Consider the following 57,002-nt stretch of genomic DNA (forward strand, 5'->3'; position numbering starts at 1 on the left):
GTCACTCACAGTGCATATACCTCCAAACAATATTTCACCAGATTGACCAATCATGATTCCAGTATCTTTTATAAATAAATCGGAGTATTTTTGGTTGATCACTTTCCCTACTAAGTTTTTAGTGAATATTGTATTGTACTTGAAAATGAACTCTTCTCTATTTTTAATTTCTATTTCTTTATGGCCTACAGTGACAGTAATTGGATACTCTACCATTGATGCAATGGTTTTTTTATCATTTTTTAAAGCTGATTTCTTCAATTTTTCAAAAAATTCGTGATATTGTTTATGTGTGTTTTTTCCCATAAGAAGATCCAATCGATTGTCAGTGTTTTTATTACTATTAGCTAACACTTCCTGCTGGGAGATAAAAACTAAGAATAGCAATATTAATATTGATTTTTTCAACATTTTATCCTATTTAAAAGCAGAGGACTCTTCCAGCCTTCTCCTGTAGAGAGCGGGAAGCAGACGAGGTGGGCCTACTTTCTTTCCATTTTTATCATGGTTAAAAACATAAACATATTTTAGCATACTTTTACGAACACAATCCATATCACCTCTGTTAGCTAGCTCCATTACAGGTGAAGGATTAGATACATTGTAACTAAATGATATTAAGCCATCAAATTGAGCTTGAGTGAGGGGATGCTTATTTACTTTTCTCCTTAGATATCTTTCAAGTTTTTGCACATGCTTAGCCAATGCATTATTCACGTCAGTACTTGATACCGATCGTTTGAGCTCTTCTTCCGTACAAATCCCAAAATGAGCAAGGGTGTCTACCCCCCAAGTACAATTTCCAGCACGTGGGCCCAAGTCATTGTAGTAATGGTATCGCACACCCTCGCGGGTTCTTAACTGGCTATAACCGGAAGAGCTGAATGAAAGCGAATCATTTATACTAAAGGTTAAAAGAACTGTGTAATGATCTGACTCTTGATACAAAAAAATATGTTAATCCTCATTTTGATATAATTCCTTGAACGAAAAATTCAAAATTTTTAATGAGCTTTCTCGGTATGGCTATTTTGGGTATGTGGCTATCGGAAACACAGTTATCAATTAAAGGATTAGGTAGTGAATGTAAGCCTTATTTTGTGAAGGCGTTTTTAATGTCTTTGTGTGTTTTTATTGTTTACTTAATTGCTAAAGAATTCGATGTTGCTATCGTAACTCAGAACGTATTGACCTTGCTATTATTTTGTTTCTTGCCACCTGCTGCCAATATTATAGTGCTTGAAACCCATTATATGGGGACAGGTACCTCAGTGCCTAAAATAACTTATGGAACTATACTCAGCATTATCTCTATAACTATTTATGCAGGCATAATAGTTTCAAGTAACCTACTAGGTTTAATACATTAGTTTTTATGATTTTATTCGTTATTAATCTCGATTAGTGATTAATCTTAAGTGCATGAAATCGCATGAATGCTTTGCACATAAAATCATCCTCAAGCCCGCGCGATGCGGGTTTTTTAGTGGATCACAAAGTGCAAGGAAAGAGGATCGTTAAGTGGAGAGCGAAGGCGGCGGGCGAGTGCGTAGCTAGGATAGGTATGGCTCAGATCTTGTATACTTAGTCTAAGATTTAATATATTAATTATGCGAAATAGTAGGGTGACTATTTATCACCCTCTTACTTTTAGCTAATTAGCTCTAGGTTCCAATAGCCATCAAATGGTAATGGTTTCCATTAAACTCAAACCGGCCAATATCCTCAAACTTATTTCTTTTATGAAAGGCATAGGAACGACTGTTTTTTACGTTGACAAAAGTGACTACATTTTCATAATTCTTCGAGAACTCTTTTCTTTGATGATCGAGTAGTTTTTCTCCGATACCTAAGCCGCGATACTCTTCAGCTATACAAATTGGACCATACTGGTATGATTCACTGCTGTTGAGCTGACTATTTCTGAATGAGTAATTTGGCAAAATCTTTGCCATATATTCAAACATAGGCCATGGCTTGAGAAAGCTCCAAGATGCACCAAGTAAGATAGCCACAATTTTACCGGTATCTTCATCAATAGCTATTGCAACACCGTTTTCCTCATTACAAAGTTGACTTAATTGGCTAATGGTCATATCAGTAGTGACAAAGCCATTTTTCTTTTGCTGATCGTCCAAGTTTTTAGCGTGATACCTTTCGAGTAACGCTTTTACTTCCTGTATATCGCCAGTTGTTGCATTACGTATGATAAAATTATTGTTCATTATTATATTCCGACAAAGTATTTTAGAACGAGCGTTGCCATCATAGCACCCACAGTAATAAAGAGAACCTTCCTAATTATTTCCCCATTTGTTTTTATAGCATGTATGCTCCCAATATGATTACCAGCAAGGCTGGCTAGAATCATTGGGATACCTATCAAATAAGCCATCTTCCCAGCCATTGCAAAAGCTATGAATGCGCCTATATTAGATGAAAAGTTAAATATCTTACTTGTTGCAGATGCTTTCAATATTGCAAATCGATTAACTACTGTAAGGGCAATTATGAACAAACTACCAGTACCTGGGCCAAAGAATCCGTCATAGAAACCTACGGCAAAACATACTGAGAAAATAGGAAGAAAGCTTGTGTTAGCTGAAGTGTTTGAGGACTCTTTAACTTTCCCTTTAATGCTCGCAGCGATCAGCCCTACAGGTAGTAAGCATGCAATTATTATCGAGAGAGTTTCAATTGGTAGTAATAAAATAACTTTAGCACCAACATATGCTCCAACTAATGCTGAAACCAATCCAGCTGGGATCACTGTCCATACAACTGATTTATTTTTAATAAAGTTTTTTATTGCAGCAATTGTCCCTATTGTACTAACAAGCTTCTCTTGACCTAAAGCCAGTTGTGGCGGTAAACCGGTTAAAATAAATGCAGGTATAAGTATTAATCCTGCACCACCTGCTATGGCATCTATATATCCTGCGATAAAAGAAGCTATTACAAGTAAAGCTACGCCAAATATCAAATAATTCGAGATAATACTTCCTTCAACAAACATAATTCCATCCAGTAAAATTTAGCTTAAAGTGGTTTACAAAAAAGTTCGTAGGTGATGTAAGCATCGGTGGGGTTCTAATAGATGACTAATTGGTGGTCTATTCGTCATACTAAAAACTCTTAATAACCATCGATCTGTTCTGTCGTATCTTGCATTAAAAGAGCTTCTAGTATGCAATATTATTTGATTAAGAAAAGTCACAGCTTCAGCTGATAACCCATTTATGTTTCGCCAGTCAAAACGTGAATACCACGTATCATTATTCTTTACTAGAACCGGTACCATTACTACAAACAAACACCCCTCAAAGCTCTCAGGTCGTCTAGCGTGATACAAAGGTTTCGATAAAGTTTTAACAACACCTTCTGGCAAGACTTCAATTACCGATATTTGAGATACTGTCTTCGACAGTTATTTTTAGATCAGGATTATCTACATGTGGGTAAAAGTCAAACTTCCCAACTTGGGAACTTATTTTCCCCTCTGCAGTTTTCGAAGGGCAAACATGACGTATTAAATGTCCGTTATTTTCTCCTTGATAGACAACTGGCCAGATACCAGCATCAAAATCAGCAGATAAATAAGCGCCATGTAAATCTGAATTTTTCAATTCTACTAACTGTGCATCAAGTGATTCCACCGGTGTATCAGCTAATTTATGGGTATCAAAATCTTTAATTTTCCAAATAATATAGTTTTCACTATGAAGAATTTGATTAATTTTTTCTCTAGTTAAAGGGAGTGTCCCTCAGATATGGTTTGACTTCAGTAGTGTTACATTATTCTTGATATTTATCTTGTCTTTTCACTATTTATAGTATGCAAGCCTGGCCATTAATTGCTGTAATTTTATAGTTCATAACAACCTTGGAATTCAAGGCATAAATAATAAAAAAGTTTATTATTCTACTGCTTTCAATAATGACATGATTTATAGCTGTATTTTCATTGAATGAAAACGTATATAAATAAACTCAAGTAAATAACCTACTGTCAATAAGTTACTCCGAGATAGATTAATTTCACTATATCAATTTTTTATGGATACCAATTGGATTAAATTTCCAGCATGTAAGTTTCTTATGGTATTTAAAACCAAAAAAACTTACTTTCTGGGATTAAAGGCCACCTAGCTAATCATTGCTGAATATATTGATTTAATTATCCAAATTTTTCGTTGATGATTTTTATAATTTTGGTTTTTTATTTTGAGTTAGGCGGTTATTCAACTTTTGTGTGAAATAATCCCCTGAATTTGATATCACAAATCCATATTCAGTGTGTAAGATTCGAATTATAAATTTACCTCACCCGTCCACTCGTTCAACTCCGTAAAGCGTTTTTGTAGCGGCAGCAATTCATTGCGCACAAAGACGAGGCTCACTTTTTCAACTTCCACAAAGCCGCTGACGTTATTCGGTATAATGCCCATCATCTGTGGACGAGCAAGTGATGCTGTAAAGTTTGGTCGGTATTCTCGGCACCGCCTTTGCGCTGCCCACGATTCATTCCAACCAGTTTCCGCCACCCAGCAATAGCCTCAGCGCTGAGGTTATTGAGTATGACGATGGCGCACTGTTTAGTTATGACCCAGCGCCTGGGCATTTCCAGGTGACAAGCATTAAATGGGTGTTAGTCGAGGCGAGCGTAAGCGCGACCTTTAAAGCACCACCGTTTCATATTGAGGCCGAGCAAACCCGCATTAACAGCGATGTGGTGATTAACGGTGCCGTGACACAGGGCGGCGGTGCGATGTGGTCTACTGGCGTATTCGTGGATAAATACCAACGTAGCGCCGTGAAATCTGGCGGCGATCTCAGTGGAGGAGCAGTATGAGTCGTTATTTGGGGATGATTAGCGCGGACGGCAGAGCCATTAAAGATATTGCCTATCGATCAGCGAAATTTGTAGAATCCATCATCTGACGGAATCTGAATCTTCAATCCAACTTACTGTATTGGTGTTATTTTTATGAATTCAACTTTGATTGGTATACCTAAACGTATACCAATGCCGTTTCGTCTCACAGCTTTATCGCCTGTTCTGGCGATAAAGTAAAAAGGATGTAGCCTGGCTTATCGGCTACCGTCGCCCCTGGCCGGAGCAGGGTTAGCGGAGATATCGATGTATTTCCTTAATCCTGCTGGGCGGCTTACACCGCGAGGATCGGAGAACGGCAGTTTAAGCGTGGGGGATTCCGATACTCTTACTGTCCATACGGTATCACCAATAAAGCGGAAGCTTGCGGAGCGGGGCGAAACCTCCAAATTTTCAAAGTTACCTGAAGTATAAGCGACTCCGATAGTCAGTTTTTCCACTACGCCTTTAGAAAAATCCAGCAGCAGGATCGTCAGCATTTCTTCAAAGATGTCGTTATCCGTCACGAATAAAAGATAGCGACGTGTATCGACTTTTATTGCAGCCTCAAGCACTTTTCCGGGAATGGTAATCCCTGTTAATCTGCCGTCAATAAGCACTTCAGACCGGGCCTGGGCGGTATCTGTTGCTTCATTCACTTTTGATAACGATAGTGTCGTAACTTCTTCCATCTCTATTTTTACCAGTTGCCCATTTCCCATGCCGCTAAAGCACCGCCGACAAATCCGCCCAATAGCACACATACGGGTGCGCCAGGCCCACACATTAAACCAGCAATAGTACCGCCAGCCCAGCCGCCTGCAATACCTGCTCCGTTGATAGCGACCTGCCTGCCGGTTTCTAAAGCTTTATTGTCTGACGTGTATATTTCATATACTGATACCCCGATAGAAAGAACCATTACGCCCTTAGCTGCACGGGACAATTTCATCATTCTCAGGTTAATCTGAGGGTTCGATTTGCCTACTGATTCTACAATTCCGGCATAAACCTGATTTTTTTGTGTTTCTGATAAGCTGTTAAAGTTAGTTTTTGGCCCGAACATAGACGCAGTTTTTTTGGCGACTAACTCATTAAGCGTTACGCCCGAAGTCTTCATCCTTTCTGCCATAGCCCTACCAAGTGGCGTACTCCGGGTGCGTACCCTATCCATTATCAGATTTCTGGTTTCCTAGGCCTCCATTGCTGCTTTTTCCCAGCTGATGATGCCGCTATTTGCTTTGGCTCTGAGATCCTCGGCCATTTCTTTAATGCGTTTAGAGTACTCAAGGCGCAGTCGGGGATCGACAGAGAGCTTTGCCGCTGTCGCAGATACATCGCCTTGTAATGCGTTTACCGCACTTTCAAATTTCGCTTTCCCGTCTGAGTCCAACGCACTAAGTAAAGCTGTATCCATTTTCAATCCCTGTAAGGAGAATAATCTTCTGAATATAATAAATAGACTAATGAGATTGAAAATAGTCTCTTTTCAGGATGTGATGGAAAAGTGTGCTATTGGCCTGATTCCAGTCGTTTCAGGCTAAAAAAAATTTTACGGAAAAGTATTTACCCTGTTCATCTTTTGAATTTCTCCTTTATATTCAGATAATTAGTTGGTGACCACTTCAATTGGTAGTTTTCACCACTCTTCACCTTCAGGCATAAGAAAACCGGCCGAGGCCGGTTTGGGTTCTGTCGTCTGGCTTATACATCGCAACGGGGCAGTCAGTCGACCTCACAGTCTTCGCTCAGCTCCAGACTGGTCTGGATACCGTTCTTCGTTTTGCGCTTTAGTAACTCTATCTAGTATTTCTTTAGCATCTGCGGCACGGCCTGGCGGAACGCAGTCAGGCTCATGGGATGCTGATGGCCTCTGGCTTCCATAAATGACAGGTAGGCGTGATAGCCAAAGCGCCAGAGCTTCTTTCCGGTAATTTTTACCACCATAAAAAGTCCGTCGCCATCATGCAGCGTCAAATCTTTATCGATCGCCTTGGAGTGGAGAACTCTAGTGTTGGTGAGAGGGCGTGTAGTCCTTGCCATGCGCGGCTTTCCTGCGTGAATGGGTATACGCTTTTAGCTTAAACGTATACCAATAATCACTGGATTTAGCTGGATGTCCTCGGACGATTACCGATACAAAAAAGCCCGCGAAGGCTTATGCCATGCGGGCTCTTAGGACTTCATCGGATGACTCTGGTCATCACCGATGGAGAATTTTGGTGGAGCTGGCGGGAGTTGAACCCGCGTCCAGAATTACTACACCGTCGGCACTACATGCTTAGTCCAGTCTTTACATTCGCCAGTTAGCTGCGGATGGACACGCCACTAACGAACTAGCCTGATTAAGTTTAATGCTTCAACCCCAGGCAGGGCATCCACACGATCTCTTTTGGGTTTGACCTCTCTTGATCCCCGTCCTAAGAGCGGAGGCTAGGGAGAGAGGGCTCTATGCAGGTTATTAAGCTGCTAGTGCGTAGTTTTCGTCGTTTGCGACTATTTTTTTGCGGCTTTTTACGAGGCCAACCGCCCCTCGGCATGCTCCTAGGGCTTCGCGAATCCTGTCGAATCCAGAATCAGCCCCAAGTACTGTTATACAGTGTAGCAGATAATTACGCTGCTGTACCAGTAATTTAACGATTTGCGTTCTTCATGATACGTGCTTTATCTAACTGCCACTCACGATTTTTAATATCATCGCGTTTATCGTGTTCTTTCTTACCTTTCGCTACGCCGATTTTAAGCTTACACCATGCGTTCTTCCAATAAAGAGAAAGGGCAACAATGGTGTAGCCTTCGCGGTTCACGCGGCCATACAGTGAATCAAGTTCACGTTGCTTGAGTAGCAGCTTACGGTTACGTGTGGGGTCACATACCACGTGGGAAGAGGCGACCGTTAACGGCTGAAAGGTAGAACCGAACAGATAGGCTTCGCCGTCACGTAATAAGATATAGCTTTCGCTAATGTTTGCTTTGCCTGCACGCAGGGATTTGACTTCCCATCCCTGTAGTGAAAGCCCCGCTTCAAACTCTTCTTCAATGAAATATTCGTGGCGGGCACGTTTATTCATTGCAATGGTCGCGGAACCAGGTTTGTTTGATTTTTTCTTTGTCATAGTATCCCTATTCTACACCACTTTTTGAAGGCGTCGCTGACTTCCTAATGTAAGAAAGTTAAGTATTGGTGCTATTCTAGCACGCTGATTCCGATTAGACATTTCTGTTTATTTGCTGAAACTGCTATGATCAAGGTGTTTTTTTCAGACCAGGAACTCTTATGGCCCAGATCACTCGTTCAGCGTTGGTCCCTTTCAGCGCGGCTAAAATGTATCAACTTGTCAACGATGTTGATAGCTATCCACAATTTCTCCCTGGCTGCACCGGTAGCAAAATTTTAGAGCAAACCGAGCAGCAGATGACCGCATCGGTCGATGTCTCCAAAGCGGGCATCAGTAAAACCTTTACGACACGTAATACCCTGACAGAAAATCAACGTATTGCGATGCAGCTGGTGGATGGTCCTTTCCGTAAACTCACTGGTGGATGGAGCTTTACGCCTCTCGGTGACGAGGCTTGTAAGGTAGAACTTAGCCTCGATTTCGAATTTTCGAATATGTTGGTGGAAATGGCTTTCGGTCGCATTTTTAAAGAGTTAGCGAATAACATGGTGAAAGCTTTCAGCGAGCGAGCTCAAGAGGTTTATCGTGGCTGATATTCGTGTTGAGGTGGTTTACGCACTACCTGAAAAACAATATCTTCGACCGGTAAGCGTGCCAGAAGGCAGTACAATTGAAGAGGCGATTATTGCCTCGGGTCTATTAGAACTGCGTAAAGATATCCAATTAACGGAGAATAAAGTTGGCGTATACAGCCGTCCCGTTAAGCTTACTGATCAGGTGGAAGAGGGAGATAGAGTTGAAATTTATCGTCCACTCTTAGCGGATCCTAAAGAGATGCGTCGGCAACGAGCAGAACGTTCGGCCGCCAATAAAAAATAAGAATATCGCTACCCGAACCGTGATCGAGTAGCGAATTTACTTATTTGGTTTTGGTTAATGCGGGCTTGTTGTCGACATTAGTCAGAATACCACTGCTGTTAAACGTCAGCGTCAGGGTTTGTTGAGTGACTTTCTCATGCCCTGGCTCTTGGCGGAAAACGTAATACCACACATTGCTGCCAAAAGGATCGCTCATCATAGGCGTGCCGAGGGTGTAAGCAACCTGCTGCTGTGTCATACCAGTATGAATTTTACTGACATCGGTCGCGACCAAGTAATTCCCTTGGTTGATATCCGGGCGATAAACTACACGTTCCAACGTTGAGCAACCGGCGGTGGTTAACAATAGCGCCGCGGTCGCAGCAGTCAGTATTTTACTGCGCATGAATCGTTTCCTTTTTCTTGACCAGTTGCCCACAGGCATAACTTGCCATCACAATAAGTTCACCCTGATCGCAGGGAAGCTAGATGTCGATAATAATAGACCTTACGCCAGATGAAAACCTCTGGCGTAAGATATGACTGTTATACTAAGAAAAAGTGCCCGATTAAGCCGCTAAAAGTTCTTTAGCGTTGGCTAAGGTGTTGCGGGTAACTTCACTGCCCCCTAGAAGGCGAGCTAATTCTTTCAAGCGAGCGGCTTTATCTAAATTCACCATGCGAGTCTCTGTCATCGCACCATCGGTGAGTTTACTAATGTAGAAATGACCGTGACCACATCCAGCGACCTGCGGTAAGTGAGTAACGCATAGCACTTGGGTCGACTCGCCTAATTTACGTAACATTTTGCCAACGATGGCAGCGGTTGGGCCACTAATCCCGACATCAACCTCATCGAAAATCATGGCAGGCGTTTCCATTTTCTTAGCCGTAATGACCTGGACAGCTAAGGCAATACGTGAGAGTTCACCACCTGAAACAACCTTACCTAGGGGTTGAAGTGACTGACCCGGGTTTGCCGAGACGAGGAACTCGATACTGTCAGCACCCTCAGCGGTAAGTTTCTCTGGCGTGTGAGTAATCACGATATCGAACTGACCATGCGGCATCGCGAGCTGCTGGATTGACTCGGTGATCAATCCTGCTAATTCGCTGGCGAAGTGCTGCCGTTGCGAAGAAAGTTGTTCAGCAACTTCCACTGCACGTTGATGGTAATGGGCGACTTCGGCAGTCAGTTGCTCGATATCTGACTCTACATTCTCTAACTGCGAATATTCATCCAACAATTGTTGATGCGTACTGTACAGTGTTTCGGGCGTGACATGGTGTTTGCGTGCGAGTGAAATATAACGAGATAGCCGCTGTTCTAAGCCTTGCAAACGATTAGGGTCTAAATCGATCGCCTCATGATAATGGCGTAGCTCATCGCTCATTTCGCTCAATAAAATAGCGGCGTTGTCCATCATGCCTTGCACGGGAGCTAAGCGATCATCCAACGAAACCAGTTCTTGTAACAGTTGTTGAGATTGGTAAACAAGAGACTGTAAGGAGGCCTCTTCACTCTCAGAAACCAGATGGACAATTTGTTGGCTTAACGTAATACGTTGGCCACTGCTGGCAAGTTGTTTGTACTCTTCGTCGATTTGCTGATATTCGTCTTCAACCGGCGCAAACTTATTGAGTTCTTGTAATTGATAATCGAGCAATTCACGGCGTGCCGCGCGATCATTTTTTTGCTGCGTAAGAGCCGCAAGATGGCGACAGCTTTTATGCCAGTGATTATAAGCATCACGCATTGCTTCAAGCAGCGAGGGATGGTGGCTGTATGCATCGAGCAGAGTGCGTTGATGATCGGCTTTTAGCAGGAGTTGATGAGCATGTTGGCCGTGGATTTGGATAAGTAATTGGCCCAGTTCACGCAGTTGCGAAAGTGGAACTGCAGTACCATTGATAAAGCCGCGAGAGCGGCCATCGGCACTGATCACTCGCCGCAATAAACATTCGCCTTGGTCATCAAGGTGATTATCAATTAACCACTGTTGGGCAGAGGGGGATTTTTTGAGCTGAAATCTGGCACAAATATCTGCACGTTGCGCGCCTGGACGAACGGTGTCGGCGTCAGCACGGTTGCCTAAACATAATCCTAAGGCATCGATTGCGATAGACTTACCCGCACCGGTTTCGCCAGTGATGGCAGTCATACCCTGTTGGAAATCGATATCCAGTTCGCGAACAATAGCAAAATTACTGATAGTAAGTTGTGCCAGCATATAATCACCTGTATGGAAAAACATGACTGTTTTTTTATACAGTATAAGCATCTTTTTTACTGAGTAAAGACCCGCAGAGAGATTTTCAGAATAATTTTTCTGACCACCCCAACTTCCCAGTAAGCGTGGTGAAATAGTTATAATCTTTTGGGTGAAGTAGGAATAATTCATCGGGACTACGACGAATAATCACTTCTTCACCTTCTTGAACCGGTAGGGCAAGCTGGCTATCACAACTCACCTCCAACTCGCTGCGTAAACTGGCAAACCTCAAGCTTATAGTACTACGACTATCGATGACCAAGGGACGGGCAGAGAGGGTGTGAGGAAACATCGGCACAATAGCAATCGCTTCTAAAGATGGCATAAGAATTGGGCCGCCAGCTGAGAGCGAATAGGCGGTTGAGCCTGTCGTCGTCGAGATAATCAGGCCATCGGAACGCTGCGAAAAGGCAAATTGATTATCGATGTACACTTCAAACTCGATCATATGAGCGACCTTACCGGGATGTAAGACGATCTCATTTAACGCAGCAGCGACTCGCGGCTGAGGTTGGCTACCGCGTACTGAGGCTTCCAGTAACGCCCGAGAGTCAGTGATGTACTCTCCTGCTAGCACTTTACTCAGTTCTTCAATCGCATTATCCGGATTTAGGTCGGTGAGAAAGCCTAGGTTACCCCGGTTAATCCCTATCACTTTTATATCGTAACGGGCTAAGACACGCGCGGCACCTAGCATATTGCCATCGCCTCCGATCACCACGGCGAGATCCGCGCTTTGGCCGATTTGGGAGAGGGTAGCTGTATGCACATTGGGTAATTGCATCTCTCGAGCAATCTGCTCCTCGACGATGACCTCGTACCCTTGTTCACTCAGCCAACAACATAATTGTTCATGCGTAGACAGTGCGCTCAGATTCCGCGGGTGGCCAACAATTCCGATACAATTAAACAACTTATTCATTAGGTAAGGCTTCCTCTTTACGCAAAACTCTCGACAATCGATGAGAGTCCCTTGAATCCCAGAATTTCATCCCCATAATAGCCTTATTGCCGAGATGACTATGAAATGCGGAGATTTTCATGAGTAGTAAAGAACAGAATACCCCGAATCAACAAGATCCTGAAGTGTTGAATGCCGAGCAAGCTGAGCAGCAAAATCAACAGGATGCATCAGAAAGCATCGATCCTCGCGACGAGCGTATTGCTGAGTTAGAAAAAGCGCTAGCGGAATCACAAGGCGGCGTGCGTGAAGCACAAGTTCGTGCGCAGGCTGAAATCGAGAATATTCGTCGACGCACTGAAATTGATATCGAGAAAGCGCACAAATTTGCGTTGGAAAAATTTGCTAATGAATTATTACCGGTCATCGATAGCTTAGAGCGCGCGTTAGAAGTGTCTAATAAAGAGAATCCAGAACTGGCTTCGATGGTAGAAGGGATTGAGCTGACGCTTAAATCTCTGTTAGACGCGGTACGTAAGTTTGGCGTGGAAGTTGTGGGTGATACCCATGTTCCTTTTAACCCAGATGTACACCAAGCGATGTCGATGATCGAATCGGCTGACGTTGCCCCGAACCATGTCATTATGGTGATGCAGCGTGGTTACACTTTAAACGGTCGTTTATTACGTCCAGCCATGGTTGCCGTCTCTAAAGCGTAATGTTGGAAAAGATTAGAAAAGCTGCCCTAGGCAGCTTTTTTTTTGCTATTACACTGACCAATCGATCTCTGCCAAACCTTGTGTAGCGAGGATAGCGTTGGTTTTAGAGAAATGCTGACAACCTAGGAATCCGCGGTGTGCGGAGAGCGGAGAAGGGTGCGGCGCTTTTAAAACATGGTGACGTGTCGAGTCGATAATTTGCCCTTTTTTCTGAGCATGCGCGCCCCAAAGTAGAAACACCACACCATCATGATGCTGATTAATCATATTAATTACATGAGAGGTGAAGGTCTCCCAGCCAAGTCCTGCATGGGAATGGGCTTGACCCGCCCTGACCGTGAGCACAGTATTGAGTAGCAAGACTCCCTGTGAGGCCCACGATGCAAGATAGCCATGATTGGGACGGGTAAATCCAGGGATATCGGTCACCAGCTCTTTATAGATATTCACGAGCGAGGGCGGTGGGGCAATGCCAGGTTGCACCGAAAACGCCAAGCCATGTGCCTGGTTCGGACCGTGGTAAGGATCTTGCCCTAAAATTACCACGCGAATATCGGCAAAATTGGTCAATTTAAATGCGCTGAAGACTTCAGCTGCGGGAGGATAAATCACTCTTCCCTCGCTCCGTTCTTGCTGCACCTGTTGCAAGGTATCGGTGAAATAAGATTTTTGTTTTTCATCGCCCAGCACATCGTGCCAAGTCAGGGTTGTTTTCATCACTGACTCCTGTCATCGGATATAAAAAAAAGAGGCGCGATGCGCCTCTGCTTTCTACTCGCTACGTCCTGACGTCTCTTTCACGTCCTGAACGGCGACTTTCTCGGAAGGTTTACGGCGCTTACCAACGTTTTTCGCATCACGATGACGGTTTTTAACGCGAGGTTTATTATCGTCTTTTAACGCGTCACGTTTTTGTTTGCGGCGTTCCATCTCTTTCTTCGAGGCTTTCTTAGGCCCTTTATCCGATGGTGCGCGCGTAGTAGGGCGGAGCTCGTCGATGGTTCGTGCTTTCAGTGGCTCGTTAATGTAGCGGCTGATTTTGAGTAACAGTGCGTTGTCGTGTGCTTCGACAAGGGATAATGCTGTTCCTTTACGTCCTGCGCGTCCCGTCCGACCAATACGGTGCAGATAGACATCAGCGGTGCGTGGCATATCGAAGTTAAAGACATGGCTGACGTCATCAACGTCGATACCACGGGCGGCAATATCGGTCGCCACGAGAACGTTTACAGTACCTTCTGCGAGACGCTTAATAGCTTCGTTGCGTTTGATCTGTACCATTTCGCCTTCAAGATAGGTACAGCGAATACCGGCTTCACGTAACCATGCTGCCACTTCATGCACACGATCTCTTTTCCTAATAAAGACTACAGAGCGGGTGACATCTTCTTGTTTGAGTAGATGAATTAATAATTTACGCTTGTGCTCTAAATCATCGGCACGGTAGTACCATTGAAGAATTTTTTTACGTTCGCGGCGGCTTGGATCGGCATCTAAGGTGACCGGTTCGTTTAAAATGCGCTGTGCGAAATCTTCGATGTCATCGCCCTCTAGGGTTGCAGAGAACAGCATGGTCTGCTTGCGCCAGCGAGTCTCAGCGGCGATAGTTTCAATATCGTTAGCAAACCCCATATCCAGCATACGGTCTGCTTCATCAAGGATTAGCGTTTCGACTGCGCGGCAGTCAAAGTTCTCTTCTTTGATATATTGTAAAAGACGGCCAGTGGTCGCGACGACGACATCTTGGTTGGTACTGAACACTTCAGCGTGGTTCATATACGCGACGCCACCAGTGATGGTAGAGATATCTAAATGCGTGTGCTTTGCTAATTCTTTGGCTTGATCCGCAACCTGCATCGCCAATTCACGCGTAGGAGTCAGGATCAGGATACGCGGAGGCCCTGACTTTTTACGCGGGAAATCGAGTAAATGTTGTAAGGCAGGCAATAAGTAAGCCGCAGTTTTTCCAGTGCCGGTAGGGGCTGAACCAAGGATGTCACGGCCTTCAAGGGCGGGTGGGATCGCAGCTGCTTGGATAGCCGTCGGGCGCTGGTAATTTTTATCCTGTAGGGCTTCTAGCAGGCTTTCATCAAGTTCTAATTCGGAAAATGTGGTTACAGTCATGTTCTACCTCTGGTTGGGGCGCCGATTATAGACATTTCACCGCAATTGTTCACCTTTTCCTGCCGATTAATTCTGCGTCATACAGGTAAAAGGGCGTGAATACTGATAAAGTTCGCGCAAAAAGGGTGACCATTTGGCGAAATAGAGACGTTTTGGAGACCGATATGACAGCCAGCATAGCATCGCCACCGCGCCGTGGGGGCTTTACCTTCAAACAATTTTTCGTAGGGCATGATCGATGTGGCATGAAAGTGAGTACGGATGGCGTATTATTGGGGGCTTGGGCGCCACTTCCTACCACACGCCGCGTATTGGATATCGGTACTGGCAGTGGATTACTGTCCTTGATGGTGGCGCAGCGGTTAGCGGCCAAGGTTGCCCCCTTTGAGATTGATGCGATTGATATCGATCTCGCTGCAGTCCGACAGGCTGAGGAGAATTGTAAGCAGTCTCCTTGGCAAGGGCATCTCAATGTCTGGCAACAGGATTTACTGACTTGGGATACCTCATCTCGACAATCTTATGGGCTGGTGATCTGCAATCCGCCCTATTTCCAACATGGGGCGGCCTATCGAGACGTTCAGCGAGAGAAAGCCCGGGATAGTCGTACGTTGGACCATCGTTCATTATTACAGAAAGTCGCGGAACTGCTTACCGATGAGGGTTTTTTTTCGGTGGTGTTACCCACTCAAGAAGCCGAGCACTTTGCTGAGTATGCGCGCACGACCGGGTGGTTTTTATATCGCCAGTGCGATATCTGTGAGCGGGCAGAGAGTTCAGCAAAACGTCGTTTAATGACTTGGCAGCGTTGCCCAACAGAGTGTAGCGTAGAGTGTTTGGTGATCCGCGCTGAGCATGGGCAGTACAGCACTGATTTTCAATGCTTAACAGAAGAATTTTACTTAGCATTCTAGTCCATCAACTATACTGATAAAAATATGAAACTTCATGGTTAATCGGGTAAATTGGCCTGCAGATAACGCGATTGTTATTAGGATTAACCCATTGCTAAAACTTTAAATAGTAATTTACCTAAAATTCAGTGAACTTTTGGTCATTATTCAGTTCCAACTTTGGGCTCGCCAATGGCAGTAACGTTATGGCACTGGGTGGTTTTACATTGAATATTTTATGAGGACAGAGCCTCAGATGAGCGAGCAGTTAACGGATCAAGTTCTGGTGGAACGGGTCCAAAAAGGCGATCAGAAATCGTTTAATTTACTGGTGCTACGCTATCAGCATAAAGTGGCCAGTTTAGTGACGCGCTATGTTCCGCCAGGGGACGTACCAGATGTTACGCAAGAGTCATTTATAAAGGCTTATCGAGCTATAGAGTCTTTTCGTGGTGAGAGCGCCTTCTATACTTGGCTTTACCGAATCGCGGTGAACACGGCTAAAAATTATTTAGTGGCACAAGGTCGCCGTCCGCCTTCCAGCGATGTCGATGCGAGCGATGCCGAAAACTTTGAAGCAGCGAGTGCTTTAAAAGAAATTTCGAACCCTGAGAACTTAATGTTGTCAGACGAACTGAAGCAGATAGTTTTTAGGACAATTGAAACTCTTCCTGAAGATTTACGGATGGCGATCACGCTCCGTGAATTAGACGGGTTGAGTTACGAGGAAATCGCTGAAATCATGGAGTGCCCTGTTGGCACTGTTCGTTCACGCATTTTCCGTGCACGAGAAGCGATTGATAATAAAGTTCAACCACTGCTGCAGCGCTAATCGCGTAGCAGAGTGACTACCTAAAGGGTATTAAGGTATGCAGAAAGAGCAACTTTCCGCTTTAATGGATGGCGAAGCCTTAGATCAGTCTTTACTCACTGAACTTTCTAAAGATGCCGAGTTGCAAGCGAGTTGGGAGCGTTACCATCTGGTTCGTGACACGCTTCGCGGTGATCTGGGGCAGGTCGTGCATTTCGATATCTCGGCTAAAGTGGCTGAGGCGATTGCAGCAGAACCCGTTTCCGCTACCACGGTCACACCGCTTATTGTCGAAGAGCAACCTGAACCGTCTCGCTGGCGCAAGATGGGCTTTTTCTCGAAGACGGGTGGTTGGGGTGCGCAACTTGCTCAAGTCGGTGTAGCAGCTTGCGTCTCGATGGCTGTTATTGTCGGCGTGCAGCATTACAATCATGGCAGTGATGCAGCGACATCGGATAGCCAAGATACCCCTGCTTTTAATACCTTACCAATGATGGGTAAAGCCTCCCCTGTAAGCTTAGGCGTACCGGGTGATATGTTCGAAAACTCGTCCTCCACCGGGCAAGTACAAGAACAACGTGCTCGCATCAATGCGATGCTGCAAGATTACGAGTTACAACGCCGTCTTAATGATGGTGATAGCTTGCCATCGACATCTTCGGTTCTTGATAAACAACAGTATTCGGGCACTGTCCACCAATAATGAAAGAAAAATTTCTTCTCTCTGCCGCATTATGCGGCAGTCTGCTTTATTCCGTCTCAAGTTTTGCCGATAATAGCGCCGCCTCGTCGGATACAAAGCCCATCCAACCCTTTGTGATGCTAAAACAGATGGATAAAGCGACTAATACGCTCAATTACCAACTCTCCTATATCACTATTAATGAGCAAGGTATTGAGTCGTTACGCTACCGTCATGCGCGGGTGAATAATCAAGTCTTTGCACAATTGCTGCAGATGGATGGCCCACGTCGAGAGGTTATCCAACGTAATCGAGCGATCAGTTATTTTGATGCCAGTTCGGGCGTTGATCCTTTCACGCTCCCCGGCGACCATATTATCGATGGGCTACCTTCGATCTTGTTTGCGAATTTTGATCGACTAAAAGACTACTACAACTTTATCAGTGTTGGGCGTTCTCGGGTGGCTGACCGATTGTGCGATGTGGTGCGTGTCGTATCGAAGGACGGTACCCGTTTCAGCTATGCCGTTTGGTTAGACAGCGCGAGTTCGCTTCCTTTGCGTGCCGATTTGTTATCACAGGAAGGGGAAACTATCGAGCAATTCCAAGTTATTGATTTCGCAGTTGATGATCAATTACAACAAGTCATGGCACCACTGGTGGATGCGAAACTTCCGCCGGAAATGACTTCATTGCCGAAAAATTCACACGCAAAATTAAACTGGTCGCCAGGCTGGCTCCCCGCAGGGGTTCAGGTGTTGTCACAAAGCCAGCGTCAAGTACCCGCTTTAGCGAAAAAAATTGAATCTCGTCTCTATTCCGATGGTCTTTTTACTTTTACGGTCAATGTTTCTGCGGCGACAGGGGCAACCCCTCCGCAAACTTATAGCACTGGGCGTCGTACGCTCTACGTTGAAATACGTAATAATAAGGAAATTAGCGTTGTCGGTGAGCTCCCTCGTGAAACGGCAAAGCGTATTGCAGATTCGGTTAATACGGGTACTTAACAATGATGAGAGAATGGGCGACTGTCGTGTCGTGGGACCAAGGTGTAGCGACACTGCATACTGAGGCGAAAACAACCTGTAACAGTTGTTCTGCGCGTAAAGGGTGTGGTAGCCAAATGCTGAATAAACTTGGTCCTAAAAACGCGCATGTCATGCAAGTGAATAGCGATAAGCCCTTGCAGCCCGGTCAGCGTATTGAGTTAGGGATTAAGGAAAGTAGTTTACTGAGCTCAGCCTTGATGGTCTACATTACGCCATTAGTCGGACTCTTTATCGGTGCAGGCTTACTGCAATATTGGTTCAACACCGATATGGCCAGCGCGGGAGGAGCCTTGCTAGGTGGCGTGGGGGGATTCCTTATCGCCAAGCTGTTATCGAAGACGTTGGGTGAAAAACACGCCTTTCAGCCTGTGATATTAACGGTTGCATTAGGCCCCGATCAATTGCGCATCGACTCTGTCTATCCTTCTCATTCTTCGTGACATATCGATTTATGTCGGCAAGCAAGCGGTATAATGCCATTTCAAGGTTTGCTTGCCGAACTCCTTGGGAATTCTTCCCGTAAATTGTCTTAAAAAAAAGCCATCCAAGGCTTTTGATATGCTGACGTCTTTGCCGCTGTCGTGTAATATGCTCCGCAGTAAAAAAGTGGGTACATGCATCATGGGTCCATTTATGTGTCCACCTGAATAAATTTTGCAGGAAACTATGAAAAAATCCCCGGAAATGAAGAATATAAGAAATTTCTCCATCATTGCGCATATTGACCATGGAAAATCCACGTTATCTGATCGCTTAATCCAAACCTGTGGTGGCTTAAGTGACCGTGAAATGGCTGCCCAAGTTTTGGACTCCATGGATCTTGAGCGTGAGCGTGGAATCACTATCAAAGCACAAAGTGTGACCCTTGATTATCACGCACAGGATGGAGAAACTTATCAACTTAACTTCATTGATACGCCGGGGCACGTAGACTTCTCCTACGAAGTCTCCCGTTCTCTTGCCGCTTGTGAAGGTGCGCTACTCGTTGTGGATGCAGGGCAGGGCGTAGAAGCGCAAACCCTGGCTAACTGCTACACCGCAATTGAAATGAATCTGGAAGTTGTACCCGTATTAAACAAAATTGATCTCCCTGCAGCAGACCCTGATCGCGTTTCTCAAGAGATTGAAGATATCGTCGGGATTGATGCAACGGATGCTGTAAGATGTTCTGCTAAAACAGGATTAGGTGTTCCTGAAGTATTAGAACGCTTAGTACGTGATATTCCCCCACCGGAAGGCGACATTGACGCGCCGTTACAAGCGCTGATTATCGACTCATGGTTCGATAACTACTTAGGCGTTGTCTCCTTAATCCGTGTTAAAAATGGCGTGTTGCGTAAAGGCGATAAAATTAAAGTAATGAGTACCGGGCAGGTCTACAATGCGGATCGCCTGGGCATCTTTACGCCAAAACGCGTTGACCGTGATGAGTTACGCAGCGGGGAAGTTGGCTGGTTAGTGTGTGCCATCAAAGATATTCTCGGTGCGCCAGTTGGGGATACTCTGACTGCGGCGAAGCATTCGGCGGATAAACCGTTACCAGGATTTAAAAAGGTTAAACCTCAAGTTTATGCGGGACTTTTCCCTGTCAGTTCTGATGATTACGAAAATTTCCGTGACGCGCTGGGTAAACTGAGTCTGAATGATGCCTCATTGTTCTACGAGCCAGAGAGCTCGACCGCTTTAGGCTTTGGTTTCCGTTGTGGCTTTCTTGGGTTATTACACATGGAAATCATCCAAGAGCGTTTAGAACGTGAATACGACTTGGATCTGATTACCACGGCCCCTACCGTGGTCTATGAAGTGGTGACGACCAGTGGTGAAACACTGTATGTGGATAGTCCGTCTAAATTACCCCCACTCAATAATATCGAAGAGCTGCGCGAACCGATTGCAGAATGTCATATGCTGCTGCCACAAGAATATCTCGGTAACGTGATTACGCTTTGTGTTGAGAAACGAGGCGTGCAGACCAATATGGTTTACCACGGAAACCAAGTTGCGCTGACGTATGATATTCCAATGGCTGAAGTCGTCTTAGACTTCTTTGACCGAATTAAATCCACGTCAAGGGGTTATGCATCGCTTGATTATAACTTCAAGCGTTTCCAAACCTCAGACATGGTTCGTGTTGATGTCATGATTAACTCAGAACGTGTCGATGCGCTTGCGCTGATCACTCACCGCGATAACTCGCAATCTCGTGGTCGCGAGTTAGTTGAAAAAATGCGTGAACTGATTCCGCGTCAACAGTTTGATATTGCTATTCAAGCCGCAATTGGCAACCACATTATCGCCCGTTCCACCGTCAAACAATTACGTAAAAACGTCTTGGCGAAATGTTATGGCGGTGACGTGAGCCGTAAGAAGAAATTATTACAGAAACAGAAAGATGGTAAGAAACGCATGAAGCAAGTGGGTAACGTAGAGTTACCACAAGAGGCGTTCTTAGCAATTCTGCATGTTGGGAAAGATTAATTAATTAAGGATTGGTCATGGCAAATATGTTTGCACTGATTTTGGCAGTTGCGACCTTACTCACCGGTATTGTGTGGTGTCTGGATAAATTTAAATGGGCACCGGCGCGCCGTGCTAAGCGTCAACAGGCGCAAGATCACGCGAACACGACGTTAGATAAAGCGGCGCTTGACAGCATTGCACGTCAACCAAGTTGGGTAGAGACCTCAGTATCGGTATTCCCGGTACTGGCTGTGGTTTTTATCGTGCGTTCATTTATTTATGAACCTTTCCAGATCCCATCTGGGTCGATGATGCCAACCTTACTGATTGGCGATTTTATCTTAGTTGAGAAGTTTGCCTACGGATTAAAAGATCCCATTACGCAGACTACGCTAATCCCTACTGGGCATCCTAAGCGTGGTGATGTCGTCGTGTTCAAATATCCGAAAGATCCCTCCGTCGATTACATTAAGCGTGTGATTGGTTTACCGGGAGATAAAATTGTTTTTGATCCGGACAGTAAAACGGTAACCGTTACCCCAGGCTGTGGCGAAGGGCATTGCGGTAACCCTGTCGCGATTAGCTACTCGTCAATGGAAAAAAGTGATTTTCTACAAACCTTTAGTGGTTTTGACGGAAACGAAGTGGGTAATGGCTTTTATCAGATCTCTAAAGCAGGTATGTTACCCGGCGGACTGCAGTTGGGTGAGCGTCAAGAAACGCTTGGTAATGTCACCCATAACATCTTATTGGTTAATCAAGCACAGAGCCAAGTTGATGCTTACTACCAGCAAGAGGGGCAACCGCAATCAACATGGGTGGTTCCGGCTGGAGAATACTTCATGATGGGTGACAACCGTGATAACAGTGCGGATAGCCGCTATTGGGGATTTGTTCCAGAGAAAAATCTGGTCGGAAAAGCCGTCGCTATCTGGATGAGCTTCGATAAACAAGAAGGTCAATGGCCAACAGGCGTACGATTGAGCCGTATTGGTGGTATCCATTGATAGGGAGTGAGTTCAAGGATGAACTCAACCCATATTTTTTCACCACTGCACATGAAACCGTGAGTTGATACAGCCCTGTTTCATGTGCAATTAACAGACGCTAAGAATAACTGGAACAGCATGAACCCCATTCTTATAAATAAGCTGCAGCGTAAACTAGGCTACACTTTTACTCATCCGGAACTTCTGCAACAAGCCTTGACGCATCGCAGTGCCAGTAGTAAACATAATGAACGATTAGAATTTCTCGGGGATTCAATCTTAAGTTACGTCATCGCGAATGCGCTTTATTGTCAATTTCCTCGTGTTGATGAAGGGGACATGAGCCGGATGCGCGCGACCTTGGTGAGAGGGAATACCCTTGCTGAGATGGCACGAGAGTTCGAACTGGGTGAGTGCTTACGCTTAGGCCCTGGTGAGCTTAAGAGTGGTGGATTTCGTCGTGAATCCATTTTAGCGGATACCGTGGAAGCGCTGATTGGTGGAATTTTCTTGGATAGCGATATTCAACAAACAGAAAAATTAATCCTCAATTGGTATCAATCACGGCTGGAAGCGATCAGCCCGGGTGATAAGCAAAAAGATCCGAAAACACGGTTACAAGAGTATCTTCAAGGGCGTCACTTACCGTTACCGGCCTATTTAGTCGTACAGGTGAGGGGAGAAGCCCATGATCAAGAATTTACGATTCACTGCCAAGTGAGTGGTATGAATGAAGCGGTGGTTGGCATTGGTTCTAGCCGTCGCAAAGCAGAACAGGCTGCTGCAGAGCAAGCACTGACTAAGTTAGGAATTGAATGAGCGAACAAGTAACACATTGCGGTTTTATCGCAATTGTCGGCCGTCCGAATGTCGGCAAATCAACGCTATTGAACCAGTTACTGGGGCAAAAGGTCTCTATTACGTCACGTAAACCACAAACGACACGTCATCGCATCATGGGTATTGATACACAGGGCGCTTATCAGGCGATTTATGTGGATACCCCAGGGCTACATATGGAAGAAAAGCGGGCGATCAACCGTTTGATGAACCGCGCTGCGAGTAGTTCAATCGGTGATGTTGAGCTGATTGTTTTTGTGGTGGAAGGCACGCGTTGGACAGATGATGATGAGATGGTGCTTAATAAGCTTAAATCGGTCAAGGTACCGGTGGTTTTGGCCATCAATAAAATCGATAATATCCAAGATAAAACCATCTTGTTACCCCATATCCAACAGATCAGCCAAAAAATGAATTTCGCTGATGTGGTACCTTTGTGTGCAGAAACAGGACAGAACGTCGATACCATCGCGCGTATCGTTCACAATACCCTGCCGGAAGCCGACCATCACTTCCCAGAAGATTATGTGACTGACCGTTCACAACGCTTCATGGCCTCTGAAATCATTCGCGAAAAGTTAATGCGTTTCTTAGGGGCTGAACTGCCGTACTCTGTTACCGTTGAAATCGAGCGTTTCGTGGCCAATGAGCGGGGCGGTTATGATATCAATGGCCTTATCTTGGTCGAACGCGAAGGCCAAAAGAAGATGGTGATCGGTAACAAGGGTACCAAGATCAAAACCATTGGTATTGAAGCACGTCGTGACATGGAAGAGATGTTCGAATCCCGTGTTCACCTTGAACTGTGGGTGAAAGTGAAGTCTGGCTGGGCAGATGACGAACGTGCTCTGCGTAGCCTAGGCTATACCGACGATCTCTAATTGATGGAGGGCTGGCAGCGCGTTTTTGTTTTGCATGCTCGCCCTTACAGCGAAACGAGCTTGCTGCTCGACATCTTCAGTGAAAGTGATGGACGCGTCACTGTGCTGGCGAAAGGGGCTCGTTCACGCCGTTCCAACCTCAAAGGTGCTTTACAGCCCTTCACTCCTCTGCTCATGCGATGGGGGGGGAAAGGTGAAGTCAAAACGTTACGCAGTGCCGAGCCTGTCTCAATGGGACTGCCGTTAAGCGGGACTTACCTTTACTGCGGACTTTATGTCAATGAACTGTTGATGAGAGTCCTCGGCCAAGAAATTGGTTACTCAGCACTTTTCTTTGATTATCTCCACTGTCTGCAATCGCTTGCTGCGCTTGATAGCTCTCCTGAGCCGGTCTTACGACGTTTCGAATTTGCGCTATTGGCGCATCTGGGGTACGGCGTAGACTTTTTACACTGCGCCGGTAGCGGTGAAGAAGTCAGTGATGAGATGACTTATAACTATCGGCAAGAACGAGGCTTTATTGCTAGTGTTGTGCCGACAGCACACACCTTCACCGGCCGTCAGTTGCGCGCCTTTTATCAGCGCGAATTTCCAGAAATTGATACACTGCGGGCGGCAAAGCGTTTTACGCGTATGGCGTTAAAGCCGTACTTAGGGGGGCGTCCCTTAAAAAGCCAAGCACTCTTCCGGCAATTCCAGCTTCCCGTGGATAAACCGCAAGAGTGAATAATAGTGTCCTTTTTTCGTGACTATCTATGAGGTTTAGCATGGCGGAAGTTTATTTAGGCGTAAATATTGACCATATCGCTACCGTGCGTAACGCACGAGGTACCCACTATCCGGATCCTGTTCAGGCCGCTTTTGTCGCAGAACAAGCCGGTGCTGATGGCATTACCGTGCACTTGCGTGAAGACCGCCGCCATATCACGGACCGAGATATCGCCCTGCTGCGACAAACGATTCAGACCCGCATGAATTTAGAAATGGCGGTGACTGAAGAGATGATTAACATTGCTTGTCAAACGCGTCCGCATTTCTGCTGTCTTGTGCCGGAAAAGCGTGAAGAAGTGACTACCGAAGGTGGGTTAGACGTCGCCGGACAACAAACGAAATTAAATGAAGCAGTGGCGCGTCTACAGCAAGCGAATATCATCGTGTCACTCTTTATCGATCCTGACGTTCAGCAAATTGATGCAGCCGTGACTGCGAAAGCGCCTTTTATCGAGATCCACACTGGTGCTTACGCAGAAGCACAGGATCCTGAGGATGTGGCAAAAGAGTTAGAACGTATTCGGGCAGCCGTGAGCTATGCCGCATCAAAAGGCTTGAAAGTGAATGCTGGCCACGGGCTGACTTACCATAACGTTCAGGCCATCGCCGCATTACCAGAGATCTATGAGCTGAATATTGGGCACGCGATTATTGGTCGTGCGTTATTTAGCGGTCTGGCGGATGCCGTTCGCGAGATGAAACAGTGCTTACAGGATGCTCGACGCTAATGGCTATCGTGGGGCTGGGGACTGATATTGTCGAAATCTCGCGCATTGAACAGGTGATAGAACGTTCAGGTGACCGGTTAGCAAAACGAGTGCTAACCGATAGCGAATGGCAACAATATCAACAACACCATCAACCCGTGCGATTTTTAGCGAAGCGTTTCGCGGTGAAAGAGGCGGCAGCTAAAGCCTTTGGTACGGGTATTCGTAACGGTTTAGCCTTTAATCAATTTGAAGTGTTTAATAATCCGCTCGGCAAGCCTTGTTTACGATTACTTGGGCAAGCGGAGATTCTAGCGGAGCAATTGGGTATTCAGCACCACCACGTGACGCTCGCCGATGAGCGTCGCTACGCCTGCGCAACGGTGATCTTCGAAAGTTAACCGTTTAGGGTAGGATAGAGCTGTACAAACTTTTCCCACAATTGGTCGGGTGTCTCTCGCCATATCGTATCGTGAACAATCGTATGTGAGATGGGGCAGACACTCTGGCAGGTCGGTGCCTCGTAGTGTCCGACACATTCGGTGCAACGAGTCGGGTCAATTTCATAGATTTTAGCGCCTAATGCGATGGCCTGATTAGGACACTCGGGTTCGCACATATCACAATTGATGCAGCGTTCAGTGATCAGTAATGCCACGTTTTTCCTCTACTCGTTAAATTCATTATTTCATTGTCGATTTGCCGCCCATCCGTTGAGGTAGGTCGTCGCTTATCTCTACTGGAGAGTAGGATAAGCTATTTTTATCGTTATTAATTTAACGTAGGACATTAATGGGGCAGTTTAGTCAGAAAACGTAAACTGAAGAGTGAGTGGTTTTAGAACGAAAATAGGCAAGTGAGGATATAATGGGTTAGAAATAACTCAACAACAGCTTTAGTACTTTTTAGATAAAAATTGGTTTGGAAATTTAAAAATTAAGATAATAGTTAATGATAGCGAGAAGCACCCCAACAGCGCTAAAAATTCTTATTAGCCTCGTCACTTTTACAGTCACTTTCCTGCTGCTGCGCCCTGCGGAGCCGGCCATACCAGAACAGATTGTATTTTGGAGCAATGCTGCACGATTTTTCGGAGTATGTAACCCCGAAGGATTTGTCGGAATTGCGTCACTCATTGTCTGCTCCCTAGTTACTAACCCGTGAAACCATAGTCTCTCAGTCCGGGTGATTGCTTAGATATAGACTATGCTGAGTAGCAGAGTCCCCCTTGTTATGGTGGATATATAATTAAGAGGCAGGCTATGAAAATTCTCATCACTGGTGCAACAGGGTTGATAGGGCAGCGTCTTACTCAGACGCTGTTAAAGCAATCACATCTTATTACTGCGTTAACGCGTTCGCCTGAGCGGGCGACTAAGCTTCTAGGCCCTCAAGTGGAACTGTTAACCTCACTCGAGGGGTTAGGGTCATTAGACGGTTTCGATGCGGTGATTAACCTTGCCGGGGAGCCAATTGCCGATAAACGCTGGACGACGGCTCAGAAACAGAAACTCTGTGACAGCCGTTGGCACTTAACGGAAAAGATTGCCGAGTTAATTAAGGCTAGCGCCCAACCACCATCAGTTTTGATCTCGGGGTCAGCGGTAGGCTATTACGGTGATCAAGGGCAAGTAGTGGTGACCGAAGAGAGCTCGCCACATCAAGAGTTTACTTGGCAGCTCTGCTCACGCTGGGAAACACTGGCGCTTGCGGCGCAAAGTCCCCATACACGAGTCTGTTTATTACGTACCGGTGTCGTGCTGTCGAGAGAGGGCGGTGTGCTCGCAAAAATGGTAATGCCATTTCGTGTTGGTGTTGGGGGACCTTTTGGGGATGGCCAGCAATATATGCCGTGGATACATATTGACGATATGCTCAATGCGATTCTCTTCCTACTAAGCCAGCCTTCCCTGAAAGGGCCGTTTAATATGGTTGCTCCAACGCCAGTTCGTAATGAACAATTTAGTACTCAGCTAGCAAAAGTATTGCACCGCCCTTGCTTTATGCGTGTCCCTGCCGTTGCAGTCCGCTGTCTGATGGGCGAATCTGCTGTGTTAGTGTTAGGTGGGCAGCAGGCTGTTCCTCAACGACTTATTGATGCGGGTTATACGTTTCGTTATACCGCACTGCAACCCGCACTCGAAGACGTTGTCGGTAAATAGAATAGGGGGAGGGGTTTCCTCCCCAAACGAGTTACCATGATGAAACCAGATTTTGTGATAGAGGATGATTTTTCAAGAAAGGGTTTAACCCTATTATCCCCACTAAGAGTGAGTAAACTCTTTCTAAAAATATAACACCCAGCTTATATAACTTAACGACCGATAGGTGACACTCCTGCATCAATAATCTCGCCCTAAAATAGTGAGCAATGCGTATAATACCCCGTTATTTACTGCTTTAAGGATTGCGACTGTGGACAATACTATTCCCCCTAATGATGACGAAAAATGGATGCGCCATGCGATACAACTCGCGCAACGCGCTTATACATTGGGTGAAGTCCCTGTTGGCGCGGTACTGGTCTATAAACAGCAGGTGATTGGCGAGGGGTGGAATCTGCCGATCAATGAACACGATCCGACTGCACATGCGGAGATTATGGCAATCCGCCAAGGGGGGCAGGCCCTAGGGAATTACCGACTACTTGATACAACGCTCTATGTCACGTTAGAGCCCTGTGTAATGTGCGCAGGCGCGATGATCCACGGTCGTATTGGTCGTATTGTCTTTGGGGCCAGTGATGCAAAAACGGGTGCAGCGGGGTCGCTTGTCGATATCTTACGCCATCCTGGGATGAATCATCAGCCGACCATTTGTGGGGGAATATTGGCAGAAGAGTGTGGTGCTTTACTCAGTGATTTTTTCAGGCAACGCCGGGCCGAAAAAAAAGCCGCACGCCTTGCGGCGCGGGCTCAAGAGAGTTAGTTCATCACTAATTGTGGTTCCACCGGGGTGGTGGAAATACCACTTGGTGTATGAGGCGGATCGAGAGGTAGTTGCTCCATCTCTTGTAGATATCCGACTAAACTCAAATTGTATTTACGTACTTTTTCAACATAATCGTAGGCTTCTTGCCCACGGGCATAACCGTAAGTGGTTTGCGAGTAGTAGCGTTTTTTGCTGAGTAATGGCAAACGTACTTTTACATCGCTCCAGCTATTCGGGTCGGCTCCTTGATTTACCGTCAATTGCCGTGCATCCATTAGATGGGCTAAGCCGATATTGTAAGCGGCTAGCGCAAACCATACGCGCTCATCTTTGGGTATATCAGACGGTAATCGTTGCATCAGTCGCTGCAGATATTCGCTACCTCCTCGAATACTCTCTTCGGTATCGAGTCGATTACTGACATCTAAACTACTTGCCGTGGTCTTGGTAAGCATCATGATCCCTCGGACTCCCGTAGGGGAGGTTGCGTGAGGATCCCAATGCGACTCTTGCCAAGCCATTGCGGCCAACAACTGCCAATCAAAGTTCTGGGCATATTTCTCGAAAACCGGCTTAAGCGTCGGTAATCGTGTATCTACGGCTTGCAAGAAACTCCGGGTATCGACGTAGTCGAAATGTCCTGAATGCCCTAAATATTTTTCTTCTAAACGTGCTAATGTTCCTTGCTCGTTCAGTTGACTGAAAAAATCCAACATGGCGGCATGCAGACTGTCACTCTTATTGCCTGCGATGTACCAATTTACCGGTTGTTCTTGCGTTACCGTAAAGGCGACAGCAAGTTTGGGGTAAATACGTTGCATCATTTCTACCGTCGCTGAATCGGCGATAGTGTAGTCTATTTTGCCTTCTACTACCTCTCGTAAGATCTGCTGAGGTCCTAGATGCCTTTCGGTTTCCCAGTGTAGTGCGGGGTAGCGATTGGCCTTCTCTGCCTCAAGCGTACTCGCAAACGTTGACCCATCGAGAATACTCAAGGTTCCCTGCAAGTCATTTAAGCTCTTAGGTCGCGGTTTATCGATACGATAAACCAGTTGCTGCGAGGTGCTGTAATAAGCCGGTCCAGCGACGTATTCCTGTGCACGATGTTCATCCCAGTTTAAGCCCGCGGCCAAAAGGTCTGAATGTTGCGCAGATAAGTCGTTAAATAAGCTCTTTATATTGGGACGGACGGTGACCTCTAACTTCACGCCTAGGTAATCTGCAAAGCGCTTAGCCAGTTCGTAGTCCATTCCCTGCGGTTGATCTTTAACCTGTTGGTAAGTCAGCGCCGAATTTAGGGTGCTGATACGCAACACTCCGCGCGATTGGATTTGCGCAAGAGAATCTTGTTTCCCAGTGTGCCAGGGTATTGCTGGCCATAAAGCTGATGCTAATAATAAGGTGACAAGACCGATAAAGAAATAATTAAATTTTATACATTTCAAATAGTTATCTCTCGGTTCTGCTCGCGATTCCCTAATGTTAGGGAGTGAATCTTTTGATTTCTTAACGCAAGACGGAGCGTATTCTGAGCAATTTAACGCCAGAGAGCAACTTTTTAAGCAATAAATGTTCATCAAATCGGAGAAGAGCTCATACGATAAAATCCGCGCAAACGGTTTCGTATTGCGACGAGATTCATTATACTAGCGCCGTTTTCCCACTGTAGCGCCAGTGTATGTCAGCCAGACATACCGACGACGAGAGATGATTAATGATGGAAATTTTGCGTGGTTCGCCTGCCCTGTCTGCCTTTCGAATTAACAAGCTAGTCACCACTTTTCAAGAACTTCAGTTACCTGTCCGTTCACTCTATGCCGAATATGTGCACTTTGCTGACGTGACACAACCGTTAACCGATGAGCAAACAACGCGCTTAGAAAAATTATTACGCTATGGTCCGTCATTGGCCGAGCATACGCCGCAAGGGCAACTGCTCTTAGTCACCCCACGTCCAGGTACCATCTCTCCATGGTCATCGAAAGCTACCGACATTGCGCATAACTGTGAATTACCGATGGTGAAGCGCTTAGAGCGTGGATTAGCTTTCTATCTCGATGCCCCTGAGCTTGATAAAGCACAATTCGAGCAGGTCGCGGCTTTACTGCACGATCGGATGATGGAAACCGTCTTTACTGATCTTGCTGACGCAGCACAACTGTTTACTCAACATACGCCGCACCCGCTAACCACCATTGATATTCAACAAGGTGGTCGCCAAGCGCTCTCTGCAGCGAATGTTCGTTTAGGTCTCGCGCTCGCGGAAGATGAAATTGATTATCTACTCAACGCCTTTACACAGCTGGGAAGAAATCCCAATGATGTTGAGTTGTATATGTTTGCTCAAGCTAACTCTGAGCACTGCCGCCATAAAATATTTAATGCGGATTGGGTGATTGATGGCGTCGCGCAACCCAAGTCGCTGTTTAAAATGATCAAAAATACCTTCGAAACCACGCCAGAGCATGTGCTATCTGCCTATAAAGATAATGCAGCGGTGATGGAAGGTTCTGTTGCAGGGCGTTTCTACGCAGAAGCAGAGACAGGTCAGTACGATTTCCATCAACAACCTATTCATATCTTAATGAAGGTTGAGACGCACAACCACCCAACCGCAATCTCTCCATGGCCAGGTGCCGCAACGGGGTCGGGTGGTGAAATTCGCGATGAAGGTGCAACCGGTCGCGGAGCGAAACCTAAAGCAGGCCTTACCGGATTCTCGGTATCAAACTTACGTATTCCTGGTTTTGAGCAACCTTGGGAAGAGGATTTTGGTAAACCAGAGCGTATTGTTACCGCACTGGATATCATGCTCGACGGTCCGCTAGGGGGCGCTGCGTTTAATAACGAATTTGGTCGCCCGGCGCTAAACGGTTACTTCCGGACCTATGAAGAGAAGGTTAGCAGCCATAACGGTGATGAGATCCGTGGTTACCATAAACCTATTATGTTGGCGGGTGGCATCGGTAATATCCGTGACGACCATGTTCAAAAGGGTGACATTACCGTTGGTGCAAAACTGATTGTTCTTGGCGGCCCGTCGATGAATATCGGTCTGGGCGGCGGGGCAGCTTCCTCGATGGATTCTGGTCAATCTGATGCAGATCTCGATTTTGCTTCGGTACAGCGAGATAACCCTGAAATGGAACGACGCTGCCAAGAAGTTATCGACCGCTGCTGGCAACGTGGTGAAGAAAACCCCATCCTGTTTATCCATGATGTAGGGGCAGGGGGACTTTCGAATGCCATGCCAGAGTTGGTTTCAGACGGGGGACGGGGCGGACGCTTTGATCTCCGTAAAATTCTAAATGATGAGCCGGGCATGACGCCGTTAGAGATCTGGTGTAATGAATCTCAAGAGCGTTATGTCTTAGCGATCGATACTGATAAATTAGCCGAATTTGATGCCATTTGTCAGCGCGAGCGCGCACCTTATGCCGTAATCGGTGAAGCGACAGAGCAACAGCACCTGACATTAGAAGATCCGCACTTCGACAACCAACCTATCGACATGCCACTGGACGTTCTATTGGGTAAAACCCCGAAAATGACCCGTGATGTGCGTCGTCAGCAGGCGAAAGGGGATAGCTTTACTGCCCAAGATATTGACCTGGCTGAAGCGGTAAAACGCGTTCTTCACCTGCCGGCGGTAGCGGAAAAAACCTTCTTAATCACTATCGGTGACCGGACGGTGACCGGCATGGTGGCGCGTGATCAGATGGTGGGACCGTGGCAAATTCCCGTTGCAAACTGTGCCGTGACCACGACGAGTTTGGATAGCTATACGGGTGAGGCGTTTGCCATGGGTGAGCGTGCACCAGTGGCCTTACTTGATTATGCTGCCTCAGCACGATTAGCGGTGGGCGAAGCATTGACTAACTTAGCTGCTACGGCGATTGGCGATTTAAAACAGATCAAACTCTCTGCAAACTGGATGGCTGCAGCGGGCCATCCAGGCGAAGATGCGGGGTTATACGATGCGGTAAAAGCCGTCGGTGAAGAGCTTTGCCCGGCATTGGGCTTAACTATCCCAGTGGGCAAAGACTCCATGTCGATGAAAACGCGTTGGCAGGAGCAGGGGGAAGACCGTGAGGTTATCTCTCCAATGTCACTTGCAATCACGGCCTTTGCGCGCGTCGAGGATGTGCGCTTAACGGTTACCCCGGAACTTAAAACGGATCGTGATAACTTACTGCTACTGGTCGATCTTGGCCAGGGACATCAAGCCCTCGGCGCGACAGCGTTGGCACAAGTTTATCGTAAGTTGGGGCAACACCCGGCAGATGTTCGCGATACCGAGAAGCTTCGTGGTTTCTTCACTGCTATTCAACAATTAGTCAGTGAGCGAAAACTACTGGCTTACCATGACCGTTCTGACGGGGGGTTATTGGTCACGCTGGCAGAGATGGCCTTCGCTGGTCATTGCGGTATTAATGCAGATATCAGTACGTTGGGTACTCCACCTGTTGCCGCGTTGTTCAATGAAGAGCTGGGGGCTGTGTTACAAATTGCACGTGAAGATCTCAATACCGTAAAAGCGGTCTTTACAGAGCAAGGGCTAGATAACGAACTTCATATTATCGGCTCCGCTTGCTCAGGGGACCATTTTACGTTGGTAGCCGAAGGGCAACCTGTCTATTCAGAAAAACGCTCACAACTGCGTGAATGGTGGGCGGAAACGACGTGGCAAATGCAGCGTCTGCGTGATAATCCTGCTTGCGCGGATCAAGAACACCAAGCGAAATTAGATGAGCGCGATCCTGGGCTGAATGTGTCACTGAGCTTCGATCCTAGCGACGATATTGCGGCACCGATGATTGCTACTGGGGCTCGTCCTGTATTAGCGGTATTACGAGAGCAAGGTGTTAACTCTCACGTAGAAATGGCGGCGGCTTTCCACCGCGCCGGTTTCGACACGCGCGACGTTCATATGAGCGATTTGCTGGCAGGACGCACCAACCTTGATGGCTTCCATATGCTCGCGGCGTGTGGCGGCTTCTCCTATGGGGATGTGCTCGGGGCAGGAGAAGGCTGGGCGAAGTCTATCCTGTTCAATCCTCGCGTGCGCGATACCTTTGCCGACTTCTTCAACCGTGACCAAACCTTAGCCCTTGGGGTCTGTAATGGTTGCCAGATGGTCTCCAACTTACATGAGATCATTCCGGGCAGCGAATTGTGGCCACGTTTCGTTCGCAACCAGTCTGAGCGCTTTGAAGCCCGTTTCAGTCTGGTCGAAGTGGTCGACAGTCCTTCACTGGTATTAGAGGGAATGGTCGGTTCACGGATGCCTATCGCGGTTTCTCATGGTGAGGGCTTTGTGGAAGTGCGTAATAACGAACATTTACAGCAACTCGAAAACAGTAAGCTCGCTGCTTTACGTTTTGTGAACAACCAGGGTCAAGTGACAGAACAGTATCCAGCTAACCCGAATGGCTCGCCGAACGGTATTACGGCGGTGACCAATACCTCAGGGCGTGTCACTATCATGATGCCGCATCCAGAACGTGTGTTCCGTACTGTCAGCAATTCATGGCACCCGGAAAATTGGGGTGAGGATAGCCCATGGATGCGTCTGTTCAGAAATGCACGTAAACAACTAGGCTAAGTTTATTCTGGAAAACTCCTAAAGCGTTGTGGGGCTATTCGCCCTGCAAGGCTTTGTTGTTATGATTCGCTGAATTCATTTACTGTTATGATGATCTTGTGATTCATAAATAAAAATGATGCCAATAAGGTGCCTTCTGTCCTAGAGTTGATAACGCGTTATCTTATCTGGACATCACAGTCGTGGGGCACCTTATTTTCTTGTCCAGTGACTTCCCTGAGCAATTCAGCAATAATACTCGTCTCTTACCCGCATAATGCATTCACCCTATAAGTAGCCCTTGTGTGGCGACGCAACGGATAATAAGGTTTTGTCATGAAGAAAATAGAAGCGATCATCAAACCGTTCAAATTGGATGATGTCCGTGAATCTCTTGCTGAAGTCGGGATCACCGGAATGACCGTCACGGAAGTCAAAGGTTTTGGACGCCAGAAAGGGCATACCGAACTGTACCGCGGCGCTGAATATATGGTCGATTTTTTACCGAAAGTAAAAATCGAAATCGTGATTGCTGATGATATGGTAGACACTTGCCTAGAAACGATAATGAAGACCGCTCAGACCGGTAAAATTGGTGATGGTAAAATTTTCGTGGTGGATGTGGCTCGTGTTGTGCGGATCCGCACCGGTGAAGAAGACGAAGACGCCATTTAATCCTAATTTCCGTCTTAGCAGCGCGAGGAGTAAACATAAATCCTGTTCGTGCTGCTTTGCTTTATCCCCCCCTGGTACTTTGCATTATCTTTCTCCCTCCCATGTGAAGTATTCTTTGTTTCCTTACCCGCTTTCACATCACCAGATGGCTTACTAGGCGGTGATATAGATGCTCAGAATGAAAAGCCAAACGTTTGCGTAAAAAGACAGGCTTCTCTCTACCACCCAGCTTGAAAAGAGTTTACACTAACCGTCATTACCCGTTGTCGGGGAATTTTGATGTTAAAAGCAAGCTGAGTGGAGATGGGAATGTTAAAGCGAGAAATGAACATAGCCGATTACGATGCGGCGTTATGGCAGGCAATGGAGCAGGAGAAAGTGCGTCAGGAAGAGCATATCGAACTGATTGCTTCAGAAAACTACACCAGTCCACGTGTGATGGAAGCGCAAGGATCACAACTGACCAATAAGTATGCCGAAGGTTACCCGGGCAAGCGTTACTATGGTGGTTGCGAATACGTTGATATCGTAGAACAACTGGCGATTGACCGTGCAAAAGCGTTATTCGGTGCAGATTATGCTAACGTTCAGCCTCACTCAGGCTCTCAAGCTAACTTCGGCGTGTTTACCGCCCTGTTAACCCCAGGCGACACTATTCTTGGTATGAACCTGGCTCATGGCGGTCACCTCACTCACGGTTCTCCCGTTAACCTATCCGGTAAGCTTTATAACGTTATCCCTTACGGCATTGATGAAAGCGGCAAAATTGATTATGAAGAGCTTGCGGCGCTTGCTCAGCAACACAAGCCTAAAATGATCATTGGCGGATTTTCTGCCTATTCAGGCGTCTGTGATTGGGCAAAAATGCGTGAAATCGCGGACAGCATCGGCGCATGGTTGTTCGTCGATATGGCACACGTTGCAGGCCTCGTTGCGGCGGATGTCTACCCTAACCCATTACCGCATGCTCACGTAGTGACCACAACGACCCACAAAACCTTAGCCGGTCCACGCGGTGGCTTAATCTTGGCTCAAGGCGGTGATGAAGATCTTTATAAGAAATTGAACTCTGCCGTATTCCCTGGCGGTCAGGGCGGTCCATTGATGCATGTTATCGCGGGTAAAGCGGTAGCTTTCAAAGAAGCGATGGAACCCGAGTTCAAAACTTACCAACAGCAAGTTGCTAAGAACGCTAAAGCGATGGTAGAGGTTCTGCTTGAGCGTGGCTATAACATCGTCTCGGGCGGGACGCATAACCACCTGTTCTTATTGGACTTGGTTGAGAAGAATATTACCGGCAAAGAAGCCGATGCCGCGCTAGGCAGCGCGAATATTACGGTCAATAAAAACAGCGTACCGAACGATCCGAAAAGCCCGTTCGTCACTTCTGGCATCCGCATCGGTACTCCAGCGGTAACGCGTCGTGGCTTTAAAGAAGCTGAAGTTCGCGAGCTGGCAGGATGGATTGCCGACGTTTTGGATAATATCAACGATGCGGCGACGATTGAACGCGTGAAAGGCCAAGTGCTGGCGCTTTGCGCTCGCTTCCCTGTTTACGCTTAAGAGAGCGAAGCAATAAAAAAGCCGCGATAGGTCACTATCGCGGCTTTTCTTTATTTAGAAGAGTTAGCGTTTTAACGCATCGCTCAGTTGGTCGCGCATAACCGCTAACATTTCACGTACAACACGTGAGTTACCCGCTACGATGTTACCTGATTGCAGATAACCATGGCCGCCAGTGAAATCAGTCACTAAGCTACCCGCTTCGCGAACCAGCAGTTCACCTGCTGCGAAATCCCAAGGTTTCAAACCAATTTCAAAATAGCCATCGGTACGACCTGCTGCCACATAGGCTAAATCCAAAGCGGCTGAACCGGTACGACGGAAATCGGCACACTTAGTGAATAATGCGGTGACCACGTTCAGGTAACTGGCTGAATGCTGCTTCGCTTTAAATGGGAAACCTGTTGCGATAATCGTACCGTCTAAATCGCGTGCAGTGCTGCCACGTAAGCGGTAACCATTAAGCTGTGCGCCTTGGCCACGAACCGCGGTGAAGAGTTCGTTACGCATTGGATCATAAACTACAGCCACTTCAGTACGGCCTTTGATACGCACGGCGATGGAAACAGAGAAGTGTGGGAAACGTTTAATGAAGTTACTGGTGCCATCCAGGGGATCGATAACCCATTGTATGTCCTTATCTTCACCACCTAAATCTCCGCTTTCTTCCGTCACAATACTGTGTTGCGGATAAGATTTACGGATAACTTCGATAATTAAACGCTCGGCGTCACGGTCAACGTTGGTGACAAAATCGTTGGTGCCTTTTTGATTCGTTTCTACTGCGTCAGGCGTTTCATAATTTTTGGCGATAAGATTGCCGGCCTTGCGCGCTGCGCGCACGGCGATGTTCAGCATCGGATGCATCGGTTATTCCCACTGGATGTTAAAGAACGAAAAATCGCGGGCAGTATAGCAGGAGGTTAAATAAAAGTCTTAGTTTATGTTAGTATCCCATCATTATTTTCTTTTGGCGACATGAATCCTGCTTATGTTACAGAATATACGAATTGTCTTGGTTGAAACTTCTCACACCGGGAATATGGGCTCAGTCGCCCGTGCCATGAAAACGATGGGCCTTTCTAACCTTTATCTGGTCAACCCATTGCTTAAACCTGACTCGCAAGCGATCTCTCTAGCTGCCGGTGCTAGCGATCTGATCGGCAACGCTACCATTGTCGACACGCTCGATGAAGCGATCTCAGGGTGTAGCTTAGTGGTTGGGACCAGTGCACGCTCTCGTTCACTGCCTTGGCCGATGCTGGATGCCCGTGAGTGCGGGATGAAAAGCGTTGAAGAGGGACAGCAAGCGCCGGTCGCGTTGGTTTTTGGGCGCGAGCGCGTGGGCTTAACTAACGACGAGCTACAAAAATGCCACTATCACGTTGCCATCCCCGCGAACCCTGATTACAGCTCATTAAACCTCGCCATGGCTGTACAAATTATCGCTTACGAAGTTCGCATGGCATGGCTGGCAAGTGAACAGTCTCCGGCAGCGCCGCAAACGGAAGAGTCACCTTACCCGCTTGTGGATGATTTAGAGCGCTTCTATCAGCATATGGAAGGAATGATGCTGGAAAGTGGCTTTATTCGTCAGGGCAACCCTAGCCAAGTCATGAGTAAACTTCGCCGTCTTTTTACCCGTGCACGACCTGAACGGGATGAATTGAACATCCTGCGTGGAATGCTTTCTTCCTTTCAAAAGGGTGAAAAGCCTAAAGGTTAGGGGAACGTGATACGCACATTGGGTTAAATACCTGAGTAATTTAGTCAGGTAAATAGTTGACCAAATCACTCAGGAATGTCAGACTATCAGCATCAATTATTTAACATTCTGACAACTGTGAAAACCGAGGTCGTATCACAATGAGACTGACATCCAAAGGGCGTTACGCAGTCACCGCTATGTTAGACGTTGCGTTACACTCTCATGAAGGGCCGGTACCGCTGGCGGATATTTCAGAGCGCCAAGGTATTTCGCTCTCTTACTTAGAGCAGTTGTTCTCGCGTCTGAGAAAACATGAGTTGGTGTCCAGCGTACGCGGACCGGGTGGTGGCTATCTTCTTGCTCAACAAGCCGCTAATATCTCGGTCGGCACCGTGATCATGGCGGTAGACGAATCGGTAGACGCGACTAAGTGTCAAGGCAAAGAAGGTTGCCAAGGTGGCGAGCGTTGTTTAACGCACGCATTATGGCGCGATCTAAGTGATAGAATCAGTGACTTTTTAAATAATATTTCGCTGGCGGAGTTAGTTAACAACCAAGAGATTTTGGATGTTGCTGGACGTCAAGCGACTGTTGATAATCGTCGATTTCAGCAATCTGGCCGTATCGCCGAGAAAATCGATGTTAAATTGCGTGCAGTAGGCTCGTAATGATTCCATCTTTATCGACTGTCAATTTTAATAAAATATAACATGCAATGAAGTGATGTACGGAGCTTAAGAGCAATGAAATTACCGATTTATCTCGACTACTCAGCGACGACACCTGTTGACGCTCGCGTTGCTGAAAAAATGATGCAATGTATGACCCAAGATGGCAATTTTGGTAACCCCGCATCACGTTCACACCGTTTCGGTTGGCAGGCGGAAGAGGCGGTTGATATCGCTCGTAACCAAGTTGCTGAACTGATTGGTGCGGACCCGCGTGAAATTGTTTTCACCTCGGGTGCAACCGAATCTGACAACTTAGCCATCAAAGGTGCGGCGACGTTCTACCAGAAAAAAGGGAAGCACGTGGTAACGGTTAAGACCGAGCACAAAGCCGTACTGGATACTTGCCGTCAGTTAGAGCGTGAAGGATTCGAGATTACCTATCTTTCTCCGCAAGCTAACGGTCTTATCACCTTAGAGCAGTTCACTGCTGCACTGCGCGACGATACCGTGCTAGCTTCTGTGATGCACGTGAATAACGAAATCGGCGTAGTACAAGATATCGCTGGCTTGGGTGAGATTTGCCGCGCTAAAGGGATTATCTTCCACGTCGATGCGACGCAAAGCGTTGGCAAATTACCGATTGACCTATCAACTCTAAAAGTTGATTTGATGTCTTTCTCTGCACACAAGATCTATGGTCCTAAGGGAATCGGTGGCTTATATGTACGTCGTAAACCACGCATTCGTTTAGAAGCCCAGATCCATGGCGGCGGTCACGAACGTGGTATGCGTTCCGGTACTCTGCCTGTTCACCAAATCGTCGGCATGGGCGAAGCGTATCGTATTGCTAAAGAAGAGATGAGCACTGAAATGGCTCGCCTTAGCAAACTGCGTACCCGTCTGTGGGATGGCCTGAAAGATATGGAAGAAGTGTATCTGAATGGTGATCTAGAAAATGGTGCGCCAAATATCCTTAATGTCAGCTTCAACTATGTTGAAGGGGAGTCATTAATCATGGCGCTTAAAGATTTAGCCGTATCGTCCGGTTCAGCTTGTACGTCTGCAAGCTTGGAGCCTTCCTATGTACTGCGTGCATTAGGTATGAACGATGAATTGGCTCACAGCTCGATTCGTTTCTCTTTAGGGCGCTTTACCACTGAAGAAGAAGTCGATTATGCTATTGATTTATGCCACAAATCTATCGGTCGCCTCCGTGACTTATCTCCATTATGGGAGATGTTCAAAGCCGGCGTAGATTTAAATAGCATCGAATGGGCGCACCACTAATTTTTTAGATTTTGGAGAAATATCATGGCTTATAGCGAAAAAGTAATAGATCACTACGAAAATCCACGTAACGTCGGTTCCTTTGACAATGCTGATCCAAGCGTAGGCAGCGGCATGGTCGGTGCGCCAGCTTGTGGTGACGTAATGAAACTACAAATCAAAGTTAGCGATACAGGTATCATCGAAGATGCGCGTTTCAAAACCTACGGCTGCGGTTCTGCGATTGCGTCAAGCTCGCTGATCACCGAGTGGGTAAAAGGCAAATCCCTAGACGAAGCGCAAAGCATTTCTAATATGCAAATCGCTGAAGAATTGGAGCTTCCACCGGTGAAGATCCACTGTTCGATTCTTGCGGAAGATGCGATTAAAGCGGCTATCGATGACTACAAGAGCAAGAAAACCGCTAAGTAAGTTAGGGAGTTAACATGTCAATTTCCCTGAGTGATTCAGCGGCAGCTCGAGTGAGCGCCTTCTTAACCAACCGCGGGCAGGGCGTTGGCCTGCGTCTCGCGGTGCGCACCTCAGGGTGCTCGGGCATGGCTTACGTTCTAGAGTTTGTCGATGAATTACAGCCTGATGATCTTGTCTTCGAAGACAAAGGCGTTAAAGTGATTGTTGACGGTAAAAGTTTAGTTTACCTCGACGGGACGGAATTGGATTTCGTCAAAGAAGGGCTTAACGAAGGCTTTAAATTCAATAATCCTAATGTCAAAGATGAATGCGGTTGCGGCGAGAGCTTTAACGTATAACTTTGATGTCATACACTGATTTAACTCATCGCCCCAGCTCGCTGGGGCGATGAGTTTGTCTTACGCGAACTGATAGCTTATGAACTTTTTTACGCTGTTTGACCTGCCAGAAAGCTTCACGCTCGACACTTCGTCACTTGCCGAGCGGTATCAAGCTTTGCAACGTCGTTATCACCCCGATAACTTTGCCACTCAGCCAGAAGCCGAACGCTTACAGGCCCTCACTACTGCGGCAAATATCAATCAAGGGTATCAAGCCTTACGTAAACCGCTTCCTCGTGCTGAATATATTCTCTCGCTGCATGGTTATGACATCAATAACGAACAACATACCATGCACGATACTGAGTTTCTGATGGCGCAACTGACGCTCAGAGAAACCTTGGAAACCATTGAGCAGCAACAGGATAGCGATGCATTAGCAGGATATTTAAGCGATATCAAACAGCAGCATAAATCGTTAATGAGTGTTGTCGCGCAGCAACTTGCCGATCAACAGTGGCAGCAAGCCGCCGATACAGTCCGTAAACTCCGTTTCTTTACCAGACTCGCCGAGCATGCCGAGGCACTGGAAGAGAAATGGCTCGATTTTTAAGGATACACGATGGCGTTACTTCAAATCAGCGAACCTGGATTAAGTTCAGTTCCGCACCAGCGTCGTCTTGCGGCGGGTATCGACTTGGGGACCACTCACTCACTGGTTGCTACCGTGCGCAGTGGCGAAACGACGACCCTAGTCGATGCACAAGGGCGCGATCTGCTGCCGTCAGTGGTACGTTATACCGCTGAGGAGACTATCGTTGGTTGGCAGGCCCGTGAACAAGCGGTGACCGATCCGGCTCATACCTTCAGTTCGGTTAAACGTCTACTTGGTCGCTCGCTGGTGGATGTGCAACAGCGTTATCCGCAACTGCCTTACCATTTCCACGCTAGCGAAAACGGTCTCCCCCTGATGTCCACTCCAGTTGGGCAGGTAAACCCTATCTCTGTTTCTTCGGAAATCCTATCGACCCTCGCTAAGCGAGCGGAAGAGACTTTGGGCGGAGAATTAGAAGGCGTCGTGATTACGGTTCCTGCTTATTTCGACGATGCACAACGTCAGGGAACCAAAGATGCGGCGCGCTTAGCCGGTCTGAAGGTATTGCGCCTGCTCAATGAACCGACCGCAGCTGCCGTCGCTTACGGTTTAGACTCTGGTCAGGAAGGGATTATCGCCGTTTATGATTTAGGTGGTGGGACCTTTGATATCTCTATTTTGCGTTTAAGCCGTGGTGTCTTTGAAGTACTGGCGACAGGGGGCGACTCCGCGCTGGGCGGTGACGATTTCGATCAGCTGGTGGCGCAATGGATTCAACAACAAGCTGGTATTACCGATCTCTCTGATCGCCATTTACTGCGTGAAGTGCTGAATGCTGCGACTCAAGCGAAAATTGCGTTAAGTGACGCGTCAGAAACGACGATTACCGTCGGCGATTGGACGGGGGTGTTAACCCGAGAACAGTTCGAACAGCTGATTGCGCCATTAATTAAGCGCACCTTGCTAGCGTGCCGCCGTACGGTTAAAGATGCAGGTATTGAGGAAGATGAGATTGCGCAAGTGGTTATGGTCGGTGGATCAACCCGCGTTCCTGCTGTCCGTGAGCGTGTAGGCGAATTCTTCTCTCGTGAGCCGCTAACCTCTATCGATCCTGATAAAGTGGTGGCCTTAGGCGCTGCGATCCAAGCGGATATTCTTGCCGGTAACAAACCGGATAGTGAAATGCTGCTACTGGATGTGATTCCGCTTTCTCTTGGTTTAGAGACTATGGGTGGCTTAGCGGAAAAAGTGATCCCGCGTAATACCACGATTCCCGTGGCACGTGCGCAGGAGTTCACTACCTTCAAAGATGGTCAAACAGCAATGAGTATCCATGTATTACAGGGCGAGCGTGAATTGGTGGAAGATTGCCGTTCACTCGCACGCTTTGCCTTACGAGGAATACCCGCAATGCCTGCAGGGGGCGCGCATATCCGTGTCACCTTCCAAGTCGATGCCGATGGCTTGTTGAGTGTCAGCGCGATGGAGAAATCCACCGGAGTGGAAGCGTCAATCCAAGTTAAGCCATCTTATGGCCTGACGGAAAATGAGATTGCGACGATGCTTACCGACTCGATGACCCATGCACGGGACGATATTTCTGCCCGTAAAGTGGCGGAACAGAAAGTCGACGGTTTACGTGTATTAGAAAGTTTAGACGGTGCATTAGCAGAAGATGCGGCACTGCTGAGTGAAGAAGAACAGCAAGCAATTTCGTCAGCGCAAGCCGCCCTACGCGAAGCACTCGCTGGGTCTGATGCGCAACCTATTGCAGAAGCAATAAAACAACTCGATCAAGTTACCCAGAATTTCGCCGCGCAACGAATGGATAAATCTATTCGTCAAGCGTTGACCGGACATTCTGTGGATGAGGTTTAATTATGCCAAAAGTAGTGATTTTACCCCACGCCGATTTATTACCGGATGGCGGTGTTTATGATGCGACACCTGGAGAAACGATTCTGAATGTCGCGTTACGCAATGGAATCGATGTCGAGCATGCTTGTGAAAAATCTTGCGCCTGTACTACCTGCCACTGTGTGGTACGCGAAGGTTTTGACTCCTTAGCCGAAAGCTCCGAATTGGAAGATGACATGCTTGATAAGGCTTGGGGACTTGAACCAGAAAGCCGGTTAAGTTGCCAAGCACGGGTGACTGACGAAGACCTCACCGTCGAATTCCCACGCTATACCGTGAACCACGCACGGGAACACTAATTTATTCCTTATCGGGCCAGACTTATCCTCTGGCCCGATTGCTATGGAGAAAATAAGCATGTCGATAAAATGGACAGATAGCCGTGAGATTGGCGAAGCCTTATACGATCTTTATCCAGATACCGATCCTAAAACAGTAAGGTTTACTGATCTGCATGCCTGGATCTGTGAATTAGACGGTTTTGATGACAATCCTAACGCATCAAACGAAAAAATATTAGAAGCGATTTTGTTAGTCTGGATTGACGAATACGAATAAGTTTAGGAGTCAGCGATGACCACAGCGATGCATTTACAATTAAGTCAGCAACCCGCAGCAGAGTGCTGGGGTGCCAAAGCTTTGATGAGTCCTCATGCTGAAGGGATGACAATCCATCTTGCCGAGGCAGAGAAAAATGGTGCGATACAGCGCGCCGCGCGTAAACTCGACCAACAAGGTATTCGCCACGTTGTGTTGAGTGGTGAGGGGTGGGATCTTGAAGCCTGTTGGGCGTTCTGGCAAGGTTTCCGCTCGCCGAAAGGGCAGCGTCAGGTCACTTGGCCGACGCTATCTGAAGCGGATCGCGCCGAACTCGACCACCGCTTGACGATCATCGATTGGGTTCGCGATACCATCAATAAACCTGCGGAAGATCTGGGACCTCAAGAGTTGGCCCGTGCTGCGGTTGACCTGTTGAATAATGTTGCCCCCGATGCGGTCACCTACCGTATTCTAAAAGGCGACGAGCTTCGCGAACAAGGCTATCTTGGTCTCCATACCGTTGGTCGTGCTTCCACCCGTGCTCCAGCATTATTAACCCTCGATTATAACCCGAGCGGCGACGATACAGCGCCGGTTTTCGCTTGCCTGGTCGGTAAAGGGATCACCTTCGATACGGGCGGCTATAGCCTTAAACCAAGCGTTCCTATGGACTCGATGAAGTCAGATATGGGCGGTGCAGCTACCCTGACCGGTGCGTTAGCCTTAGCGATTGCTCGCGGTTTAACAAAGCGTGTGAAACTGATTCTTTGCTGTGCAGATAATATGGTCAGCGGTAATGCAATGCGTCTGGGCGATATTATCCATTATCGTAACGGTAAGTCGGTTGAGGTGATGAACACCGATGCTGAAGGCCGTTTAGTCTTGGCGGACGGGTTAATTGATGCCAGCGCACAACAGCCTGAATTATTGATCGATGCAGCGACCCTTACCGGTGCAGCGAAAATGGCGCTTGGCAATGATTATCATGCGCTCTTTAGTTTTGATGATATCGCGGCACAATCACTGCTGCACAGTGCAGGTATCGAAGGAGAGAGCTTCTGGCGCTTACCGGTTGAGGAATTCCACCGTCAGCACTTGCCTTCCAATTTTGCTGATCTCAATAATATCGCAAGTCCTGCGCACACGGCTGGCGCGAGCAGTGCAGCTGCCTTTCTTTCTTGGTTCGTGACCGAGTATAAAAAAGGGTGGTTACATATCGACTGTTCAGCCACCTATCGTAAGGCTGGTGTCGAGCAGTGGTCAGCGGGGGCCACGGGAATTGGCGTGCGTACCTTAGCAAATCTGCTATTAAAATAATCTGCGGGGCAGGCGTAATGCCTGCCGATTTTGAGAGCCTATTATGTCCGTTGAATTGGAAAAACTGTTGGCGCAAGCGGCCACTGAACCCGCACATCGACCTGCTTTTTTTCAGGCATTATTGGATGCTGATGTCTGGGTCTTAGGTCGTAGCGTTGCACAACCATTGACTGCCGACTCGGGCGTCGAATTAACGCATTGGGAGAAGGCGGATGGCGAAAGCGTCATTCCTTTTTTCACCTCTGAACAAATGCTTAATGAGGTATGTGAGTTGGGAGAGCCTTGGGTTAAGCTACCCGTTAAAACGCTCTTCGAGCTAACGCGAGGTGACAACCTATTCCTTAATCCTAAATGCAGTATAGGCAAAGAGTTTTCTGCCAGCGAAATTGCCGCCTTATTAGATAATCGCGGTGATGCGCTCTCTGAACAACACGTCATTGAAGGCGGGGAAACCCTACTGGTCTCGGCAATCGATGAGCTTCCTGCGCAGCTCGTCAGCTCCCTCACCACTCTGTTTGCGGGACTCAAGCCAGTGCGCCGTGCCTTTCTGGCCGAAATACGGGAAGGAGAGGGGTTACCGGCCAATTTACTGCTAGGGATTGAAGCCGACGGTGAGATTGACGCGATTATTCAGCAAGCGGGTCAAGTCGCGGTGGACACCTTAGCCGACGATGCCTTAATCGATCTGTGTGAGATTACTGATCAGCCTTCCGGTGTCAGTCACTTCTTTACAGCGCACATCACCCCATTCTATGAACGACGTTGGGGCAGTTTCCTGCGAGATTTTAAGGGTAGCCAGCGAATCTTGTAGACGCGAGCGACCCCCGAAAGTTGGATAACCAACCCCAAGGGGTTTGTCTTAATAGCAAATACGTCACCGTTTGCTCCTAGGCTGCTACCGCTATTTATTGACTATCAATGTGATCATTAATGGTTGCCAGCCAACACCCTTATACTTCATCAAATCCTGATAGGTGAAGTGGTGGCTTACACGCTCTTCGGTGACGGTTCTTTCTATGGTTTTGACTGCGCCATGGCAGCAGAAGGGGCATCTGCTACCAGTCGGCGTAAGTGAGACATATCAACCGACGATTCTGCATGATATAGGCTGTAGTTAGCTTGTAAATTAAGCCAAAATTTAGGGGTATTCCCTAACACGGCGATAACTTAACCGCCATATCAGGCGTTACTATTGTTTGGCCGTTAAGTAACCGGTGTGCAGAGGATGGGGAGATGTTCATCGCTCTAGAAAATTCACGAGTGCCTATATTTATGTCCTCAAGAAGGGGATTGAGAAAACGATGCAGGCGGTCGCCTAATCATTCGCTAAACACTGTTGGACGCGGCCTCAAAGTGGGTAAGGCACGATGGGCATTACCACCGTGCCTAACGCGAACCGAAACCGGCCATTTTGAAGCTATAGATCCTTAACGTTCCAAATAAGATATTAACAGGCTCCGTTACGCTCACTTGATTTCCATCTTAACGACTTGTCATTCCCGCGGTTGCCCGCCTAAGGTCTTACAGGTAAATCGTCGCGGCTTCCCCATTCGCCCCAAGAACCATCATAAAGGCTGACCTGATGCTGACCCAGTTGGTATAAAGCGAGTAACACTACCACTGCGGTAACGCCTGATCCGCAGGTGACGACAGCTGGCTGCGTGGTATCGACGCCTGCCTGCTGGAACAGGGCTTGTAACTGTTCGTTCTCTTTCAAACGGCCTTCGCTGACCAAGTGGTCCCAAGGTAGATTAAGGCTGTTAGGGATATGCCCGCGACGTAATCCGGGACGAGGTTCATCGACTTCGGCGTTAAAACGTGGAGCAGAGCGTGCATCGATAATTTGCATGCCACCTTCGTGACTCAGGAGTAACATTTTAGTCAGAGGGACGACGGCGTCATCAGCTACCTGAACCTCGAATTGCGTTGGCGGTAAGGTGACTTCGCCGGTGGCGAGCGGTAAGTTTGCTTGTTGCCAAGCCTTCAAACCGCCGGCCAATATCGATACCTTTTCGACACCGAAGTGACGTAGCATCCACCAAGCACGCGGCGCAGAAAAGAGATTTCCCTCATCGTAAACGATAAGATGCTTTTCATGATCGACCCCAAGTTCTCGCATCGCGACGGCAAAATGATCCGCACGAGGTAACATATGGGGATAGGGGCTATGGTTATCAGAGAGATGTTCGATATTGAAGAAGACTGCCTCAGGGAGATGCCCCGCATGGTATTCACTCTCAACGTTACGAACCCGTTCTTGTCCTGGGGGTAATAATCGGGCATCGATGACCTGTATCCCGGTATCGTTGAGGTGGTCAGCCAGCCAGTGCGGCGTAACGAAAACAGTATGACTCATTGTCTCTCCACTCCTAAAAATATCAAGACGAACAGAGTGACAAAGCTTGCCCAATTTGTCACGGAGCTTTTTAGTCCGCATCGGGTTAAGGTATGAACACTGTGAGATACCACTAAGGAAGAAAATAATTAAGGCAAAATGATAAAAAATAATGGATTAACCTAGGCAACGGCGCGTTTGCCACCTATAATCGGCGCCGTTTCTCACTATCGTCGTTCGTCAACTGTGTCAGGACGGCGTTAGGGTATTTTGCAAGCTCAGACTGAGGTCACTATGACAATCGAACGTACTTTTTCTATCATTAAGCCAAACGCCGTTGCTAAAAATGTAATTGGTGCAATCTACAACCGTTTTGAAAGCGCTGGCTTCAAAATCGTGGGCGCTAAAATGCTGCAACTGACTAAAGAGCAAGCAGAAGGCTTCTACGCTGAGCACAAAGGCCGCCCATTCTTTGATGGTCTGGTTGAGTTCATGACTTCTGGTCCAGTTGTTGTTTCCGTTTTAGAAGGCGAAAACGCTATCCAACGTCACCGTGACCTGATGGGCGCAACTAACCCAGACAACGCATTAGCAGGTACTCTGCGCGCGGATTACGCTGACAGCTTCACCGAAAACGCAACACACGGTTCTGACTCTGCTGAGTCTGCAGCACGTGAAATTGCTTACTTCTTCTCTGCTGAAGAAGTGTGCGCACGTACTCGTTAATTTTTAACGCGTCGCACGCAGTACATTCGCATCTGATTACAGATGGATGTACACTACGCACCCCCTTGCTTTGTGAGGGGGTGCGTTTTTTTACATTATCAATTCCTTTTACGTGCCATAACGTGTAACAACGAGGCCAGAGATTATTATGTCAGACTCTATCACCACCCCAGAAATTTTCGCGCCAGCTATTACGCCTGTTAAATCCACCAAGGTTAACTTACTTGACCTGAATCGCACAGAAATGCGCAAGTTTGTCGCATCCCTAGGCGAAAAGCCTTTCCGTGCAGATCAGATTATGAAGTGGATTTACCACTACTGCTGTGACGATTTTGAGCAAATGACGGATATCAATAAAAAATTCCGTCAAAAACTGAGTGACATGGCAGAGATCCGTGCACCAGAAGTTGCGGAAGAGATGCGTTCTTCAGATGGGACGATCAAGTGGGCGATACGAGTCGGCGATCAGTTAGTTGAGACCGTTTATATTCCAGAAAAAGACCGTGCGACCTTATGTGTTTCTTCACAAGTCGGCTGTGCTTTGGAGTGTAAGTTCTGCTCGACTGCGCAACAGGGATTCAACCGTAACTTAAAAGTGTCGGAAATTATCGGACAAGTTTGGCGCGCGGCGAAAATTATCGGTGCGGCGAAAGTGACCGGTCAGCGCCCAATCACCAACGTAGTGATGATGGGGATGGGCGAACCCTTGCTTAACCTTACTAACGTCGTCCCAGCGATGGAAATTATGCTCGACGATTTCGGTTTTGGCTTATCTAAACGCCGCGTCACACTCTCCACCTCAGGCGTTGTCCCTGCGCTGGATAAGCTCGGTGATATGATCGACGTGGCCTTGGCCATCTCTTTGCACGCGTCGAATGACAAAGTCCGCGACGAAATCGTACCGATTAATAAGAAGTACAACATTGAAGCTTTCTTAGCCGCCGTGAAACGTTATATTGGTAAGTCTAATGCTAACCAAGGCCGAGTGACCATCGAATATGTGATGCTCGACCATGTCAACGACAGTACCGATGACGCCCATGAACTGGCCGAGTTATTAAAAGATACGCCGAGTAAAATTAACTTAATCCCATGGAACCCCTTCCCAGGAGCCCCTTATGGGCGCAGCTCTAATAGCCGTATCGACCGCTTTTCAAAGGTATTAATGGATTACGGTTTTACTACCATTGTCCGTAAGACCCGTGGTGACGATATTGATGCGGCATGTGGCCAGTTAGCCGGTGATGTTATCGATCGGACTAAACGGACCCTGCGTAAGAAAATGGCAGGTGAACAAATTTCTGTGAAAGCCCTCTAGCCCTAAGCGAAAGGGAACTCCGCCACTGTACTGATTCTGTCATGCTAGCGCTTAGTCAAGGATGATAAGGGCTAGTAAATGACTAAATGGAAAGGGGCAGTGGTGGTGGTAAGTTTACTGGCGGGCTGCCAGCACTATTCAGCGGTAGAACAGAGCGTGGCCATGCGGCGCTATCTTGGGGAACAATACCTTCAGATAAACCAACTCACCCACGCCGAACGGAACTTTCGTAAAGTGGTGGCCCTCCAGCCGAATAATGCTCACGGATGGTGGGGGCTAGCACAGATAGCCGCACAGCAAGGGGACACCTCAAAGGCTGTTTCGTATTATCAACGTGCTTTTAAGATGGCTCCAGAAAATACCCAGCTAAGTGATAATTACGGTGCTTTTCTTTGTACTTTAGGGCAGTATGATGAAGCTCGACGTATTGTTAAACGTGATGAAAAAACAGTAGGTAATCAAAACAGTGGAAAAGAAAATCCCTGTTTACCGGACTCGTCACGATAGCGGCAGCATCATGCTAGTCATGCCATCGCCAGAGTGAGTAGTGTTGAGTGGGAAGGTAACATGAGTCGTATCCGGATAAGCTTAACACTATTCTAGAAACGCACTATCATTATACTTATTCACTGAACAGAATGATGTAAACCATGAATTTATCGCCGTGCAACGCCGTACTCGGTCGCCAGCGTCACAGACCCATTACCGTTAGCGCGAACTTTTCACCCTCGATACAGTACTGACGTTATATTGCGAATGAATACTGAAGCCAACCAAGACATCATCAAAAAATCTGCGGGTGAGCGTTTACGTCAAGCCCGTGAAGCCAAAGGTATGACGCAACAGAACGTTGCCGATAGACTCTGCCTCAAGCTCTCTACAGTGCGAGATATCGAAGATGATAAAGCGCCTGCTGAACTTGCCGTGACCTTTTTACGCGGGTATATCCGCTCTTATGCACGCCTAGTGCAAATCCCAGAAACCGAATTACTGCCCGAAGCCCCGCAACACGCGCCGATACGTCCAGCAAAAATCACGCCGATGCAGAATTACTCGCTCAATAGCCGTCGCAGTAGAAAAAAACGCGATGGGCTACTCACGACGTTCACTTGGTTAATTATTTTTGTCGTGGTGGGACTTACGGTAGCGTGGTGGTGGCAGAATCATAAAGCCGCGCAAAGTGAATTAACGAATAGCGTGTCGACGCAAGAAAACGAAGGAACCGGTACTAGTCAGTCCATTCCATTATCCACCGATCCGTCGTCTCAGCAAGCCACACAAAGTGAGTCTCAACCTGCGGCGACCGATGCGCAGCCAGAACCGGCCGCACCATCAGAAACGACGCCTTCCGCGTCAACCGCACCCGCTAACGATAATAGCGCAGCAGCGCCAGCGGCGGTGAATCCGACACAAACCTCGCCGACGCCCCAAACGCCAGCAGTTTCAACGTCTCTTCCTGCGCAACCTGCCACGACGGCTGATAATGCGCCACAGACCCCTGCTAGCCCAGATGCTATCACCTTACAATTTACCGGCGACTGCTGGTTGGAAGTCAGTGATGCGAGCGGTAAAAAATTATTCAGTGGCTTACAACACAATGGTGGTGCTTTAAACCTCACTGGTAAGCTTCCCTATCATCTAAAAATCGGCGCTCCTGCATCAGTCTCGGTCCAGTTCCGTGGTCAACCCGTTGATCTCAGCCGTTTTGTTCATCGTAATCAGGTAGCACGTCTGAATGTTGGCGCGTAAGCGCTAACCTTGAGACAAGTGGAGAAAAGCTATGCATAACGAGGCTCCCATTAACCGTCGTAAATCGACTCGTATTTATGTCGGTAAGGTGCCAATCGGCGATGGGGCTCCCATCGCTGTACAATCAATGACCAATACCCGTACCACCGATGTTGAAGCAACGGTCAATCAGATTAGAGCGCTAGAGCGCGTCGGTGCGGATATTGTACGTGTTTCTGTTCCTACTATGGATGCGGCAGAAGCCTTCAAGCTGATTAAGCAACAAGTGAATCTGCCCTTAGTGGCAGATATCCATTTCGATTACCGTATCGCTCTTAAAGTGGCAGAGTACGGTGTTGATTGCTTACGGATCAACCCAGGAAATATCGGTAATAACGAACGTATTCGTCAAGTTGTGGATTGCGCTCGGGATCATAATATCCCGATCCGTATCGGCGTAAATGCCGGATCATTAGAAAAAGATCTGCAGGAAAAATATGGCGAACCGACGCCACAGGCACTGGTTGAATCTGCACTGCGTCATGTTGAACATTTAGATCGTCTAAACTTCGATCAGTTCAAAGTCAGTGTCAAAGCCTCTGATGTGTTTTTAGCGGTTGAATCCTATCGTCTGCTGGCACAACAGATTAAACAACCACTGCACTTAGGTATCACAGAAGCAGGCGGCGCACGTGCCGGAGCGGTGAAATCGGCGATTGGGTTAGGTTTATTGCTGTCTGAAGGCATTGGCGATACGTTACGTGTCTCACTGGCGGCTGATCCAATTGAAGAGATCAAAGTGGGCTTTGATATCTTAAAATCGCTACGTATTCGTTCACGTGGAATTAACTTTATCGCTTGCCCAACCTGTTCACGTCAAGAGTTTGATGTTATCGGTACGGTTAATGCTTTAGAACAGCGTTTAGAAGATATCATTACGCCTATGGATGTCTCGATTATCGGCTGCGTGGTCAATGGACCGGGCGAGGCGACTGTCTCCACCCTCGGCGTTACCGGTGGTAATAAAAAAAGCGGATTCTACGAAGATGGGGTACGTCAACGTGATCGTCTAGATAATAACGATATGATTGACCAACTCGAAGCCCGTATCCGTGCAAAAGCCTCGATGCTGGACGAAAATGCGCGGATTGCGATCCAGCACCTAGATAACTAATCATTTAACTGGGCAGTAATGCCCTGTTTTTTTAGCATTTGAAATAAAGAGATTGTAACGTGGCGAAAAATATTCAAGCGATACGGGGAATGAACGACTACCTGCCAGCAGATACTGCAGTATGGCAGCGCATCGAACAGAGTCTGAAACAAGTCTTGGCAGGCTACGGCTTTAGCGAAATTCGCTTGCCTATCGTAGAACAGACGCCATTGTTTAAACGCGCCATTGGTGAAGTCACCGATGTGGTCGAAAAAGAGATGTATACCTTCGATGACCGCAACGGTGAAAGCTTAACTTTACGCCCTGAGGGCACCGCGGGCTGTGTCCGTGCGGGAATCGAACATGGTCTGCTTTATAACCAAGAACAGCGCCTATGGTATATGGGGCCGATGTTCCGTTACGAGCGTCCACAGAAGGGGCGTTATCGTCAATTCTACCAACTTGGGGCGGAAGTCTTTGGCTTAACAGGCCCTGATATTGATGCTGAGCTGATCATGATGACCGCGCGCTGGTGGAAAGTGCTCGGTATTGCTGATCATGTCGAGCTAGAGCTTAACTCCATCGGTTCACTTGATGCACGCGCCAATTACCGTGAAGCATTGGTTGCGTTCTTAGAACAGCATAAGGAAGTGTTGGATGAAGACTGTTTACGTCGCATGTACAGTAACCCGTTGCGGGTACTGGACAGCAAAAATCCAGAGGTTCAAGCGTTACTGAATGACGCTCCTAAACTGCATGACTACCTCGATGACGAATCTCGTGAGCACTTCGCGGGTGTCTGCCAATTCTTAGATGACGCAGGGATTACTTATCGCATCAATCAGCGCTTGGTCCGTGGATTAGACTACTACAACCGCACCGTTTTTGAGTGGGTGACCAGCAGCCTAGGCGCGCAAGGTACTGTCTGTGCCGGTGGACGTTACGATGGGCTTGTTGAACAGCTGGGTGGGCGTGCCACACCTGCTGTGGGCTTCGCGATGGGGCTTGAGCGTTTGGTTCTGTTAGTACAATCTGTCGTACCAGACTTTGAACCAGTTAACAAAGTGGATGTCTACGTCATATCATCGGGACAAGGTGTGCAATCTGCAGCGATGCAACTTGCCGAAACGCTCCGTGATCAAGCGCCTAGCTTGAAAATTATGACTAACTTTGGTGGCGGTAACTTCAAGAAGCAATTCGCGCGTGCGGATAAAAATGGTGCGAAAGTGGCACTGGTGCTGGGCGAAGATGAAGTCAGCAACGGACAAGTGGTGATTAAAAACTTGGCGCGTGGTGAACAGAAGTTAGTCAGTTCTCAGGATGTACTGGCCGAATTACAGGCGGCGCTTCTCGCTGAGTAAGCGTGTGGCAGGTAGAGAGTAATACAGGAGTAGGACGGGTGGAAGTTTACAACAACGACAATCAACGTGATCAAACTGAAGCAGTTAAACAGTTTTTTGCGAACAACGGTAAGATTCTTGCGGTCGGTGCAGTGATTGGGATTGCCGCACTAGTGGGCTGGCGCTTTTGGGTGAATCATCAACAAAATGATGCTTTAGCATCATCGGATCGCTACCAGCAGCTCACGTCAACGCTGAAAGCTGATAACCCTGCGTCAATTCAGGCGCTTGCCAGTTTTGTTGACCACGATAAAACCAGTTATGGTGCTTTGGCGTCACTGACGCTGGCCAAAACCTATGTCGATAAGAGTGACCTGCAGAATGCAGCGAAAATCTTAGAGCAAGGGCTGCAAGACTCTGCAGACCAAAGTCTTCAAGCGGTGATTCGTCTTCGTCTTGCTCGGGTCCAGTCTGAGCTAAAAAATCCCGATGCGGCATTAAAAACGCTTGATGCAGTCAAAGGGGATAACTGGACCGGCCTGGCCGCAGATATTCGCGGCGATATCCTGTTAAATAAAGGCGATAAGCAGGGCGCAGCCGCTGCTTGGCGTCAAGGGATAAAATCAGAGGTATCACCTGCAGTGAAGCAGATGATGCAAACTAAATTGAATAATTTTAGCTAAGCCAGTGAGAGAGCGCATGGAATTACGTAAATACCTGCTGCCGGCATTAATTTCGGCCACCCTGTTAAGTGGTTGTTCGCTGTTCAGTGGTGAAGAGGATGTCGTGAAAATGGCCCCTCTGCCCAAAGTACAAAATCAGTTTACCCCTTCTACCGCATGGAGTACCTCGGTAGGTGATGGTGTAGGCAACTTCTACTCTAACCTGCACCCTGCTTGGCAAGAAGGTACCGTCTTTGCAGCGGACCGCCATGGTACGGTTAAAGCGCTAGACGCCGCGAGTGGTAAAGAGAAATGGTCGATCGATCTCTCTGAAAAACAGGGCTTCTTCTCAAGTAACCTGTCTGCCTTACTGTCTGGTGGCATCACCGTTGACGGCTCAACCTTATATATCGGTAGCGAGCGTGGCGCTGTCTATGCGTTAAACGCGGCGGACGGTAAATTGTTGTGGAAGACCCAAGTCACCGGTGAAGCGATGTCGCGTCCTGTGGTTAGCGATGGGTTAGTCTTAATCCACCAAAGTAACGGCATTCTGCAGGCACTTGACCAACAAACGGGTGCCAGCAAATGGTCAGTTAACCTTGATATTCCTTCGCTATCACTGCGTGGCGAATCTGCGCCAGCAGTCGCTTATGGTGGCGCGATCGTTGGCGGAGATAACGGACGTGTGAGTGCCGTGATCCTAAACCAAGGTCAGATTATCTGGCAGCAACGTATCTCGCAACCGAGCGGTGCGACAGAAATTGATCGCTTAAGTGACGTCGATACTACGCCAATTATCGCAAACAATGTGGTCTATGCTTTAGCCTACAACGGTAGCTTAACCGCGATGGATTTACGTTCTGGACAACTCATCTGGAAACGTGATGTTGGCGGCGTAAAAAATATTATTGTCGAAGGTAGCAACATTTATGTGGTTGACCAAGACGACCGTGTGATTGCCTTAAATACTGATGGCGGTGTCGCCATCTGGCGTCAAAGCGAATTACTGCATCGTAACTTAACTTCGCCAGTTCTGTTTGATGGTTACCTAGTCGTTGGGGATAGCGAAGGCTACCTACACTGGATCAATACCGCAGACGGACGCTTTGTTTCCCAGCAAAAAGTCGATAGTTCAGGCTTCCAAACTGATCCGGTTGTCGCGGGCAGCAAATTGCTGATTCAAGCGAAAGGCGGCGAGGTTTACTCTATCTCACGTTAAACATCCTCAGCAATTTCGCTTAGGTGTGTTATATTGCACGGCTCCTGTTCTGCAGGAGCCGTTTATTTTTTATGGTAAGCCACTTTTATTTGATTAAGCGTGCTTGCGAATAAAAGTTGGGTTAGCAGATTTATTTTGTCATGAGGCTTTATTATGGTACCTGTGGTCGCGCTGGTTGGGCGCCCGAATGTTGGAAAGTCAACATTATTCAATCGGTTAACTCGCACACGTGATGCGCTGGTTGCGGACTTTCCCGGTCTGACGCGCGATCGCAAGTATGGGCGAGCTGAAGTTGAAGGCCGTGAATTCATCTGTATTGATACCGGTGGTATTGATGGCACCGAAGAGGGTGTTGAAACGCGGATGGCGGCACAATCGTTATTAGCGATTGAAGAGGCAGATGTCGTCCTATTTATGGTGGATGCCCGTGCCGGCGTGATGCCTGCGGATGAGCAAATCGCTCAACATTTACGTTCACGTGAAAAAGCGACTTTTCTAGTCGCCAACAAAACCGATGGTTTGGATGCCGATGCGGCAATCAGTGATTTCTGGTCATTGGGCATGGGCGAAATCCATGCTATCGCAGCATCGCATGGTCGTGGCGTGACATCGCTATTAGAGACGGCGTTGTTCCCGTGGATGGATAAAAAAGAAGAACAAGCGCCACTGACTGAAGAAGAAGAAAATGCCGCGTATTGGGCTGATCTGGAAGCGGAAGAGCTAGAACAACTCGAAGAAGAAGAAGAGTTCGACCCCACGACGTTGCCGATCAAATTAGCCATCGTTGGTCGTCCTAACGTGGGTAAATCGACCCTCACCAACCGTATTTTAGGTGAAGACCGGGTTGTTGTGTATGACATGCCTGGCACTACACGTGATAGCGTCTATATACCGATGGAACGTGACGAGCGCGACTATGTATTGATCGACACTGCCGGTGTGCGTAAGCGCGGTAAAGTGCATGATGCGGTCGAGAAGTTCTCGGTAATCAAAACCCTGCAAGCGATCGAAGACGCTAACGTCGTATTGCTAGTGATCGATGCGCGGGAAGGGATCTCTGACCAAGATCTCTCGTTGTTAGGCTTTATTCTTAACAGTGGACGTTCACTCGTTATCGTCGTCAATAAATGGGATGGCCTGTCGCAAGAAGTCAGAGACGAAATCAAAGAAGCACTGGATTACCGTTTAGGCTTTATCGATTTTGCCCGTGTTCACTTTATTTCGGCCCTACATGGTAGTGGCGTCGGCAACCTGTTTGAATCCATTACCGAAGCTTACGATAGCTCGACCAAACGCGTTAATACGGCAATGCTGACACGCATCATGCATATGGCGCAAGACGATCACCAACCGCCTCTGGTACGTGGCCGTCGCGTTAAACTGAAGTTCGCGCATGCGGGGGGATATAACCCACCTATCGTGGTCATTCACGGTAACCAAGTGAAGGATTTACCGGATTCCTACAAACGTTACTTGATGAACTATTATCGTCGGACCTTAAACGTGATGGGAACGCCGATCCGTATCCAATTCAAAGAGGGTGAGAACCCGTTTGCTGGAAAACGTAACCTACTTACGCCAACACAACAGCGTAAACGTAAGCGTTTAATGGCGCACATGAAGAAGAACAAGCGTTAATCATTAGGGCCACAGAAAGTGGCCCTTTTTTATTGTGAAGAAGTAGACTTTTTTGGAGTGCGTTTACGGGTTTTCTCAAGGTTGACGACTTCACTCTCCGCCCAGCCATCCTCCAAGCGGGTACGAAGCGTATCACCGACACGTAACTCTTTAGTCTTACGTACGACTTCACCTTTTGCGCCGGTGGTGACACTGTAGCCTCGTGCCAGCGTCCCGAGTGGACTGACTGCTTCCAACTGCACGGCCAGATTTCCAAAGCGCTGCTTACGCTGCTCGACCTGCTGCTGCAGGGCAATCTGCAAACGATAGCGCTGTTGAGCGAGATATTGCTGATGCTGAGCAATTTTGGCTGAAGGCAGGCAGCGGTTCAAGCGACGGGTCAGGCTATCATAACGCTGTTGCGCACTCTGCACT

The 57,002-nt window shown here is 47.5% G+C and carries 62 protein-coding genes, 1 other RNA gene and 1 pseudogene (1 of these 64 running past the window's edge); 42 read left to right on the forward strand and 22 right to left on the reverse strand.

Annotated elements, in window-relative coordinates:
• Both MKR94_RS12120 and MKR94_RS12125 read right to left on the reverse strand, forming a co-directional pair.
• A partial coding sequence (locus MKR94_RS12120; protein ID WP_241647146.1) for a hypothetical protein occupies positions 1–411 on the reverse strand: 411 nt, incomplete at its 3' end.
• 6 nt (positions 412–417) lie between these two features.
• Positions 418–948: a lysozyme gene (locus tag MKR94_RS12125; protein WP_241647147.1), complete on the reverse strand. Its 531-nt coding sequence runs from the start codon at positions 946–948 to the stop codon at positions 418–420.
• A gap of 74 nt (positions 949–1,022) precedes the next feature.
• Between MKR94_RS12125 and MKR94_RS12130 the strand changes: the two genes are divergently transcribed.
• The gene (locus MKR94_RS12130; protein ID WP_241647148.1) at positions 1,023–1,370 is read left to right on the forward strand and encodes a hypothetical protein; all 348 of its coding nucleotides are present in this window, start codon (positions 1,023–1,025) and stop codon (positions 1,368–1,370) included.
• Positions 1,371–1,664: 294 nt separating this feature from the next.
• Here MKR94_RS12130 and MKR94_RS12135 read toward each other — a convergent pair whose 3' ends face one another.
• The 4 genes and pseudogenes from MKR94_RS12135 to MKR94_RS17455 all read right to left on the reverse strand — a co-directional run.
• Positions 1,665–2,225: a GNAT family N-acetyltransferase gene (locus tag MKR94_RS12135; protein WP_241647149.1), complete on the reverse strand. Its 561-nt coding sequence runs from the start codon at positions 2,223–2,225 to the stop codon at positions 1,665–1,667.
• A gap of 2 nt (positions 2,226–2,227) precedes the next feature.
• Positions 2,228–3,016 (reverse strand): sulfite exporter TauE/SafE family protein, encoded by a 789-nt coding sequence (locus MKR94_RS12140; protein ID WP_241585971.1) that lies wholly within the window; start codon positions 3,014–3,016, stop codon positions 2,228–2,230.
• Between the two features lie 376 nt (positions 3,017–3,392).
• On the reverse strand, positions 3,393–3,656 hold the full coding sequence (locus MKR94_RS12145) for a hypothetical protein (protein ID WP_241647150.1): 264 nt from the start codon (positions 3,654–3,656) through the stop codon (positions 3,393–3,395).
• A 654-nt stretch (positions 3,657–4,310) separates the two neighbouring features.
• Positions 4,311–4,457 (reverse strand): annotated as a pseudogene (locus MKR94_RS17455) (phage portal protein); the annotation flags it as partial.
• Positions 4,458–4,480: 23 nt separating this feature from the next.
• On the opposite strand from MKR94_RS17455, the gene MKR94_RS12150 reads away from it, so the two are divergent.
• Entirely contained in the window at positions 4,481–4,852 is a 372-nt protein-coding gene (locus tag MKR94_RS12150; protein WP_241647151.1) for a phage baseplate assembly protein V, read from the forward strand.
• 239 nt (positions 4,853–5,091) lie between these two features.
• Here MKR94_RS12150 and MKR94_RS12155 read toward each other — a convergent pair whose 3' ends face one another.
• From MKR94_RS12155 to smpB, 6 genes are all read right to left on the reverse strand, one after another.
• Entirely contained in the window at positions 5,092–5,595 is a 504-nt protein-coding gene (locus MKR94_RS12155) for a hypothetical protein (RefSeq protein ID WP_241647153.1), read from the reverse strand.
• Positions 5,574–6,005 (reverse strand): hypothetical protein, encoded by a 432-nt coding sequence (locus MKR94_RS12160; protein ID WP_241647154.1) that lies wholly within the window; start codon positions 6,003–6,005, stop codon positions 5,574–5,576. Before MKR94_RS12160 ends, MKR94_RS12155 begins: the two co-directional genes overlap by 22 nt.
• A gap of 60 nt (positions 6,006–6,065) precedes the next feature.
• Positions 6,066–6,290 carry a hypothetical protein gene (locus tag MKR94_RS12165; RefSeq protein ID WP_241647155.1) on the reverse strand — a complete coding sequence of 75 codons (225 nt, stop codon included), beginning with the start codon at positions 6,288–6,290 and terminating at the stop codon, positions 6,066–6,068.
• Between the two features lie 386 nt (positions 6,291–6,676).
• Positions 6,677–6,916: a primase-like DNA-binding domain-containing protein gene (locus tag MKR94_RS17060; protein ID WP_338328024.1), complete on the reverse strand. Its 240-nt coding sequence runs from the start codon at positions 6,914–6,916 to the stop codon at positions 6,677–6,679.
• 177 nt (positions 6,917–7,093) lie between these two features.
• Positions 7,094–7,457: a transfer-messenger RNA gene (ssrA, locus tag MKR94_RS12180) on the reverse strand.
• A 49-nt stretch (positions 7,458–7,506) separates the two neighbouring features.
• Positions 7,507–7,989, reverse strand: a complete 483-nt coding sequence (gene smpB, locus MKR94_RS12185; RefSeq protein ID WP_048912487.1) for an SsrA-binding protein SmpB — start codon at positions 7,987–7,989, stop codon at positions 7,507–7,509.
• 161 nt (positions 7,990–8,150) lie between these two features.
• Between smpB and MKR94_RS12190 the strand changes: the two genes are divergently transcribed.
• Together MKR94_RS12190 and MKR94_RS12195 are read left to right on the forward strand one after the other, a co-directional pair.
• Positions 8,151–8,585, forward strand: a complete 435-nt coding sequence (locus MKR94_RS12190) for a type II toxin-antitoxin system RatA family toxin (RefSeq protein ID WP_241647156.1) — start codon at positions 8,151–8,153, stop codon at positions 8,583–8,585.
• A complete protein-coding gene (locus tag MKR94_RS12195) occupies positions 8,578–8,871 on the forward strand; it encodes an RnfH family protein (protein WP_420910012.1) in 294 nt (97 codons plus the stop codon). The genes MKR94_RS12190 and MKR94_RS12195 overlap by 8 nt, the downstream gene beginning before the upstream one ends.
• 40 nt (positions 8,872–8,911) lie before the next feature.
• Here the strand turns inward: MKR94_RS12195 and bamE are convergent, their stop codons facing one another.
• The 3 genes from bamE to nadK all read right to left on the reverse strand — a co-directional run bounded on the left by bamE (position 8,912) and on the right by nadK (position 12,045).
• Positions 8,912–9,256, reverse strand: a complete 345-nt coding sequence (bamE, locus tag MKR94_RS12200) for an outer membrane protein assembly factor BamE (protein ID WP_241647157.1) — start codon at positions 9,254–9,256, stop codon at positions 8,912–8,914.
• Between the two features lie 163 nt (positions 9,257–9,419).
• Complete coding sequence (gene recN / locus MKR94_RS12205) at positions 9,420–11,081, reverse strand: DNA repair protein RecN (protein ID WP_241647158.1); 1,662 nt, start codon at positions 11,079–11,081, stop codon at positions 9,420–9,422.
• An 85-nt stretch (positions 11,082–11,166) separates the two neighbouring features.
• A complete protein-coding gene (gene nadK / locus MKR94_RS12210) occupies positions 11,167–12,045 on the reverse strand; it encodes an NAD(+) kinase (protein WP_241647159.1) in 879 nt (292 codons plus the stop codon).
• A gap of 119 nt (positions 12,046–12,164) precedes the next feature.
• Here nadK and grpE point away from each other — a divergent pair, with 119 nt between their 5' ends.
• Complete coding sequence (gene grpE / locus MKR94_RS12215) at positions 12,165–12,743, forward strand: nucleotide exchange factor GrpE (protein WP_099824725.1); 579 nt, start codon at positions 12,165–12,167, stop codon at positions 12,741–12,743.
• 48 nt (positions 12,744–12,791) lie between these two features.
• Here grpE and ung read toward each other — a convergent pair whose 3' ends face one another.
• Together ung and srmB are read right to left on the reverse strand one after the other, a co-directional pair.
• Positions 12,792–13,460, reverse strand: coding sequence for a uracil-DNA glycosylase (ung, locus tag MKR94_RS12220; protein ID WP_241647160.1), 669 nt, complete (start codon positions 13,458–13,460; stop codon positions 12,792–12,794).
• 54 nt (positions 13,461–13,514) lie between these two features.
• The gene (srmB, locus tag MKR94_RS12225; RefSeq protein ID WP_241647161.1) at positions 13,515–14,867 is read right to left on the reverse strand and encodes an ATP-dependent RNA helicase SrmB; all 1,353 of its coding nucleotides are present in this window, start codon (positions 14,865–14,867) and stop codon (positions 13,515–13,517) included.
• 164 nt (positions 14,868–15,031) lie between these two features.
• Here srmB and MKR94_RS12230 point away from each other — a divergent pair, with 164 nt between their 5' ends.
• The 12 genes from MKR94_RS12230 to acpS all read left to right on the forward strand — a co-directional run bounded on the left by MKR94_RS12230 (position 15,032) and on the right by acpS (position 25,351).
• On the forward strand, positions 15,032–15,781 hold the full coding sequence (locus tag MKR94_RS12230) for a tRNA1(Val) (adenine(37)-N6)-methyltransferase (protein ID WP_241647162.1): 750 nt from the start codon (positions 15,032–15,034) through the stop codon (positions 15,779–15,781).
• A gap of 235 nt (positions 15,782–16,016) precedes the next feature.
• Complete coding sequence (gene rpoE, locus MKR94_RS12235) at positions 16,017–16,592, forward strand: RNA polymerase sigma factor RpoE (protein ID WP_241647163.1); 576 nt, start codon at positions 16,017–16,019, stop codon at positions 16,590–16,592.
• A 37-nt stretch (positions 16,593–16,629) separates the two neighbouring features.
• Positions 16,630–17,274, forward strand: coding sequence for an anti-sigma-E factor RseA (gene rseA, locus MKR94_RS12240; protein ID WP_241647164.1), 645 nt, complete (start codon positions 16,630–16,632; stop codon positions 17,272–17,274).
• The gene (gene rseB / locus MKR94_RS12245; RefSeq protein ID WP_241647165.1) at positions 17,274–18,260 is read left to right on the forward strand and encodes a sigma-E factor regulatory protein RseB; all 987 of its coding nucleotides are present in this window, start codon (positions 17,274–17,276) and stop codon (positions 18,258–18,260) included. The genes rseA and rseB overlap by 1 nt, the downstream gene beginning before the upstream one ends.
• 2 nt (positions 18,261–18,262) lie before the next feature.
• Positions 18,263–18,742 carry a SoxR-reducing system protein RseC gene (rseC, locus tag MKR94_RS12250; RefSeq protein WP_241647167.1) on the forward strand — a complete coding sequence of 160 codons (480 nt, stop codon included), beginning with the start codon at positions 18,263–18,265 and terminating at the stop codon, positions 18,740–18,742.
• A gap of 244 nt (positions 18,743–18,986) precedes the next feature.
• Positions 18,987–20,780 carry a translation elongation factor 4 gene (lepA, locus tag MKR94_RS12255; protein WP_241647222.1) on the forward strand — a complete coding sequence of 598 codons (1,794 nt, stop codon included), beginning with the start codon at positions 18,987–18,989 and terminating at the stop codon, positions 20,778–20,780.
• Between the two features lie 17 nt (positions 20,781–20,797).
• The gene (lepB, locus tag MKR94_RS12260; RefSeq protein WP_241647168.1) at positions 20,798–21,769 is read left to right on the forward strand and encodes a signal peptidase I; all 972 of its coding nucleotides are present in this window, start codon (positions 20,798–20,800) and stop codon (positions 21,767–21,769) included.
• 120 nt (positions 21,770–21,889) lie between these two features.
• The gene (rnc, locus tag MKR94_RS12265) at positions 21,890–22,570 is read left to right on the forward strand and encodes a ribonuclease III (protein ID WP_048912471.1); all 681 of its coding nucleotides are present in this window, start codon (positions 21,890–21,892) and stop codon (positions 22,568–22,570) included.
• On the forward strand, positions 22,567–23,472 hold the full coding sequence (gene era / locus MKR94_RS12270; protein ID WP_241647169.1) for a GTPase Era: 906 nt from the start codon (positions 22,567–22,569) through the stop codon (positions 23,470–23,472). The genes rnc and era overlap by 4 nt, the downstream gene beginning before the upstream one ends.
• A 3-nt stretch (positions 23,473–23,475) precedes the next feature.
• The gene (gene recO / locus MKR94_RS12275) at positions 23,476–24,198 is read left to right on the forward strand and encodes a DNA repair protein RecO (RefSeq protein ID WP_241647170.1); all 723 of its coding nucleotides are present in this window, start codon (positions 23,476–23,478) and stop codon (positions 24,196–24,198) included.
• 41 nt (positions 24,199–24,239) lie between these two features.
• Positions 24,240–24,971, forward strand: coding sequence for a pyridoxine 5'-phosphate synthase (gene pdxJ / locus MKR94_RS12280; protein ID WP_241647172.1), 732 nt, complete (start codon positions 24,240–24,242; stop codon positions 24,969–24,971).
• Positions 24,971–25,351, forward strand: coding sequence for a holo-ACP synthase (acpS, locus tag MKR94_RS12285; protein WP_099824705.1), 381 nt, complete (start codon positions 24,971–24,973; stop codon positions 25,349–25,351). The genes pdxJ and acpS overlap by 1 nt, the downstream gene beginning before the upstream one ends.
• Here acpS and MKR94_RS12290 read toward each other — a convergent pair.
• Positions 25,348–25,608, reverse strand: coding sequence for a YfhL family 4Fe-4S dicluster ferredoxin (locus MKR94_RS12290; RefSeq protein ID WP_241647173.1), 261 nt, complete (start codon positions 25,606–25,608; stop codon positions 25,348–25,350). The genes acpS and MKR94_RS12290 overlap by 4 nt on opposite strands.
• A gap of 604 nt (positions 25,609–26,212) precedes the next feature.
• Here MKR94_RS12290 and MKR94_RS12295 point away from each other — a divergent pair.
• Together MKR94_RS12295 and tadA are read left to right on the forward strand one after the other, a co-directional pair.
• On the forward strand, positions 26,213–27,112 hold the full coding sequence (locus tag MKR94_RS12295) for a TIGR01777 family oxidoreductase (RefSeq protein WP_241647174.1): 900 nt from the start codon (positions 26,213–26,215) through the stop codon (positions 27,110–27,112).
• A gap of 253 nt (positions 27,113–27,365) precedes the next feature.
• Positions 27,366–27,878 (forward strand): tRNA adenosine(34) deaminase TadA, encoded by a 513-nt coding sequence (gene tadA / locus MKR94_RS12300; protein ID WP_338328025.1) that lies wholly within the window; start codon positions 27,366–27,368, stop codon positions 27,876–27,878.
• Here the strand turns inward: tadA and mltF are convergent.
• Positions 27,875–29,326, reverse strand: coding sequence for a membrane-bound lytic murein transglycosylase MltF (mltF, locus tag MKR94_RS12305; protein WP_241647175.1), 1,452 nt, complete (start codon positions 29,324–29,326; stop codon positions 27,875–27,877). The two genes, tadA and mltF, sit on opposite strands and share 4 nt — an antisense overlap.
• 269 nt (positions 29,327–29,595) lie before the next feature.
• Between mltF and purL the strand changes: the two genes are divergently transcribed.
• From purL to glyA, 3 genes are all read left to right on the forward strand, one after another.
• Positions 29,596–33,486, forward strand: a complete 3,891-nt coding sequence (gene purL / locus MKR94_RS12310) for a phosphoribosylformylglycinamidine synthase (RefSeq protein WP_241647176.1) — start codon at positions 29,596–29,598, stop codon at positions 33,484–33,486.
• A 315-nt stretch (positions 33,487–33,801) separates the two neighbouring features.
• Positions 33,802–34,140, forward strand: a complete 339-nt coding sequence (gene glnB, locus MKR94_RS12315) for a nitrogen regulatory protein P-II (RefSeq protein ID WP_048912462.1) — start codon at positions 33,802–33,804, stop codon at positions 34,138–34,140.
• Positions 34,141–34,449: 309 nt separating this feature from the next.
• Entirely contained in the window at positions 34,450–35,703 is a 1,254-nt protein-coding gene (glyA, locus tag MKR94_RS12320; protein ID WP_241647177.1) for a serine hydroxymethyltransferase, read from the forward strand.
• 63 nt (positions 35,704–35,766) lie between these two features.
• Here the strand turns inward: glyA and suhB are convergent, their stop codons facing one another.
• Positions 35,767–36,570 carry an inositol-1-monophosphatase gene (gene suhB / locus MKR94_RS12325; protein ID WP_048912460.1) on the reverse strand — a complete coding sequence of 268 codons (804 nt, stop codon included), beginning with the start codon at positions 36,568–36,570 and terminating at the stop codon, positions 35,767–35,769.
• Positions 36,571–36,694: 124 nt separating this feature from the next.
• On the opposite strand from suhB, the gene trmJ reads away from it, so the two are divergent.
• From trmJ to sseB, 11 genes are all read left to right on the forward strand, one after another.
• Positions 36,695–37,429 (forward strand): tRNA (cytosine(32)/uridine(32)-2'-O)-methyltransferase TrmJ, encoded by a 735-nt coding sequence (gene trmJ / locus MKR94_RS12330; protein WP_214217034.1) that lies wholly within the window; start codon positions 36,695–36,697, stop codon positions 37,427–37,429.
• Positions 37,430–37,569: 140 nt separating this feature from the next.
• On the forward strand, positions 37,570–38,079 hold the full coding sequence (iscR, locus tag MKR94_RS12335; RefSeq protein WP_241647178.1) for a Fe-S cluster assembly transcriptional regulator IscR: 510 nt from the start codon (positions 37,570–37,572) through the stop codon (positions 38,077–38,079).
• A gap of 75 nt (positions 38,080–38,154) precedes the next feature.
• On the forward strand, positions 38,155–39,369 hold the full coding sequence (locus tag MKR94_RS12340) for an IscS subfamily cysteine desulfurase (RefSeq protein ID WP_048912457.1): 1,215 nt from the start codon (positions 38,155–38,157) through the stop codon (positions 39,367–39,369).
• 24 nt (positions 39,370–39,393) lie between these two features.
• Complete coding sequence (gene iscU / locus MKR94_RS12345; RefSeq protein WP_048912456.1) at positions 39,394–39,780, forward strand: Fe-S cluster assembly scaffold IscU; 387 nt, start codon at positions 39,394–39,396, stop codon at positions 39,778–39,780.
• Between the two features lie 14 nt (positions 39,781–39,794).
• On the forward strand, positions 39,795–40,118 hold the full coding sequence (gene iscA / locus MKR94_RS12350) for an iron-sulfur cluster assembly protein IscA (protein ID WP_062812050.1): 324 nt from the start codon (positions 39,795–39,797) through the stop codon (positions 40,116–40,118).
• Positions 40,119–40,197: 79 nt separating this feature from the next.
• Complete coding sequence (hscB, locus tag MKR94_RS12355; protein ID WP_241647179.1) at positions 40,198–40,713, forward strand: co-chaperone HscB; 516 nt, start codon at positions 40,198–40,200, stop codon at positions 40,711–40,713.
• A 9-nt stretch (positions 40,714–40,722) separates the two neighbouring features.
• Complete coding sequence (gene hscA / locus MKR94_RS12360; protein WP_241647180.1) at positions 40,723–42,573, forward strand: Fe-S protein assembly chaperone HscA; 1,851 nt, start codon at positions 40,723–40,725, stop codon at positions 42,571–42,573.
• A gap of 2 nt (positions 42,574–42,575) precedes the next feature.
• Positions 42,576–42,911, forward strand: coding sequence for an ISC system 2Fe-2S type ferredoxin (gene fdx, locus MKR94_RS12365; RefSeq protein ID WP_048912443.1), 336 nt, complete (start codon positions 42,576–42,578; stop codon positions 42,909–42,911).
• Positions 42,912–42,969: 58 nt separating this feature from the next.
• The gene (iscX, locus tag MKR94_RS12370; protein ID WP_241647181.1) at positions 42,970–43,170 is read left to right on the forward strand and encodes a Fe-S cluster assembly protein IscX; all 201 of its coding nucleotides are present in this window, start codon (positions 42,970–42,972) and stop codon (positions 43,168–43,170) included.
• A 15-nt stretch (positions 43,171–43,185) separates the two neighbouring features.
• Complete coding sequence (gene pepB, locus MKR94_RS12375; protein WP_241647182.1) at positions 43,186–44,469, forward strand: aminopeptidase PepB; 1,284 nt, start codon at positions 43,186–43,188, stop codon at positions 44,467–44,469.
• Positions 44,470–44,512: 43 nt separating this feature from the next.
• Positions 44,513–45,280 (forward strand): enhanced serine sensitivity protein SseB, encoded by a 768-nt coding sequence (gene sseB, locus MKR94_RS12380; protein ID WP_241647183.1) that lies wholly within the window; start codon positions 44,513–44,515, stop codon positions 45,278–45,280.
• Between the two features lie 702 nt (positions 45,281–45,982).
• On the opposite strand, the gene sseA is transcribed toward sseB, so the two are convergent.
• A complete protein-coding gene (gene sseA, locus MKR94_RS12390; RefSeq protein WP_241647184.1) occupies positions 45,983–46,825 on the reverse strand; it encodes a 3-mercaptopyruvate sulfurtransferase in 843 nt (280 codons plus the stop codon).
• A gap of 273 nt (positions 46,826–47,098) precedes the next feature.
• Between sseA and ndk the strand changes: the two genes are divergently transcribed.
• The 9 genes from ndk (at position 47,099) to der (ending at position 56,588) form a co-directional block, all read left to right on the forward strand.
• Positions 47,099–47,530: a nucleoside-diphosphate kinase gene (gene ndk / locus MKR94_RS12395; protein ID WP_048912436.1), complete on the forward strand. Its 432-nt coding sequence runs from the start codon at positions 47,099–47,101 to the stop codon at positions 47,528–47,530.
• A 148-nt stretch (positions 47,531–47,678) separates the two neighbouring features.
• A complete protein-coding gene (rlmN, locus tag MKR94_RS12400) occupies positions 47,679–48,848 on the forward strand; it encodes a dual-specificity RNA methyltransferase RlmN (protein WP_099824670.1) in 1,170 nt (389 codons plus the stop codon).
• A gap of 78 nt (positions 48,849–48,926) precedes the next feature.
• Positions 48,927–49,355, forward strand: a complete 429-nt coding sequence (locus tag MKR94_RS12405; RefSeq protein ID WP_241647185.1) for a tetratricopeptide repeat protein — start codon at positions 48,927–48,929, stop codon at positions 49,353–49,355.
• Positions 49,356–49,604: 249 nt separating this feature from the next.
• Positions 49,605–50,597, forward strand: coding sequence for a cytoskeleton protein RodZ (gene rodZ / locus MKR94_RS12410; RefSeq protein ID WP_241647186.1), 993 nt, complete (start codon positions 49,605–49,607; stop codon positions 50,595–50,597).
• A gap of 31 nt (positions 50,598–50,628) precedes the next feature.
• A complete protein-coding gene (gene ispG / locus MKR94_RS12415; RefSeq protein ID WP_241647187.1) occupies positions 50,629–51,750 on the forward strand; it encodes a flavodoxin-dependent (E)-4-hydroxy-3-methylbut-2-enyl-diphosphate synthase in 1,122 nt (373 codons plus the stop codon).
• 59 nt (positions 51,751–51,809) lie between these two features.
• On the forward strand, positions 51,810–53,090 hold the full coding sequence (hisS, locus tag MKR94_RS12420; protein WP_241647188.1) for a histidine--tRNA ligase: 1,281 nt from the start codon (positions 51,810–51,812) through the stop codon (positions 53,088–53,090).
• A 38-nt stretch (positions 53,091–53,128) separates the two neighbouring features.
• Positions 53,129–53,752, forward strand: a complete 624-nt coding sequence (locus MKR94_RS12425; protein WP_241647189.1) for a YfgM family protein — start codon at positions 53,129–53,131, stop codon at positions 53,750–53,752.
• Positions 53,753–53,768: 16 nt separating this feature from the next.
• On the forward strand, positions 53,769–54,950 hold the full coding sequence (gene bamB, locus MKR94_RS12430) for an outer membrane protein assembly factor BamB (protein ID WP_241647191.1): 1,182 nt from the start codon (positions 53,769–53,771) through the stop codon (positions 54,948–54,950).
• Positions 54,951–55,103: 153 nt separating this feature from the next.
• Complete coding sequence (gene der, locus MKR94_RS12435; RefSeq protein WP_099824658.1) at positions 55,104–56,588, forward strand: ribosome biogenesis GTPase Der; 1,485 nt, start codon at positions 55,104–55,106, stop codon at positions 56,586–56,588.
• 29 nt (positions 56,589–56,617) lie between these two features.
• On the opposite strand, the gene xseA is transcribed toward der, so the two are convergent.
• Positions 56,618–57,002, reverse strand: the 3' end of a protein-coding gene (xseA, locus tag MKR94_RS12440) for an exodeoxyribonuclease VII large subunit (RefSeq protein WP_241647192.1). 998 nt of this gene lie beyond the right edge of the window; 385 of the gene's 1,383 nt are visible here — the last part of the coding sequence; its start codon lies beyond the right edge, outside the window — the gene reads right to left on this strand; it ends in the stop codon at positions 56,618–56,620.

It is taken from the genome of Rosenbergiella metrosideri (assembly GCF_022602565.1).
Classification (GTDB): domain Bacteria; phylum Pseudomonadota; class Gammaproteobacteria; order Enterobacterales; family Enterobacteriaceae; genus Rosenbergiella; species Rosenbergiella metrosideri.

Excerpts from the sequence above, each read along its gene's own strand:
- MKR94_RS12130 (WP_241647148.1), top strand. The coding sequence starts at position 1,023 with ATGGCTATTTTGGGTATGTGGCTATCGGAAACACAGTTATCAATTAAA.
- MKR94_RS12135 (WP_241647149.1), bottom strand. The coding sequence starts at position 2,225 with ATGAACAATAATTTTATCATACGTAATGCAACAACTGGCGATATACAG.
- MKR94_RS12140 (WP_241585971.1), bottom strand. The coding sequence starts at position 3,016 with ATGTTTGTTGAAGGAAGTATTATCTCGAATTATTTGATATTTGGCGTA.
- MKR94_RS12155 (WP_241647153.1), bottom strand. The coding sequence starts at position 5,595 with ATGGGAAATGGGCAACTGGTAAAAATAGAGATGGAAGAAGTTACGACA.
- MKR94_RS12160 (WP_241647154.1), bottom strand. The coding sequence starts at position 6,005 with ATGGCAGAAAGGATGAAGACTTCGGGCGTAACGCTTAATGAGTTAGTC.
- MKR94_RS12165 (WP_241647155.1), bottom strand. The coding sequence starts at position 6,290 with ATGGATACAGCTTTACTTAGTGCGTTGGACTCAGACGGGAAAGCGAAA.
- MKR94_RS17060 (WP_338328024.1), bottom strand. The coding sequence starts at position 6,916 with ATGGCAAGGACTACACGCCCTCTCACCAACACTAGAGTTCTCCACTCC.
- smpB (WP_048912487.1), bottom strand. The coding sequence starts at position 7,989 with ATGACAAAGAAAAAATCAAACAAACCTGGTTCCGCGACCATTGCAATG.
- MKR94_RS12190 (WP_241647156.1), top strand. The coding sequence starts at position 8,151 with ATGGCCCAGATCACTCGTTCAGCGTTGGTCCCTTTCAGCGCGGCTAAA.
- bamE (WP_241647157.1), bottom strand. The coding sequence starts at position 9,256 with ATGCGCAGTAAAATACTGACTGCTGCGACCGCGGCGCTATTGTTAACC.
- recN (WP_241647158.1), bottom strand. The coding sequence starts at position 11,081 with ATGCTGGCACAACTTACTATCAGTAATTTTGCTATTGTTCGCGAACTG.
- nadK (WP_241647159.1), bottom strand. The coding sequence starts at position 12,045 with ATGAATAAGTTGTTTAATTGTATCGGAATTGTTGGCCACCCGCGGAAT.
- grpE (WP_099824725.1), top strand. The coding sequence starts at position 12,165 with ATGAGTAGTAAAGAACAGAATACCCCGAATCAACAAGATCCTGAAGTG.
- ung (WP_241647160.1), bottom strand. The coding sequence starts at position 13,460 with ATGAAAACAACCCTGACTTGGCACGATGTGCTGGGCGATGAAAAACAA.
- srmB (WP_241647161.1), bottom strand. The coding sequence starts at position 14,867 with ATGACTGTAACCACATTTTCCGAATTAGAACTTGATGAAAGCCTGCTA.
- MKR94_RS12230 (WP_241647162.1), top strand. The coding sequence starts at position 15,032 with ATGACAGCCAGCATAGCATCGCCACCGCGCCGTGGGGGCTTTACCTTC.
- rpoE (WP_241647163.1), top strand. The coding sequence starts at position 16,017 with ATGAGCGAGCAGTTAACGGATCAAGTTCTGGTGGAACGGGTCCAAAAA.
- rseA (WP_241647164.1), top strand. The coding sequence starts at position 16,630 with ATGCAGAAAGAGCAACTTTCCGCTTTAATGGATGGCGAAGCCTTAGAT.
- rseB (WP_241647165.1), top strand. The coding sequence starts at position 17,274 with ATGAAAGAAAAATTTCTTCTCTCTGCCGCATTATGCGGCAGTCTGCTT.
- rseC (WP_241647167.1), top strand. The coding sequence starts at position 18,263 with ATGATGAGAGAATGGGCGACTGTCGTGTCGTGGGACCAAGGTGTAGCG.
- lepA (WP_241647222.1), top strand. The coding sequence starts at position 18,987 with ATGAAGAATATAAGAAATTTCTCCATCATTGCGCATATTGACCATGGA.
- lepB (WP_241647168.1), top strand. The coding sequence starts at position 20,798 with ATGGCAAATATGTTTGCACTGATTTTGGCAGTTGCGACCTTACTCACC.
- rnc (WP_048912471.1), top strand. The coding sequence starts at position 21,890 with ATGAACCCCATTCTTATAAATAAGCTGCAGCGTAAACTAGGCTACACT.
- era (WP_241647169.1), top strand. The coding sequence starts at position 22,567 with ATGAGCGAACAAGTAACACATTGCGGTTTTATCGCAATTGTCGGCCGT.
- recO (WP_241647170.1), top strand. The coding sequence starts at position 23,476 with ATGGAGGGCTGGCAGCGCGTTTTTGTTTTGCATGCTCGCCCTTACAGC.
- pdxJ (WP_241647172.1), top strand. The coding sequence starts at position 24,240 with ATGGCGGAAGTTTATTTAGGCGTAAATATTGACCATATCGCTACCGTG.
- acpS (WP_099824705.1), top strand. The coding sequence starts at position 24,971 with ATGGCTATCGTGGGGCTGGGGACTGATATTGTCGAAATCTCGCGCATT.
- MKR94_RS12295 (WP_241647174.1), top strand. The coding sequence starts at position 26,213 with ATGAAAATTCTCATCACTGGTGCAACAGGGTTGATAGGGCAGCGTCTT.
- purL (WP_241647176.1), top strand. The coding sequence starts at position 29,596 with ATGATGGAAATTTTGCGTGGTTCGCCTGCCCTGTCTGCCTTTCGAATT.
- glnB (WP_048912462.1), top strand. The coding sequence starts at position 33,802 with ATGAAGAAAATAGAAGCGATCATCAAACCGTTCAAATTGGATGATGTC.
- glyA (WP_241647177.1), top strand. The coding sequence starts at position 34,450 with ATGTTAAAGCGAGAAATGAACATAGCCGATTACGATGCGGCGTTATGG.
- suhB (WP_048912460.1), bottom strand. The coding sequence starts at position 36,570 with ATGCATCCGATGCTGAACATCGCCGTGCGCGCAGCGCGCAAGGCCGGC.
- trmJ (WP_214217034.1), top strand. The coding sequence starts at position 36,695 with ATGTTACAGAATATACGAATTGTCTTGGTTGAAACTTCTCACACCGGG.
- iscR (WP_241647178.1), top strand. The coding sequence starts at position 37,570 with ATGAGACTGACATCCAAAGGGCGTTACGCAGTCACCGCTATGTTAGAC.
- MKR94_RS12340 (WP_048912457.1), top strand. The coding sequence starts at position 38,155 with ATGAAATTACCGATTTATCTCGACTACTCAGCGACGACACCTGTTGAC.
- iscU (WP_048912456.1), top strand. The coding sequence starts at position 39,394 with ATGGCTTATAGCGAAAAAGTAATAGATCACTACGAAAATCCACGTAAC.
- iscA (WP_062812050.1), top strand. The coding sequence starts at position 39,795 with ATGTCAATTTCCCTGAGTGATTCAGCGGCAGCTCGAGTGAGCGCCTTC.
- hscB (WP_241647179.1), top strand. The coding sequence starts at position 40,198 with ATGAACTTTTTTACGCTGTTTGACCTGCCAGAAAGCTTCACGCTCGAC.
- hscA (WP_241647180.1), top strand. The coding sequence starts at position 40,723 with ATGGCGTTACTTCAAATCAGCGAACCTGGATTAAGTTCAGTTCCGCAC.
- fdx (WP_048912443.1), top strand. The coding sequence starts at position 42,576 with ATGCCAAAAGTAGTGATTTTACCCCACGCCGATTTATTACCGGATGGC.
- iscX (WP_241647181.1), top strand. The coding sequence starts at position 42,970 with ATGTCGATAAAATGGACAGATAGCCGTGAGATTGGCGAAGCCTTATAC.
- pepB (WP_241647182.1), top strand. The coding sequence starts at position 43,186 with ATGACCACAGCGATGCATTTACAATTAAGTCAGCAACCCGCAGCAGAG.
- sseB (WP_241647183.1), top strand. The coding sequence starts at position 44,513 with ATGTCCGTTGAATTGGAAAAACTGTTGGCGCAAGCGGCCACTGAACCC.
- sseA (WP_241647184.1), bottom strand. The coding sequence starts at position 46,825 with ATGAGTCATACTGTTTTCGTTACGCCGCACTGGCTGGCTGACCACCTC.
- ndk (WP_048912436.1), top strand. The coding sequence starts at position 47,099 with ATGACAATCGAACGTACTTTTTCTATCATTAAGCCAAACGCCGTTGCT.
- rlmN (WP_099824670.1), top strand. The coding sequence starts at position 47,679 with ATGTCAGACTCTATCACCACCCCAGAAATTTTCGCGCCAGCTATTACG.
- MKR94_RS12405 (WP_241647185.1), top strand. The coding sequence starts at position 48,927 with ATGACTAAATGGAAAGGGGCAGTGGTGGTGGTAAGTTTACTGGCGGGC.
- rodZ (WP_241647186.1), top strand. The coding sequence starts at position 49,605 with ATGAATACTGAAGCCAACCAAGACATCATCAAAAAATCTGCGGGTGAG.
- ispG (WP_241647187.1), top strand. The coding sequence starts at position 50,629 with ATGCATAACGAGGCTCCCATTAACCGTCGTAAATCGACTCGTATTTAT.
- bamB (WP_241647191.1), top strand. The coding sequence starts at position 53,769 with ATGGAATTACGTAAATACCTGCTGCCGGCATTAATTTCGGCCACCCTG.
- der (WP_099824658.1), top strand. The coding sequence starts at position 55,104 with ATGGTACCTGTGGTCGCGCTGGTTGGGCGCCCGAATGTTGGAAAGTCA.